Source organism: Novosphingobium sp. BL-S-21, from assembly GCF_055521655.1.
On the sequence record NZ_JBVFVP010000003.1, the window covers coordinates 1 to 57671 of the forward strand.

The window sequence follows — 57671 nt, forward strand, 5'->3', positions numbered from 1 at the left end:
CTGGTCAGATCTGACTTTCCCCGCATCTACCTGGCCCGATGTACTTAGATATTGGCCTCTTTTATGACGCTGTCCGCACGGCTTTCTAGGCAATTGCGAGCAATCAGCGGGTAATGGCCCGGCAATCTCCAGCGCTCGCGGTATTCGCTTGGTGTCAGCTGATGCTTGGTCAGCAAATGACGCTTTAGCGTTTTGAAGCTCTTGCCGCATTCAAGGCAGGCAATGCCATCTGATTTTGACGAATCCCCGATGGGTACGGCCGGATTGCGCGGCAAAGTGCTTGCCTCGGGTATCTGACTGAGGTTGGCGAGGGAATCGTAGACCGCAGTGACCAGTTGAGACAAATCATCTGCGGAAATCGCGTTGTTGCTCACATAAGCCGAGATGATTTCGGCACCAAGGGGCAAGAGTGACTTATCTGGCATCGCGCGTAGCTCACCCAATTTTTGCTACTGACTATGGCGACATCCTTGGACCTGCTCCATGAATATGCAACGGATATTGCGGTTCGCACCCGATTCGACCGTTGCTACCCCTTGCGAACGATGCCTGCCGAAGTATCAACTTGCATAACAGAGTGTTGTTGAGGTGACCAATAGGTTCATGTATTGTGTTATAAGCCCGCCTACGATAAGTGAAAAATAATTATATTCTATACTTGACTTTATCTGGGCAAGTCCTCGCCATTTAAGACGCGGAATTTCTATTGGCGACGGTATCAGATGTAAGCAGAAGGAATCATGTTTATTATTGATAGTCTTGTAGCCACGCTGCGTACAAGCCATTTCATATCAGAGTTTCTATCTTTTCCAGCGGCACCGATTGGCCCTGGCGATGTTATACGTTGCAACCGGTGCCGGCTTGTGAGCCGGCGCTGATGCTTGCAGGCGAGCTTTGGCACAAAAATATGGCTCAATGCCTCGTACGAGCGTAAGCGGGACGCCATGAAGCTGAATGCATGCGACAACGAGCCTATCCACATTCCCGGCTCGATCCAGCCCCACGGGCTGCTTCTCATCGTATCCGCCGAAAGCGGGGAAATAGTCGGAGGCGCCGGTGAAATCGAGAACCGGTTGCGCAGCGATTGGCTTGGATTGCCGGTGGGCCTGCTTATTGGAGAGGCCGCCGCTGAACGTTTGAACTCTTGCACGCGGCGCCAATGCAAGCTGGGCCGCTTGTCCCATGCGGCGATGGAGGGTGTTGCCTTTCGTAGCGGTGCGCATTGGCTGGTGCAGCTTGAACCGGCCGCTGAGGAAATGCCGGAAAGCGACGTGCTTGGATGGATGCATGAAGTCGGTTTGCAGTTCGAGCGGTCGGCTGATCTGAAGGAGCTCTGCGATCGAGCTGCTCACAGCTTCGCGGAATTGACGGGCTACGATCGGGTGATGATCTATCGGTTCGTGGACGAGGAGGCAGGCGAAGTCATTGCCGAAGCTCGTTCCGCAGCCGCCGCGAGTTTCCTGAACCATCGTTTTCCAGCCTCTGATATTCCAAGGCAGGCGCGCGCGCTTTATGTCAGAAATCGCGTAAGGGTCATTCCGGACGTGAATTATACGCCCCAGCCGGTTCGGCCGGCCGCTCACGCTAATTTCGACATGTCCGATATCGATCTGCGCAGCGTATCGCCGGTACACATCGAATATCTCCAGAACATGGGTGTGCAAGCATCTGCATCGATGTCGATTGTGCGGGACGGTGCGCTTTGGGGTCTGGTTGCTTGTCATCACAGCGAACCTCGCTTGCTGGACATGACGAAACGGCGGGCAGCTGTTCTTGTCGCTGCAGGGCTTGCCCGGCAGATTGCAGCGAAGGAAGAAGCTCAGTCCTACCGTGAGCGGCTTCAGATCCGAACGGAAGAGGATGCGGTCTACGGGCAACTCGCGGAAAGCGGAGATCTCTTCGAGATGCTGAAAGGCGCGAGCGCATCAATATTCCGCTTGTTTTCCGCCGATGGCTTTGCCGTCGTTCATGGAGGCAAGGTTTACGCCGAGGGTTCTTCACCCGAAGCACACGAGATCCTGGCGTTAGCCGATTGGGTCCAAGGGCAGGGGCCGCGACCTTACGTCACGAACACGCTGTCCGGTGCTTACGAACCTGCTCTTGCGTATCGCGCTGCGGCTTCGGGCCTCCTGTCCGTGACGGTTTCGAGCAAGGTCCCCACCGTTCTGATGTGGTTCCGCGCAGAAGAAGTCGAGGTTCAGACCTGGGCGGGTAATCCGCACGAGGCGCGAGCCTTGAAGACGGGCGAACGCCTGACGCCGCGTGCTTCATTCGAGGACTGGACCGAAACTGTTCGCGGTAAAGCGAGAGCCTGGAAAGCAGCCGAAGTTGAAGGGGCGCGGCGTTTCCTGGCCAAACTCTATGAGATCCGCCAGAATGCCCGAATTCGAGATCTATCCGAGAGCCTGCACGTCGCTGTTGCTGACAAGGATCGACTGATCGCGCAAAAGGATACCTTGCTGCGCGAAGTCAACCACCGGGTCCAGAACAGCATACAACTGATCATGGCCTTCTTGAATATGCAGTCCCGGGCGACGGAAAACGGCGCAGCGCGAGAAAGCCTTGAAGAAGCACAGCGCCGCCTTGCTGCTGTAGCTCTCGTCCATCGCCGGCTTTATGCCGACGACAATGTCGAACTCGTGGACCTGTCGCGCTACCTTGCTGAGCTGATCGACGACCTGAAGTCGTCGATCGGCAATCAATGGTCCGACTATCTCAGCGTCGACCTGGCCCCGGTTATGATCCCTGCGGATAGCGCCGTCCATGTCGGGCTGGTTCTGGTCGAGCTGGTCATCAACGCGCAAAAATACGCATATGGCGGAGACCCGGGACCGATTTCGGTGCGGCTGGAGGAGCATCGCTCGCGTTTTCGGCTAATTGTTTCCGACCGGGGAGTCGGGCGCCGAAGCGAGCGGGTCGGGTTTGGATCGCGGGTAATGAAGGCTATGGTCAGTCAGCTATCGGGTATCCTGGAGGATGACGATTATCTTGACGGACTGCGAGTGGTCCTAACTGCACCGCTCAAAGTGACTGGCGCCACGTCCGAACGGGCGCAAATTTGACCGATATTTGTTCCGCGTCTTCCCAAAATTGAGGAAAAGGGCCGTCTGAGATTAAGTAAGGGGCGAGCTTCTGGGGGAAGGGCGGCGAGACCGCACCGCGAGGGTCTGAAGCCTTTCGCTTGGCCGCTGCCAACCATGCCGGGTTCGGGTGTCTTTGGCTCCGGCCCGGGCGGCAAGGGCGCGGCCGGCTTGCCGGGTGCTGCTTTGACCCTGGGGGCCTCATTGAGCCAGGCGCTCTGCCAACACTGCGCCTTGAAGAGTGGCGCGGCCCGGCATCATTGAGAAAGTACGCTCGGCCGTAACATAAGGCATCTGCGTCCGTTTCCCACGTCGCAAAGCCCGAGGACGACGCCAACCTGGCGAAAGTCTCAAGTTCAAAAGCCACGACGCCAAGCGCAGCCGCTGTAGCAAGGCTGACTTGCGCAAGTGCCATGTCACCGGATCGCGGTTTTGATCGCGCAGATCCGGGACATCATTCTACCGGCGCGAAGTTCAATATCCGCGCGCTCGGCATCTTTTCAGCATTCGACAGGCAACCCAAAACCGTTTCACTCGTAGTTGCTTGAGAGGCTTTGGTGCACGCTCCATTCGAGAACCGGGCCGTCCAAGGAGATGATTTCATGCATATCGAGACAGCGGGCGGCCATTCGCTCCATGTAAAAGAGATGGGCGAAGGCCCGGCGGTGATCTTGATCCACGGTTGGCCGCTTAACGGTGACATGTGGGAATATCAGACACTCGCCCTGCTCGAGGCCGGCTACCGCGTCGTAACCTACGACCGGCGCGGTTTTGGCCAGTCCGGCCACCCTTCTTCAGGCTATAATTATGATGTTTTTGCCGAGGATCTGGCTGCCGTCATCGATCATGTCGGTGAAGCATCTGTTTCGCTGGTAGGTTTCTCCATGGGAGGCGGTGAGATTGCCCGCTACTTGTCGCGGTATGGTTCGGGCAAAATCGACAGGGTTGCCCTGATCTCATCGGTTGTCCCATACCTTCTGAAAGATGAAAGTAACCCCGAAGGTGTGGAACAGACTGAATTTGACGCGATGAAAGCGGGGATTCGAGAAGATCGGTTCGACTTCCTTCAGACATTCGCCAAGACGTTTTACGGAATAGGGCTGGTGTCTCGGCCGGTAAGCAGCGCCCTTCTGGACTGGACGTTTGCGCTTGCAATCATGGCAAGCCCGAAAGCCACCATAGAGTGTGTCGACGCGTTCGGGCGAACTGACTTTAGACCCGATCTGGCTGCATTCGATGTGCCAACGCTGATCATTCACGGAACGTCGGATAAGACGGTGCCGATCCAACCGGCCGGGCGGGCCGCCGCTGCGGCAATTTCCGGAGCGCAATACATCGAATATGAAGGAGAACCACATGGATTGTTTGCGACGGCGCCTGACCGCCTGAACGCAGATCTCCTGGCTTTCCTTGGCTAAACGCGATTTCGGTACCGCGCCATGTGAGGTGGCGCGTTACCTCTCCGATATTGAATTTTTCGCGAGCGCATAAATTGGTACTTAGCGAATTTTTCCCATCCGGAGGTATCGTCCGGTGATCTTCAGAGATGCGATACGTCAAAATCCTAGAAAATCGGTTTCGGTGCAATCGAAAGCGAAATTACTCTAGGACCAGGACGCGCTCCCGTAAGGCATAATTCAGGCTGCACCACGAATGTAAGGAGTGCGCGTTGTCATAGGTAAGCATGCGTCATGAACCGGAAAAGGCGCTTAAAGGAACCGGATCCGGCTTCGATCTTGCCGCTTAGCTTTATTCTGGGGCCGTTCCATCCAGGAGCTTCGGCAATAAGGGCAACAGTTCGCGCGCGAGGAAGCCGGCGCGTCCGACGTGCTGGGAGAGGGTGCGTCCTGCTTTGCCATGGACCCAGCACGCCCAGGCTGCGGCGGTGAGCGGTGAGGCGCCCCGAGCACATAACCCCCCTACAATTCCGGCCAGAACATCACCGGAACCACCGGTGGCGAGCCCGACGCATCCGCTTTCATAACGGAGCAACTCTCCGCTGGGGGCGGCAAGTAGCGTTGAGCGGCTTTTGAGGAGGATAATGCAGCCAAAACGCCGCGCTGTCTTCAAGGCGATGGTTTCCGGCGCCGAGGCAACCTCTTCTGCCGTTATTCCTGCAAGGTGAGCCATTTCGCCATGATGCGGCGTCAGCACGACCCGTCCCTCGTGCCCGGCAATGAGATCAGGAAGATCACGTGCAGAGGTCAGCGCCGCGGCATCGAGCACGACGGTGCGGGAGTTATCCGGCTCAGCCAGCAAACTGGCCACCAACTGGTCTGTGCGGGGGCCAACCGACATTCCCGGCCCCACGACCAATGTGTCGCATCGGCGTATGCGCTCGCTCAGAAGCGCAGCGGCTTCCAATGCTATTTCGCCATCCTGATCCGCTGGCAGCGCGATCATGGCGGCTTCGGGGACTAGAACACCAAGTGCTGTAGCGGCCGAACTCACTGTGGCCAGTTGAAGTTTGCCAGCGCCAGCTCTCAGCACCGCCTCGCCGGTCAGGCGGATCGCGCCGGGAACGAACTCCGCGCCGCCGACGACCAGCACCCGGCCGCGCGCGTTTTTGTCTTCCGTACCATGAAGCGTCGGTAAGGGATTGCGCACGAGCCAGCGTTCATCGATCGTTTCCATCATCCCCGCGCCCCTGCTATCTGGTCAGGCGCATGAGTTACAGGCGTCGCTTCCTCATCGAGAGGAGCGGTCACGTTATATCTTTCAAGAACCAGGCTTCCGGAGGTTCCGCAGGAGGGGTCGAACCGGTACTCTGTAATCGCGCAATTAGCGACATCTCCAGAAGCGTCGATCGCCAGGATTTCTGTTTCTCCCATCGTTTCGACAATGTAGCGAATACACAGCACGACCACTTGGTGCGAAAAGATCATCACACGCCTGCCGGCGTAATGAAGCGAGATCGTGTCCATGACGGAACGGAGACGTAAAATCACGTCGCACCAGCTCTCGCCGCCCGGGGGGCGATGATAAAACTTCCCCAGTAAGCGCCTGAATTCCGCCTGATCCGGATATGAAGATGCGATTCCCAGGCTCGTCAGTCCGTCGAGAATGCCGAATTCCTTCTCGCGTAGCCGTTCATCGAAGCAGATCGGCGTGGTCGCCGGGGAGCCGCCTTGCTCGCGAAAGAGTTCTGCGGTCTGACATGCGCGCAAGTACGGCGAGGAGAGCAGGACATCAGGCTGCCCAGAGAGCGGCTGGTCGGCAAACCATCGGCCCAAAGCCCTTGCCTGCTCACATCCCAGGTCGCTGAGCGGCACATCGGCGTCGCGGGATGTCAAGGCAATCCGTTCATCCTTTGCCTCATGGGCGAGGTCGCGGGCGACATTACCGGCGCTCTGGCCATGGCGAACGACGAAAAGCGAAGAGGGCCAATGCAGGGAAGCCACGTGCTGGTTCTCCGGTTCGATACTCTAGGACCGGCCCACTACGTCAGTCGTGCGATCGCTGGGATGTTTGAGCAAAGCGTCGGGGCGCGGGCGTTCACTAGATCAGAGGTATGTCTGGACTACACAACGGCAAATGGCCGTTCGTAAAAATCGCGATGCGGCACCTGATGGGAGCGTCGAACCTGACATCCATTCTCTCCTTGATTTCATCCGTGCAAGTGCGCCTTGGGCGTTCCAACAGCACATGCGACACCGGCTTTTCAGATGCGCTATTGGTATTAACCGCGTCGCGGGCCCAAAGGTGCCCGGTGTCACCGGAATTTTTGGCGGAGGATCCGGGCTAAATCGGATTTCTTCCTCGGCGGCCCATTCGTTTGCACCATGACCATTGCCGGAACGGGCAGCATTCAAACTATGGTCCAGAGTAAGTCGTCATGAAGGGTGACCGGTTTGCTGACGCTGGGCGGCGGCTCCGCCTTTTCGAGCTGATGCATTATGCCAGGAATTTCGCAGGCAGATCGCCGCCGTTTCGGTTCCCGCAATGTGATTGTGCGAAAATCAGATAGCGTCGCTGCGCACCCATATGCTCACGCTGCCGCCGTTCACCCACAGATCGAGATAGCCCGCCTCATCGCAGACGAGCTTCTCGTTGCAGTGCTCCAGATAATCGCGAAACTCACATCCAGCATGCACTTCGCCAACAAATACCTTTTTCATCGACTGCTCGGCGTTGGATAGGATAGTTATGCTTCCCGGCAACTCGGCAGTACCTTCCCGGAGGATGGCGATGCACTGCGGGTCATCGAAGATATCCGTTTGTGCGCCGTGGGCGAAGCGCTTGCGAGCCTCGATGAGTTTGGGTAGCGCGGCGATAGCAGGCATTTGCACTGTATGCAGCTCGCCGTCGCCGCCCCGGTCGGTATACGTGGCACCGTAAAGATCCGGATAGAAAACGCATGGCGTTCCCTGTTCGCGCATGAGGATCAGCGCGTAGGCGAGGGGCTTGAACCATGGTTGTATCGAAGCTTCCATCGCCTGCAGAGGCTGGGTGTCATGGTTCGCGACCAGGGTAACGGCATGATCGGGGATGGAAGCGGTAAGGCTCCCATCGAAGATAGTGCGCAGATCGAAGGCGCCGCCTGCGTTGGAAGCGTCAAAAAAGCGATGGTGCAATGCGACGTCGAACAGCATCAGCTGTCTGTCGACCTTATCGAGGTAGCTTTGAAGGACTTCCATGTCAGGATGCCAGTACTCTGCCACGACAAACAGGTCCGGATTAACGTTCTCCCGGACATGGCCGACCCAATCCTTGAAAAACCAGGCCGGTATATGCTTGGCAGCATCGAGGCGAAACCCAGTGCAGCCTACCTGTTGGGGAAACCAGCGTCCCCAATATTTTAATTCCTCATAGACCGCGGTGTTACGAAACTCAATGTCAGAGCCCATTAGATAATCGAAATTACCTAGCTCTTCGTCAACTTCAGTATTCCATTCACCATCGCCATATTCGTTGGCAATTCGAAAAAGGCCGTCCTCATCCGGATCTAGCAGGTGATCAACTCCGCTAAAGCACTTCATGTCCCAAATGAATTGGGAATGGTGCCCGTCTCGTCCTGGAAAAGTGAAACGCGTATAGGCCGACGCTTCAAATATTTCATCGTCTATCTGATTTCTATCATCAGCGTTAACTCGGCGTACGAACACGCGCTCCGTTTCGTCCGCGCCCATCTTGTGGTTGAAAACCACGTCATGAATGACCCCGAGCCCAGCTTCTTGAAGGCGCTTAGCCGCGGTCTGAAGGCTGGAGAGGTCTCCGTATTTGGTCGCGGTGGACCCTTTCTGGTCAAACTCACCCAGGTCGAAAAGGTCGTAAGTGTCATAGCCTACTGACGATGGCCCTGAGGCGCCCTTGTATGAAGGCGGCAGCCAAACATCGGTAACGCCCATCTGCGAAAGGTTTTCGGCCTCTCCGGCAGCCTCGTCCCATAATGTGCCGCCCTCTGGAGTGTACCAGTGAAAAAACTGAATGAGTGTTCGGCCAGGCATGGGAAACCTTTGGACAGGAGCTAGTGCGGGCATGCCCGCCGTTTGCGCAGCGAGCATGCCATTTGGTTTTAGATGAGCTTAATTTGCAGCAACTGCGGTCGGCGTCAGCCCGCGCGCAGCAGTGTAACCCGTCTCAAGAGACGGAACTGCGAGCATGGCCACCTGCTTGAGCGCCGGATCACTGCCTGTCGTCGCATAGCCCTTCTGAAGAGCCCACATCGCGGGTGCAGCTTCTGCCATCTGAGTCAAATAAAGGTTGTCGAAGCTCGAGCCGCTCTTTTTCAGAAGTTCAAGTGACGATGCGTATTGCGAAGACACTGCAGTCGTCGGACGAGCAATTTTACGGTCCTTGTTCGAAAGGGCAGCATAAAGTGCATCGCGTTCTTTTTTTGCCGAAGCCATGTCAGCTTTTGCATAGGCTTTGACGTCGCCGCGCTCGGCCTTGCGCGCTGCGAGAGCCGATGCGGCCATACGATAATTAAGGGCGTCGGCAGTCATCTTTACATAGTCAGTTGCAGAGACCTGTGTCCGCGGCTGAACAGAAAAGACAGTCGTGGTTTCTCCAGCCGCATTTGTGTGCGCAATCCCAGAAACAGTCTGAGCCATAGCGAGAGGCGAGAGAAGAGCAGCAGCCACGGCTGCGGCAGAAATCATATAACGCATTCAGATGCTCCAAATATTTAGTTTGACGAGCCTGAAATGAGTTTGCGCAGCATTGGTTCCTGCACAAGAAAAGTAAAGTTTATAAAATCCCTAATGGGCTCATGTCGCTATTACATGGTCAGTACGGTATCGAGGTATTGCGCAATACCGTTTTCGTAGATCCACGTCCTAGTAAAAACGCTCGAAAAAGCAGTTATACTGAGCGGATTGCTCTAGGACAAATTGCCAGCATCCAACGCAGTACGCGTTGAGGTCTCCCGTCGGGGAATGAAAATCCCCTGTTCGTGGGGGAAGCCGTTGGAGGGCGCGAAGCGCGCACTCACGATAGCAATGCCGATCATGTTCCGCTATTGCGCGCGCGCCCAGCGCTGCTCAAGGTGCGGCGATGATATCAAGCTCGGGGGACGGGGATGGCTCGGAGGGGGATCATACACACCGTCAGCGAGATATCTCAGCGCGTGCGTGATGCCAGCATGGGAAAAGGGTTTGGCAATGACCCCGTGAGCGCCGGCAAAATCGGCCGGAATCTTCGCGACATTTGCGGTCACAAATATCACGAGGGCATTTGGCCACCGCTCTTGTATCATGCTGGAAACATCGAGACCATTCGAACCGTTCGCGAGATGAATATCTACAAATGCGAGGTGAGGATCAAGCTCGTCGGGCAGATCCTTTACGTCTCTTAGGCTTGCTGCTTCGGCCAGCACGCGATGCCCGCTATCTTCCACAATGGCTTCTATATCCATTGCAAGAAGGATTTCATCCTCAACTATCAACACATTCATCGCGTTATTCATGTTTCCGTCTCACTACGGGGAAATGTAATTGTCACGCAGGTGCCAGGTGCATTGTCGCTCCAGGTCGCTTCAGCCCGAGCCTGGCGGGCGAGCCGGGTAATCAGTGAAGTGCCGATACTGCGGGTTCGTTTGGTTGAAGGCATACCAGGCCCGTCGTCGCAAATACTGATAATGCCCCTGCTGGATTGGTCATCGACAACCACGCTAAGATGGCCGGATTTTCCATTATCAAACGCATGCTTGATAGCATTCGTGAGGATCTCGTTGAGGATCAGCCCGAGCGCGGAAGCGTGCGCCGCGTCCACATAGAGCTGCCGGGTGTCGAGATGCAAATGTATGTCCGTACGGCCGCTAGCTCCAACGACGTCGATGGCCAGATTATGCACGAAAGTGCCCAGATCGAAGCGGGCCAGGTCGGATGACTGATATAATTGTCGATGCACAACAGCCAAGGCATCGACCCGTTCCAGCATGGAATCGAGCTTCGCTGCGACATCGGGATCGTCGATGGTGCGTACCTGGAGGCGCAAGAGCGAGCCGATCATCGTGAGGTTGTTTTTCACGCGGTGATCAACTTCGTGCAGAAGAAGCGTTTTGGCTTCCAGTGCAGCTCTAAGATCTGCAGTACGGCGATCGACTTCGCGCTCGACCATAACCTTCTTGTCAGTTATGGCCTGCTGGGTCAGGACACGCTCCGAAACGTCCATTTGCGAAGCGAAAAAGAACCTGATGATCCCCGATTCGTCGCGAACAGGAGAGAGATAAAGCGCATTCCAGAACGTCGATCCGTCTTTCCGATAGTTTAACAAGTCGGCTTCTACGTCATGACCGCTCTGGATTGCCACGCGAACCCGAGAAATCGAGGCCTCATCAGTATCCGGTCCTTGTAGAAACCGGCAGTTGCGACCAATTATCTCCTCGCGGTCGTACCCCGTGAGTTGCTGGAACGCCTCGTTGCAAAACACTATCGGGTTGTCGAATTTTGCTGGGTCAGTAATGACCATGGGCATGCGGGTAGCGCGAACCGCCGCGGCGAAGGGATCGCCGCGGCCTTGGTCGTAATGCAAGGCGTCCGTGAGATGCCAGTCGTCGCTTTGTTTCAAAATTACCTCCAACGACCACCGACTGCAGCGTTTGCTCTGGAGAACAGCGGCTATCGAGCTTAGTTCCCCTGCGCTCCGGCGTTAACGTCGCAACGAGCCTCGCTTGCTTTTAGCTGCGAGAGCCAGTGATGGCTCTGGAGGTGCAGCGAGGAAAGGCTTCTGCATTGTGAAACATCCGATTTCAGCGTGATTGGTAGCTTGCCAGTGGATGTGCTTGTCGAGAGCGACGCTATCGCTGGTTTCGACGCTGACAGCGTGTCCAAGATGCCTTCAGGTTCACACCTTCAAAGCTAGGCGCGATTGTACGAACGTCAGCCATGGGGCCGAAGGGGTGGAAGTCGCTGCCCGGACAAAAATGCCCGGACGAGCAGAATCCTTGCCGTGGTTTTTCAACGCTTCGATGGGTCATTTGCAATGTTAGCGGCCCGATCTCCATAGCCCTCTAGCCGATCGACCATGTTCTTTTGTTGATCCTCGTCCCCATGCCCCTCTTCAGTCGAACCTTCGCCAAATAAATAAAGTGCTGCAACGAAGGAGATCAGTATGCCGAGCACAATGATAAACCCGGTTCCGCGCAGAAGCGGATCCTGGCCGATGTTATCGGAGCGAATAGGTCGTAGATCGGGCATTATCGTGGATTATCCTCGTCTTTTGGCAGGCGAATGCCTTTCTTACTTGGCGCAACACGCAAATTTCAAAGTTTGTGCGAAGGCAATGCGTTCGTTATGCTGGTGCGTTCAGCAAGGGCGTAGGAAAGACTGGCACTGGCAATCTGCCAACGCTGGGCCTCGCAAACAGAAATCCTTGGAAATATCGTATTCCAAGATCCCTGAGAGCTTGATAGTCCGCCGTCGTTTCGATGCCTTCTGCGATCACCGTTATCCCAAGGGCTCGCGCTATTCCCGTCGCGCCAGCGACCACCAACCGCCGAGGTTCGCTGAGGCTGACGCCCTGGACCAGCTTCATGTCGAGTTTGATGAGGTCCGTCTGAAAGCTTGCAAGCAAGCCTAATCCGGCGTGACCAGCCCCAAAGTCGTCAAGCGCTGTCGTGAAACCCATCTTCCTGTACGATGAAATGATGCGTTTGACGTGTTCGGTGTCGGCAATATGCTCGTTTTCGGTGAATTCGAATATCAGCCGATTCAAAGGAAAACCGAATTCCTGTGCTGTTTTCAATGTAAGCTTTATACAGGCTTCGGGAGAATAGACCGCATTTGGAAGAAAATTAATAGACAACTTTGCTTGAGATTCCAGAATTCCTGCCGTGACTGCTTCTTTTATTGCAGAAACCCTACATTGCTGATCAAACGCATATCGGTTCTTTGGGGTGACATCGGCGAGGACCTCACTTGCAGATTGACCCCGGCTCCCGCGGACCAGTGCTTCATATGCAAAAACCGTTCCGGTCTCCGCGTCTATAATTGGTTGGTAAGCCATGGCGAGTTCGAAACCGTTACCCTCGGCCCGGCACCCCAGACATCCCGTTTGCATTTCTTGTCTCCTACCGCTGCAGCCCGATCTCGCGGCAAACCTGAGAAGGTTAACCGCTGCGTGCGCTTCAAGTTGCGTCACAAATATGGGCCTAAGGGCTTGGCGGATCGATCATGTTTGAAAGGGATTCAGCGGATCGACAGGATCGAGAGCATGTTGTCTGAACGCGACCCGTTTAATTGTAAAAAGATAATTTTTTCGGCAGAAACTGCCGGACCAATCATATCGTTAGGTCTTGTTTTATACGATACTTTAAATAATATCATATTTAAGTGAGGTTGTAATTTGCAATTCGCGATGAAGTAGAGGATCCAATTTTCGAGTTAGCGCGCATGCCGAGTGAGAATTTCGGCTCGATAAACAGATAAGCTTCTATTGCTGCACTTAAGGGCGTCGCAAAAAATCCGGAACCTTGGTCAAATAGCGGTGCACACACGACACCAGAAGGTATAAACAGCAATGGGGAAAATGCTGGAGGGGATCTTCGAGCATGTAACGAATTGCTGCGGTAGCTATGCGACGAGCGTGCTCATTGCATAGGGGAAGACGGTGCTGCGCCCCCAGCCAGGAATTGAATCGATCAGCAGGCTTTTCATCAAGCGCCTCTGTGAAGCTTTGGACATTCCTCTTCCCTAGCTGACATCGCTGCCAAATGGCCTAATCCGGATTATGGGATCCTGGAGTGCGGCAGATATAGGCATTCAGCAACGGGATGTCGAAGATCAGGGCCGGCGAGATAGCCCCGCGGCAGCCTGCTTGAAGCGCAGCGCTAGGGTCGCCGGATGCCTCTCAAATGTTGGTGGGCAGACCCTTGATCGATTTACGCCCGGACCGCGAATAGCGAAGCGGCCATAGCTGGTGATCATGAATTCGCTAGCCTGCCAGTGCAACGAAAGGCGTTCTCAATCGTAGTATGACGGTGCAAAACCAGTTTCAGGCACCAGATTGCGCGAGACATCCGGAATGTCGCTGAAGTCGCGCAGATCCGGCCGGGCGGATGCGCGTGTTCATCACGCGCCCGGGCCGGCGTTTTTTCAGCGGTTCTCCAAGCTCTTCGCGCTGGATGAAGTGTCGGCCGGACCGCTCCTGCTCGCATCTCTGATTGCGCTAGCGGCTGTTAATTCTCCGTGGAGCGCGGCTTACGAGAGCCTCTGGGAGGCTACACTGAGGATCAGTTACGGCAGGTTCGATATCGGCAAGCCGCTCGCGGAGTGGATCAACGATGGCTTAATGCCGCTTTTCTTTCTCATTATCGGTACCGAGGTCAAAAGAGAATTTGCCAAGGGATCGCTGGCTTCCAAGGAGACTGCGGTCCTGCCCCTTGCGGGAGCGGTCGGCGGTCTCATCGTACCCATCGCATGCTTCTTCGCACTGAATCTTGATGAACCAACGCGGCACGGATGGGGAATTGTCGCCGCGATGGATACCGCGTTCAGCCTAGCGGTTGTCGGTACTTTTGGAAGGACACTACCTTCGGCTGTCCGGGCGATCCTGCTCGGCTTTGCGGCTATCGACGATGTGTTTGGCCTCCTTGTCATCGCGGCAGGCTATACGCCTTCTTTCAACCCGGGATTTCTGTTGCTTGCTGGAGCTGCGTACGGGGGTATCTTGGGACTGCAAAAGCTGCAGTCCGTCAGTTCGGCTCCTTATGTGATTCTGGGCCTCGGCGTATGGATAGGCATTCTTGGTTCCGGCATCCATCCGACCGTTGCCGGCGTGGCCATTGGCCTTCTACTTCCCACCGCGTCTCGCCTATCGGAAGAAAGTTTCGTTCAGCGCGTGCAAGATCCGATAAAGGACGTGAAGCGTGCGGCGGTAGCAGCAAGCCATATCGAGGATGACCAGGTAGCTGATCAACATCGTGCAGAGGCTCAGCGGAGCCTGGGCTATATTCACGAAATGGCCGCTGCAACTGATGAAGCTGCAGCTCGGCTAATTCGTATCCTGACGCCCTGGATCTCTTATCTGGTTCTTCCGCTCTTTGCTCTCTCGAATATCCGCATCCATTTCTCGGAACACGCGCTTTATGAAGCTTGGCACTCCCCTCTGGCAGCCGGGATCGTGGTGGGCTTAGTGCTTGGAAAGCCAGTAGGCTTCTTGCTTTTCAGCTGGTTGGCCATCCGGCTTCGTCTGGCAGCTTTGCCCAAGGAGCTGACGTGGATTGCAATGGCGGGCATCGGCGGCGTGGCGGGCATCGGATTCACTCTCTCGATTTTCATTGCAGACCTTGCTTTTGACAAGTCGGAGGAAAGCCAAATGGCGGGTCTTGCCATTTGCGGTGCCTCCCTGCTGTCCGCGGTGATCGGCTATTTGTTCTTTGCCATCGCTGCCCGGAGAAATCTTGGCGAGGATCCCAGGTAAGCTTGAGAGAATTTCGCTCGCAGCAAAGCGGCCATGGGGCTGCTTTTCGGCGCACCGACGCGCGCGAGCAGGTGGGCATACCAGCGCGCAGAGCAATTCATTGCCGAAATTTTCCTGGGGTACGCAAATCAGCTGAGGCCGTTGGGCTATCGATAGGTGTGGAAGTTTGAGCCCTTAGTGAAGGCTAGAGTACTATTTGCTTGGAACCTGGCTTCAGCGGATTAGAGTCGACATTTCAATAGGTTGTCTCTAGGCAGAGTACCTAGCAACAAATTCGCAAAAAAGCTCTAATTCAAGCCGTTATAGATTTTTATTGGCGAGAATTTTCTTTTGTCCCATTTGCCGCGTTGGTGAGCGACAGGGCCTGTTTGTCCGACTTGCTCGCTGCCGCGCTCCCACGCGGCGCGATCTATCGACTTGGCCCGAAACGCGTACATGCGTTTCGGTTCTTTTTGAGAAGCAGTCGTGTCACAGTCGCCATGCCAAAGGCGCTGTCGTTCATGGCGAACCGCGTGTCTGGCCCGCGAACAAGCTATCTGCGGCTGGCAATTTGCAAAACATATCGACCTCCCAGGCAAGCACGTGGGCGTGCATTAGAGGATAAGTTCAAAACGGCGGGCTATCTCACGCGCGGGCTTTATCAGGTTCCAGGTGGAGTAGAGCAAAAGGCTGCTGAGGTAGCGCGACAGAACGTTTCCATGCGCAAGCCAGTCATCCGCTTTGGCAAGAGATTATTTTTTTGCAAAGACCTGGAACTTTACGGCATCTCGGTCGCTCTTCTCCGGTCGCTGCTCTCCTACCCTCATGGGAGGGCAACTGCATGCGATCAACCCGTACCTATGCCCCGCGATCCAATCCAGTGGAAAGCGGGGCTTTTTTTCTGGCAGCACCATCCACTGCGCCGCGAATATGCCAAGTGCGGCTACCTCGATTTACGGTGCTTTTGCACATCTGCATCATTTGCGACCATCAAGGTCGATCGTGTCCCATGGGGCGATGTGAGATCGAGGATGCAATGATGGCGGCGCTGATTTCCTGTCGGCACCGATCAGCACTATCGCATCGATAAGGTCGAAGCAGTCCTGCGCTATCCCGATGGCGTTAAGCCAGTCGTGCCGATTGAGCGTGAGTATCGCGATGCGTCTCCGTTTTTCAAATTGCATATAATCGCCTATAGCGCGTCTGTCCTATTTTGGAATGTTGGTTAACATAAAGTCCTGATTTCTAGTGCGATCTTGCATCTATCCCCGGTCGGTATGCGCGCGACATTCTGGCGCAATTGATCTAAACTCGTGGCCTTTTAGGCGGCATGACAAATTTTTAACCCAATAAGCATATACACGACTGGTGCTCTTCGTCAGTGTTACTCCATGGCTGCGCTACGGCCCCAAGGCGCGCGCGTGAAGGGAATTACGATCACGCGGATCAGAACCACATTTGCCGGGCGAAAAGGCGGCTATCACGGATGCGGCGGTCATGGATCTGAAGCCAAATGATAGACGGCCCCGATCGCAGTTCCGGATCACAAGAGGCAGATACCGAGCCTGCTCCCGCAGACGACAGAACTGACGAGGCGCATGCGCTGCAGCGGGCACTGATCGCGATTTACCGGGAACTGGCGGTTGGACTCGAGCGGACGTGGGGTTCGCGCGACGCGGCCCTGGATGCGCTTCAGGATGCTTCCGCGAAACTGGCCGCCGGCGCCCGCATCGGCGCGGTCCATAACCCGCGCGCCTATCTGCGGCGCATGGCCTTCAATCTTGGCCAGAACAGGCGGCGCGCGCTCTCCCGCAGCGTGCCTGTAGACCGCTCCATTCTGGACACTGTGGCCGACGAGGCCCCCGATCCTGAGCGCATGGCTGCTTCCGCCAACGAACTCGCCCGCGCCTTGGTATTCGCGCAGCACTTGCCTGAGCAAAGGCGCACCATATTCTTCCTGAGATGGATCGATGATCTCTCCACCGGCGAGATCGCGGACAGGCTCGGCCTGCGCCGCCGTACCGTCCAGAAGGAATTGGCACGCGCTGCTGATTTTCTTCGTCGCCGGTTGGAGAATGGCGGGGAAGCACAGGGCGACGACGCCTGCTGAGATTTATTTTGAGGCAGGGAACGCCTTCTCGTTTCCCGAGTGTCTGGATGTGGGACCAACAGGGCTTCCTCCTCAGCGGGTTCGGGTGATCATCGCCTGACATCGGCAGGTGGTGGCCGCAGGGTGCCGGGCCGGATGCTTGCAGAGCGGATACTGCGAGCGATTGGCCGGGTTCCCGCAACCCATAGGAGGTCGCCCTGAGCGGCTGGGAACGCATGAACGCGGGCCGACGCGCAGATGTGCCCGGCGCGAGCCTGTTCGATGCAGGCACGTGCGCCGATGGGCTGTCCGGCGTTGCCCTGGCCGATGCTGGCCTTTGCGGCGCAAGCCTGCCGACAGTGAAAATGTCCGGCACCGGCGAACGGTCGTCTCCATCTGACCGAGGCAAAGGTGCCGTGACCGGCCGGCACCGCCGAACTCTGGCATCCTGGCAAGTGGACACTGCCAAACGCCTCTTGCGCTCTCGCTTGAACGAGCCTGTCGCAATCGCTGAAATCGCCGGTGCCTGCGGTCTCTCGCCATGCTACTTCATCAAGGCGTTCACCGGCACGGTCGGCATCACGCCCTATACCTGGCTGATAGATCGGCGCCTTGAGATGGCTTGTTACCTGATCGACGGATCATCCATGTCGCTTGCCCAGATTGCGCTCGACTGCGGGTTCTGCGATCAAAGCCATCTTACGCGGACATTTGCCAAGCGATTGGGAACGACACCTGCCAGATGGCGACAGTCGCGCTCCTGCCTTGGCACCGTTTTCGATGTTCACCCTCGATAGCGGCTCCTCAGTCGCGGCTTGCTTTCCTGCCCGTGCGGCGGCGTTTGCATCGGCCGGCGTTTGCGCGCCTTTACCCATATCCTTCCGCTCTCGAGGTCGGATTTGCGCCGTCCGGGACAGATAGGCGAAGCATCCTTGACCCATCGCGCGCTCGATGTCTGGATAACCGGCTGCCGTAGCGGCGATCTTTGTTTTACCGGTCATCGATATGATGACCTCCACGCGGCCGCCAAAGAGCGGATAAATTGAAAAGGAAATGGAACGAACGGAATCCGTATTTCGTGTCGGTGAATTTTGCATCATGTGCATGGCAATTGCGTGCCTGAGCAGCGTCGCGATTGCCACGATCCTTCTTCTGACCTGGATCTGCCAAAACCGCTGGACCTGTCTGACCGAAACTCCAAGCCAGCGCGCACGTTTCTCGAGCGCAGACGCCTGTCGCCGCTCGTCTTGGCGCGCCGTTACGGGCGAAGGCCGATATGGCTGTCATCATCCCCTCGAATTTTTCAGACGATCTGCCTTCCGGCGCCTGCGCATCCTCCACGGCATGGGCGACGATAGCTTCTATCCGCATGCTCCCGCAGAACCGCAAGGTATTGCTACGGTTGGACAACTTCCGAGTCCGGCACTAAATTTCAAGGCGGCGATACGGCCGAGCAGGCGGCTAGGCGGAACGTTGGAAAAAAAGCCGGCCACAAGGGCCGGCTTGGAAAGTCTTTAGGAGAGGATGCCTGAAAGGCACTGCACATATGTCGGTCGCGGCGCGTTCTCGCAAATGCAACGAGTGCAACCAGTATTGCTCGATCTGGTTGCAGTTCATGAAATTGATGCGCTCGCCCCTCGTCAGGCGGTTTGCGGAACAGCCTTCCACGTATCTGCAAAAGCTCGCGCAAAGTTCTCGCCCAGGACTTTTTCGATCGTGCGAGAGCGATAGCCACGCGCTGCCATGGCATCCGCGATCACCGAATAGCGGTCTGGCCGGTTAAGCCCGATTACGAAAGGCGGCGGACCTTCCCCCGGAGCGGATACACCTGATCTCTTGCGCCTCTCGATTTCCTCGTTCCAGGTAGCCATGCTTTCAGGGGACGTGTCGAACGGCGTTAGCGAACCATCGGTGCCGATACCGACATGATCCTCCCCGCAGACTCTCAAGGCGTGGTCGAGATGCGCGATGTACGCGGCGATATCGGGCTGTTCGGGGTAGGGAACGAGAAAGCTCAGCTCGTATATGCCGACGACTCCACCATTGTTGGCTAGCGTACGAAGCAGAGCATCCGATTTGTTGCGGGGGTGACTGTGAACTGCAGCGCAGCCTGCGTGGGTTACGAGTACCGGGACGCGGGATGCGGAGATGGCTGCGAAGCTGGTCGCTTCGTCGCAGTGGCTGATATCGATCGACACGCCAAGTGCGTTCATCCTCGCGACCGCCTCGTGCCCGAGCCGCGTCAGGCCTTTCGGATTCTTGGCCAGCACCCCAGAGCCGAATGGGGTCTCTCGGTTGTAGGTTAGACCCATCACGAGCACGCCGGCCTGCCGGAAGTGGTCGATGTTTTCGATCTTGCCCTCGAGCATCTCTCCGGCCTCGAAGGAAAAGATGATGCCCACTTTTCCGGTCCGCTTGGCTTCACCGAAGTCGGAGAAAGACCGAATGCGCATAAATAGCTGCGGGTTTTTATCTATGGCCTTGGCGATATCGGCGATATCGACATCGGTCTGTGCCTTGTTGAGATTTCCGCTTCCTCCAAGCGTCATCTTGAGGGCGGTGAGACCCGAGGAGCGGACGAGCGCGGCATATGCATCGTCGAGAGAGGCGTCCGGATCAAGGGGAGGCATCAAGTTGCCGTCGATGAGCAACCCTCCGGTTGCAACCTGCGCGCCTTTGGCGGCGTCGGCAAAGGCGTGTACCGGCGCGAATGCAGCGGCGGAGAATGCCGCTCCGGCAAAGCCAAGAATTTGACGACGATCCATTTCTTCCTCCCGATTGCGCGGCCGACTTGGCGGAAGGGTATCGCTTCGCGCAATTCAACTTCGACCGGCGACGTTCTGGATCGACGGAACGGATCTCGAGATTTCGTCCGTATTCGCTCAGCCACCGGGTGGACCGGCGTCCATCGCTGATGTTGGAAGTGCTATCCGAGTAAAGGTGCGGGACCTAACGGGCGGATAATTTTATTAAAATAGAATACTTATTCGGCGTAGCTCACGCTTCTGGCCGCCCATGCAAAAAATGCGTCCATGTCGTCGTGGATAATTTTTCTGATGGCGCAATCGTCCATAGTGCGAGCGTACCAGGCTCAGAACAAATATCGAACAAAAGGAATCGGTTGGTAGGTCATCAAGGCATCTGCCTGGCCCTCGTTACACAGCTCTATCCACAGGGTTGTCCCGGAGCAGGTAAGTTCCTTGCATCGCAAACGCCTTGACCCTGCCGCCCGCCGAGTGAGAACATAGTGGGAACACAGCCTGATTCTCGAGATTGTCCATGCAGCCGGTATCACCATCGACCTTGCCCAGCCTCGAGCATCTGCGCACCCTGGCGTCTCCGCTTGCGGAGTTTCGCACGGTGCCGTTCGGCCTCGAGGATCTCGACGGCCGATTGATGGGCGCAGGCCTGCGCGCCGGCGCTCTGCACGAAGCTGCAGCGCTCACCTGCTCGCTTGTCGACGATGCTGCCGCCACCTTGTTTTTTGCGGGAATAGCAGCGCGTGAGGCTCGCTCTGCAGCGGCACCGGTACTGTGGATCAGCTGCCGTAACGACCTTTATGCACCCGGCCTGGAACAGGCTGGACTTTGCGCGGCTGACGTCATCCATGCGCAGCCGCGCGATGAAGCTACGCTGCTTGCCGTCGCCGAGGACGCGGTTCGGGACGGCACCCCGGCCGCGGTGGTTGCCGAGGCCAGCAAGGTATCGATGGTGGCGACGCGCCGCCTGCAGCTGGCGGCGGCAGAAGCCGATATCCCGGTGCTGCTGCTGCGGCGTCACCGCGGGCGTAACCGGGATCCGCTCGGCGAACCTTCGGCAGCCTGGACGCGCTGGCGCATTGCCAGTGCGCCGTCCGAGCGGCTCGGTGTCCCAGGCGTCGGCCGGCGCCGCTGGCTTGTCGAACTCGCCCGCCAGCGCGGCGGCGAGGGTTTTTCCCTGATCTTGGAGGGATGCGATGAGACGGGCCGTCTCGCTGTTCCTGCCGTACCTGGCCATCGAACGGCTGAGACGGCAGGACTGGTTCGCCGCTCCGCGGCCTGAACCCCGCGCGCTCCAGCTTCCCGTCGATGACAACCCCGGTGCTTGCTCTGTCCCGCGTGGCGGCGGGTGGCGGCCCGGTGCACGCTGGGCGCGGGCAGACGGGCAGGGCGGACAGTCGCGCACGCGCGGCGATGTCGAGCGGGAGATTGCCGCGTTGCCGCTGCACGCGCAGCCCCCCATGCGCGAGCTTGGCCGGCGCTCGGAAGCCGCCGAGCATCCCTTCAAGCGCCCGGCGCCCCCGTCATCCGGCGAAGCCGTCACTGTTCCTTATGGCGCAGCGGAGCCGCTGGCGCTCATCGGCAAGGTCGGCCGCCGGGACGAGATCGTCGCGGCGTGCCCGGCAGCGCGTGCGCTCGGGATCCGGGTCGGTATGGCTGCGACCCATGCTCGTGCCCTGGTCTCCGATCTCGATTTCCGCCCTGCCGAGCCGGGTGCCGACGCAGCGCTGCTTGATCGGCTCGCCTTGTTCGGGATCCGCCGGTGGTCGCCGATCGTCGCCGTCTCGCCGCCGGATGGCATCTGTCTGGATCTAACCGGCGCGGCGCACTTGCATGGCGGCGAGGCGCGCTTTTGCCGCCGGCTTCAGGCCTTCTGCCGCCGCGCCGGGTTCACGGCGCGGATCGCGATCGCCGATACCCTGGGTGCTGCCCATGCGCTCGCGCGCTACGGCCGCGAGGATATCGTCATCTCCCCGCCGGGCGGCGCGCTGCGCGCCTTATCACCGCTGCCGGTGGCGGCGCTGCGGCTCGAGGAAACCGCGCTGGGTGCAGCGCGCAAGTTCGGGTTCGAGACGATCGCCGACCTGCTCCCTGTCGCGCGCGGTCCGCTTGCGCGACGCCTCGGCATGGCCGCGATCGAGCGGCTCGATCAGGCGCTGGGCGGCAAGGCGGAGCCGATCACGCCGCGCGAGGATGTCGTTGTTCCTGTGGTCGAGCGCCGCCTGCTCGAGCCTATCGGCACTGCCGAGGCGATCGCGCAGGTCATGCAGGACCTCTTGGCCGACATGGCCCAGCTGCTCCAAAGCAGGGGGCTTGGCGCCCGTTCACTGCGCCTGATCGCGCTGCGGATCGACGGCGGCGAGGAGACCGTCGCCATCGGCACCTCGCGGCCGACGCGCGAAGCCGCCCATCTGCTGCGCTTGCTGAAGCTCAGGATCGACCGCATCGATCCGGGGCTAGGCCTGGAACAGTTCAGGCTGCTTGCGCCGCATACCGAAGCGCTCGACGCGGAAAACCTTGGCGCCATCCTTACCGGTGAGACTACGCTGCGTGATCCGGCCCGGCTCGTTGACGTGGTGTCGGGCCGGATCGGCCCGGCAAGTGTATTCCGGCTCGCGCCTGCTGAGAGCCATGTCCCGGAGCGGGCGGTGAGGGCGGTAAACCCCATCGAGGCACCCGGAACTTGGCCGTCCTGGCAGCGGCCCGTACGCCTGTTCGCGCGGCCAGAACCTTTGCACCGGGTCATGGCGCTGATGCCCGATCAGCCGCCCCGCCGCTTCGAATGGCGCGGCCGCGCTTATAAGGTCGTGGCAGGGGACGGGCCCGAACGGATCCACGGTGAGTGGTGGCGCCGCGATGCCGAAGTCTGGGCCGTGCGTGACTACTACCGTGTCGAGGACGAGCATGGCGGGCGCTACTGGGTATTTCGCCGCGGCGACGGAATGGAGAGCAATACCGGCGATCTCACCTGGTGGATGCACGGGGTCTTCGCTTGAGCGACTATGTCGAACTCCAGGTACTCACGCATTTTTCGTTCCTGCGCGGAGCCTCAAGCCCGGACGAGCTGTTCTCTGCTGCGGCTATGCTCGGCTATCCGGCCTTGGGCGTTGCCGATCTCGGCAGCGTGGCGGGCGTGGTACGTGCCTGGGAAGCGGCGAAGGTCACCGGGGTGCGGCTGATAGCCGGCAGCCGGATTGATCTGAGCTGCGGGCGTAGCCTGCTGCTCTATCCGACCGACAAGCGCGCCTGGTCGCGCCTGACGCGCCTGCTCACCATTGGCAAGCGCCGGGCGGGCAAGGGCAAATGCCAGCTGCACTGGCACGACCTTGAAGCCTGGTCGCAAGGGATGATCGCCATCCTGCTTCCAGATGAAGCCGGCGAGCAGAATGCCGCTGCGCTGGCCGATCTGCGCCAGGTCTATGGCAAACGCGGCTACATGGCCCTGTCCCAGCGCCGCCGGCCCGATGATGCGCTGCGCATCGATGCCCTTGCGCGGCAGGCCACAGAAGCAGGCGTCCGGGCGGTGGTTACCGGCGATGTCCTCTACCACGCGCCGGACGCCCGCCTCCTGCAGGACGTGGTTACCGCGATCCGCCACGGCTGCATCGTCGACGAACTCGGCTATCGGCGGGAAGTCAACGCCGACCGCGCCCTCAAGTCCGCTGAAGAAATGGTCCGCCGCTTTGCCGCTTATCCTGACGCCCTGCGCGCCAGCGTCGAGATCGCGGAGGCCTGCACCTTTGCGCTGAGCGAACTCACCTACAATTACCCGCAGGAGCGCCTGATCGACGGGCTGACCGCGCAGCAGGCGTTGGAGAAGATAGCGTACGAAGCGCTCCATGCCATGTTCGGCGGTGATCCGCCTTCCGCCTACCGGGACCAGATCGCTCATGAGCTGAAGCTCATTGCCGACCTGAACTACGCGCCCTATTTCCTGACGGTCCATGCGATCGTCAGCGAAGCCCGGCGGCGGGGGATACTCTGCCAGGGCCGGGGCTCTGCCGCCAATTCCTGCGTCTGCTTTGTGCTGGGGGTCACCTCAATCGACCCCATCAAGCACGAGCTGTTGTTCGAACGATTCGTTTCAGGCGAGCGGCGCGAGCCGCCCGACATCGACGTCGATTTCGAGCACGAGCGGCGCGAGGAGATCATCCAGTGGATCTTCGAGACCTACGGCCGCGACCGCGCGGCGCTCACGGCCGTCGTCACTCGGTTCCGTGCGCGCGGCGCCGTGCGCGATGTCGGCAAGGCGCTGGGGCTGCCGGAGGATCTGACCTCCTCGCTGGCAGGGCTGGTCTGGGGCTGGTCGGCCGAAGGCGTCGGCGAGAAGCAGGCGGCGGAACTCAACCTCGACATGTCGGACCGGCGGCTGCGCCTGACGCTTGATCTCGCCCGTCAGCTGATCGGCGTGCCGCGCCAGTCCAGCCAGCATCCCGGCGGGTTCGTTCTCACCCATGACCGGCTCGACGACCTGGTGCCGATCGAGCCTGCGGCCATGGCCGATCGCCAGATCATCGAGTGGGACAAGGACGACATCGATGCCTTGAAGATGATGAAGGTCGATGTCCTCGGCCTTGGCATGCTCGGCTGCATGAACCGCGCCTTCAACTTGCTCGGCGAGGCCAAGGGGATCCACATCGGCCTTGCCGATCTGCAGGGCGATGATCCGGACGTCTATGCCATGATCCAGAAGGGCGATACGCTCGGCACCTTTCAGATCGAGAGCCGCGCGCAGATGTCGATGCTGCCGCGCATGAAGCCGCAGCGCTTCTACGACCTCGTCATTCAGGTCGCCATCGTGCGGCCCGGTCCCATCCAGGGTGAGATGGTCCATCCCTACCTCCGCCGCCGCAGCGGGGAGGAACAGCCCGAGTATCCGCGTCCCGAGCTGCGTGCAGTGCTGGAGAAGACCCTTGGCGTACCCCTGTTCCAGGAGCAGGCGATGAAGGTTGCCATTGTCGGCGCCGGCTTCACCCCGGCAGAGGCCGACCAGTTGCGCCGCGCGATGGCCACCTTCAAGCTGACCGGCGGCGTCTCGCATTTTTCCGAGAAGCTGATCGAGGGCATGGTTGGGCGCGGTTATCCGCGCGATTTTGCCGAGCGCACCTTCCGCCAGCTTGAAGGCTTCGGCTCCTATGGTTTTCCCGAGAGCCATGCGGCGAGCTTCGCGAAGATCTCCTATGCCTCGAGCTGGATGAAGCATCACCATCCCGACGTCTTCTGCGCCGCGCTGATGAATGCGCAGCCCATGGGCTTCTATGCCCCGGCACAGATCATCACCGATGCCCGTCAGCACAGGGTGGAGGTACGGCCGGTTTGCATCAATGCCAGCAGGTGGGATTGCTCTTTGGAGGCTACGGACAGCCGGTACCATGCGGTGCGTCTAGGTCTGCGTCAGGTGCGCGGGCTTTCCAATGCGGACGGCGCGGCGATAGTCGCATCCCGCGGCCTCGCACCCTTCGAATCCGTCGAAGACCTCTGGCGCCGTTCGGGCGTGCCCCGTGCTGCGATCGAGAAGCTCGCCGATGCCGATGCCTTTCACGCCTTCGGCGCCGATCGCCGTCAGGGGCTGTGGAAGGTGAGGGGGCTTGGCGAAGCGCCTTTGCCGCTCTTCGTCGCTGCGGACCGGGCCGCGCAGGCGATCAGCGCCGAGGCGCAAGAGCCGGCAGTGGACCTGCGCCCGCTGGCAGATGGGCGTGAAGTGATCGAGGACTATCGCTCGCTGCAGCTGTCGTTGCGGGCGCACCCACTGACCTTCGTCCGCGATGAGCTCACGCGGCGCGGCGTGACCCGCTGCGCGGATCTTGTGAACATCCGCGACGGCCGCAGGGTTGAAGTTGCTGGGATCATCCTCGTGCGCCAGAAGCCGGGATCGGCCAAGGGGGTGCTGTTCATCACCATCGAGGACGAGACGGGCATCGCTAACGGCATTCTTTGGCCCGACCGCTTCGAAGCGCAGCGCCGCACGGTGATGTCCGCTTCGATGGTCGGGCTCAAGGGACAGGTCCAGAAGGAAGGCGAGGTGATCCACGTCATCTGTGACAGGATCGTCGATCACGGCGACCTCCTGCACCGCGTTGGTGAGATGTCTTTCCCGCACCGGACCGGCCGGGGTGACGGCGCGCGCCATGCCGGCAGCCCCGATCGCGGCGACCGGGCCTGGGCCCCAAAACCGATGAACAGCTATTGGCCGCCTCATGCCGAAGGTCGCGACCCCGAAGAGGTCGTGCGGTTCAGGTCGCACGATTTCCATTGAACCCGTGGCTGCGCTTCCCAAACACCACCGCGTGATCATCGCGCTCTCGCTGCATATCCTGCGCGGCGGTGTCACGCGCTGCAGCGACGGCCGCGTCGACACAGTAGAGGTTCGCCTGGCGCTGAGATGTCTGCTTCCGCATTGCCGCGAGCGCTGGCCGCTCGAGCTCTACTGGGATGCTGCCAGCCAGGACAATGAAATCGGCAGGGCGCAGGGAGTGACGGCCGCCTTCAACGGGATTGTCCGCCAGCTGCGGCTTGCCGGGCGGTATGAAGAGAGCGGGCCGGCGTAGCGCGGCGTGGGAGCAATTCTTTGGCCGTTCCATTTGCCGGAAGCAGCGCCAGGTATAAGCTTGCCGGGCGGCTCGAGCTGGAGCGATCGATCAGGAGACATGCCATGTGCAACCGTGCCCGCTTCAAGGGAGAGCCGGAGACGCTGTGGGGATCGGTAGCTGCGCTCTTTGACGAGAGGCCGCGCGACAATCGCTTCGATCCGCAGGAGCTGAGGCCGAAGGGACGGGCCTACGTGATCCGCGAGCAGGGCGGCGTCCGAGGGTGGGACGTGATGAGCTGGGACGTTCTGGGCGGTCAGGGCGCCTGGCCGATGACGAATGTGCGTAATCTCGGCTTGCCGCAGATCCGAAGAACCGCTGCGTCGTGCCGCTGACCGAGTTCTGTGAGTTTACCCCGGACAAGCATGATCTTGGCGACGGCAAGCCGCCGCTCAAAGGCGAGATGTGGTTTTCTGTGAAAGATCAGCCCGTGTTCGCGGTTGCGGGGTTTTGGCAACGGACGCAGATCGGGGGCAGCTTCGCGATGGTCACCTGCGACGCCAATGCGCTGGTCAGGCCGATCCATCCCAAGGCGATGATTACCATCCTGGAACCCGGGGACATCGATCTCTGGCTGCGCGGATCCTACGCTGAAATCGCGGCGCTGCAGCGGCCGTATGACGAGACGCGGATGACCGTGCGCGGGCCGGTTTTCCCTACACGGACGGATCAGCGTTGACGTACTGACTGACGTCACCGTCCCGATAGCCGCCCCGCCGCGGTTCTGGATCGGCAGGCGAACTGCGACCTGAAGCGAGTTTGCCGATTTTTCCAATATCATCTTTGGCCGACACGCGGGCTTCGCGCATCGTCCAGGATGGCGGCTCAGATGGGGGGCACCCCGAGGTCAGCCATTCGCCTTGTTCGCGTACAGATCCGTGGTGCGGATCAGCCGGTCCAGGATGCCCGGCTCGGAATAGGCATGACCTGCGCCTTCGATCAGATGGAAGTCGGCTTCGGGCCAGGCCTTGTGCAGCGCCCATGCGTAATGCGCGGGGCAGGGCATGTCGTAGCGCCCATGCACGATCGTCCCGGGAATAGCGCGAAGCTTATGCGCGCCGCGTAAGAGCTGATCAGGCTCGAGCCAGCAGTCATTCACGAAATAGTGGGTCTCCAGCCGGGCGAAGGCGAGCGCGAAATGTCCGTCGTCATGCTGCCGAGAGGTCGCAGCGTCGGGTAGGAGGGTAATGACTTCCCCTTCGAACAGACTCCACGCGCGCGCGGCCTCGATCTGCTCTTCCATCGAGCCCGTTGTCAGGCGCCGGTGGTAGGCGCGCAGAATTTCGCCTCGCTCGGCCTCGGGGATCGGCGCCACCAGGCGCTCGTATTTGTCCGGAAACAGCTGTGACACACCGAACTGGTAAAACCAGTCGAGTTCAGCCCGGGAGCACATGTAGATGCCTCGCAGGACCAGTTCGCTCACCCGCTCAGGATGCGTTTGTGCGTACGCCAGCGAAAGCGTGGAGCCCCAGGAGCCGCCGAACACGAGCCATTGCTCGGCGCCCGCTAGCTCCCGCAGGCGTTCGATGTCTGCAACAAGGTGCCAGGTCGTGTTGGCATCGAGCGATGCATGCGGCGTCGACCGGCCGCAGCCTCGCTGGTCGAACAGGATGACATCGTAGAGGTCCGGATCGAACAATCCGCGATGCGCCGGCGAAATCCCGCCGCCGGGGCCGCCATGCACGAAGACCGCAGGCTTTGCGCCCGGCGTGCCGCACCGCTCATAATAGATGCTGTGGCCTTCGCCGGTGTCGAGCGTTCCGGAGGCATAGGGTTCGATCGGCGGATAGAGTGTGCGCAGCATGCCGCTCTTGTTGCCCACTTCTTCGGTGAATGGAAGCGGGGCTGCCGCGCCGATCCAAAAATCGCCTCGGACTGGCCTGATGCAGCCGGCGAAAGACGTCTGCACCAGATTGACACGGGACGGGTTTGCGATGTTCTGACTGTGCAGAGGATGAGAGCACTTTCGGCCAGCTCGCTTATTCTGTTGCCTCGGATAGGCATCGCCGCTGCGCCAGTGTGCAATCCCGGTCTTTTGCTGAACCATCGTTGCCCGTGTCCGAAATTTGCGGTCACAAGCGATGTCGCTTATCCTCATCTTCACCAGGTCGCAGCAGCTGCGATCGCCGCAGCGCTTTGCGAATGACGACCTCGCCGGTCGCGCTGATACCGTGAACCTGAAAAAATGTTCTTGGCCAAATCGAGGCCGATCGTGCTAATTTCCATGGCGGGTGGCTCCTCTGCTCGGGTTGCATGACAGCAAACCCATCTTGGCACTTAGATGCCGCGAGCGGGAGCCATCCACCTCATCCGGTTACGGCAGCTGGCGGCCGGCTTGCGCTGTTCACAGCTCCTGGAAGGACTGCCCGAATCCGCGGAAAGCCGCCATTCGCTGGCGATAATCGCTTCTATAACCCATGGTCTGATTTATCGGTAAGTCCGCGCAATGGGCCTGTAGGACCGGAACTCTGCGGACTCGTTGTGGAGTAAGGTGCATTCAGTCGGGCGCGAAAGCATTTCTCTTCTCGTTTTTGCTAAGCTAACAATGCGTCAGCCAATCGTTCGCCTTGGCGTTTCAGCTCCCACTTGCTCACGACAGCTGTCGCGATGGCATTGCCCAGCACGTTGGTGGCGGTACGGCCCATGTCCATAAAGTGATCGACGGCAAGGATGAAGGCGATCCCTTCCACAGGCAGGTCGAACTGCCCCAATGTGGCCGCCACGACGACCAGCGATGCGCGGGGTACGGCGGCGATTCCTTTGCTGGTCACCATGAGCACCAGCAGGATCGTGATCTGCGTCATGATCGGCAGGTAGATGCCGTAAGCCTGCGCGATGAACAGCGTAGCGAATGTGGCATACATCATCGAACCGTCGAGGTTGAAGCTGTACCCCAGTGGCAGGATGAAGCTGTAGATACGCCGGGGCACGCCGAACCGGTCAAGCTGCTCCAGCATCTTGGGGTAGGCGGCCTCTGACGACGCGGTGGAGAAAGCCAGCAGTACCGGTTCGCGCACATGGCGCAGCAGAACAAATATCTGCCGTCCCAGAAACAGACTGCCCGCGCAGATCAGCAGAAGCCATAGCGAACCCAGCGCAAGGTAGAACGATCCGACAAGCTTACCGAACGTGGCCAGCACGCCGATCCCCTCGCTAGTCACCGCCGCCGCCAATGCGCCGAATACGGCCAGCGGGGCCATCTGCATGACATAACCGGTGACGGTCAGCATCATCTTCACCATCGCTTCGATCAGTATGACGATGGGTTTGCCATCCTCTCCGATCGCGGTGAGGGCTAAGCCCACGAAGATCGAGAAGACGACGATCTGCAGGATCGAGTTCTCCGCCATCGCTCCCACCATGGACGTGGGGAAGACGTGCAACACGAAGTCGCGGAAGTTCAGCGCCTGCGCATCGACCGCCGCCGCGCCGCCGGTGCGGACCAGATGCAGCCCTTCGCCTGGAGCCAGCAGGTTCACCAAAGCAAGGCCCAGCGCAAGCGAAAGCAGGCTGGCGGTCAGGAACCACGCCATTGCCCGCCCGCCTATGCGGCCCAGCGCCGTGCTGTCCCCCATATGGGCCATGCCTGCCACCAGTGTCGAAAACACCAGCGGGGCGACGATCATCTTGATCAGATGCAGGAACACATCGGCAAGAAGGTGGAAGTAGCTCGCGACCTCCTTTGCTGTTTCAGGCGTGTCGCCGACAAGCTGGTTTGCGGCAAATCCCGCGCAGACGCCGGAAACCATCCCGGCGACGATGAAGGTCGTCAGGCGACGTGACATAGGCAATTCTCTTCGGAAGGGGGGTAGTCAGGACCGAAAAAGGACCCGGTTCCGCCGGAGGGGCGAAACCGGGTTCAGGATGGGTCCGGTCAGTTCTTTGCGGCAGGGGCCTTGCGGTAATCCAGCGAAGGCGCCTTATCGCCAAGCAGGGAGTGGTAGACGAAGTCCGCACCACGTCGTTCGTCCAGTTCCTTCTTCGCGGCTGCCAGCGTTTCCGGGCTTTGGAACAACTGCGCCGCAGTCAGCGCCAGCGTTTTGCTGGCGACCTCTGCACCTTTGGTGCCGATGCTGGCGCCGCTGGCGGCAACGGCCTGCCAGCTGTGCGGCGGCGTGCCGGGAACCCAGGTGCCCGTCGAAAGACCCGCGGTGGGTGTGGTGTAGCTGACGTCGCCCACATCAGTGGAGGCTGACATAATCTCGCCGCTCGAATAAGGCGCGACGCCTGACACCTGCTTACGGCCACCCTTGGGCAGCGTAGTGGCGATCTTGTCGATGAACGTCTGTTCCTCGGCCGTGTATGTGGGCAGCGGAACCTGCTTCAGGTTGTCGTACATCATGTGGCCCAGCGTATCGTTGGGTAACAGATCGAAGGTGCCGCCGATCTGATCGTATTCCACGGTGGTGCCCGTGCCCAGCGCAGCGCCTTCAGCGGCCTTCTTCACGCGCTCCATGATGTCGGCGACCTGCTGCTGGTCGGGGTGGCGCACGTAGTAATAGACCTCTGCCGTATCCGGCACGACATTGGGCGCCTTGCCGCCATCGGTGATGACGTAGTGAATGCGGGTTTCCTGCGGAACGTGTTCGCGCATCATGTTGACCATGTTGTCCATCGCCTCCACCCCATCGAGAGCGGAGCGGCCACGCTCGGGCGCCGCGGCGGCGTGGGAGGCGAGGCCGTGGAAGCGGAACTTGGCGCTGACGTTGGCGAGGGCATGACCCTGCATCGCGCTATAGCCGTCACCGGCATGCCAGTGCAGCATGGCGGAGACGTCCTTGGTAAGGCCCGAACGAACGAGGAAGACCTTGCCCGAGCCACCTTCTTCGGCAGGTGCACCGTAGACTCGCAATTCGCCCTTGATGCCATGAGCGACCATCCAGTTCTTGGTGGCGATGGCGGCGGCCACCGAAGCCGCACCGAACAGGTTGTGGCCGCAGGCATGACCGGCAATGCCGTCGATCACGCGGCGCTCCGGCTCTGCTGCTTGGGCGAGCCCAGGAAGGGCGTCGTACTCGGCGAGAATGCCGATTACAGGTCCGTCCCCGTTCCTGTAGCTGGCGATGAAGGCGGTTGGCATCCCGGCGACCCCGGCAGCCACCTTGAAACCGGCAGCCTTTAGGTCCTTTTGCAACAGGCCGGAGCTTTTCGTCTCCTGAAACCCGACTTCGGCCCACGACCAGATCTGAAGCGCATTGCGCGCCATTGCGGGCGATCCGCGATCAACTTCGGCAAGGATCTCCTTGCGATCGGCATCGGCGAGCGGCTCGGCCAGAGCGGGGGTGGGGGCCAGAAGTGTGGAAAAAGAAAACAAAGCAGTGCGAAGGCGGGATTTCATCGGGCTACATCCTCGTCGAAAAGGCACATCGAAAGAGTGCCTGCGCGGATCTCAGGCGATCCGCGCAGGCCGGTAGGGGATCAGCGCTTGCCGAACGACACGCGCAACTGGGCACCGAACACGCGCGGCTCGTTGTAGACGAGCGTGGTTGAAGTCACCGAAGGCGTGACGACGCCACCGGCAGCAGCATAAGTGACGTCGAACAGGTTGCGCACGAAGAATCCGAGGTCGATGCCGCGATCCTCGATATTGTTGAAGTCCAGCTTGAGGTTGACGGTGTCATAAGCCTTCTGGATGCCGTTGGTGTCCAGCGGACGCTCCACGTACCAGACCTTGGTGCTGTGGAACCAGTTGGCGTTGAACACCATTTCCGCGAAGTCGCCAAGATAGGTCGCGTAACGTGCGCCGCCGCCGATCGTCCACTTGGGTGTGTACGAGAACTTGTTGTTGACCGGGTTGGTGCCCAGCAACGGGATGAAAGCGGCCGGTGCGTCGTACTCGTCGTACTTGGCGTCGGTGTAGGCGCCGAACCCGGACAGGGTGAAACCGCTCGTCGGCGTGATCGAAAAGTCGAACTCGGTGCCTTTGATCGTCGCCTTGGCGGCATTGATGATCAGGCTGCTGGGGTCGTTGGCGGAATTGCCGTCTCCATCGAAGTCGGCACCGGGGAAGATCGAGCGCTGGATGTTGTTGTACTTGCTGGTATAGGCCGCGATGTTGAACCGGCCCTTCACTCTGCCCAATTCCCAGCTGCTCTTGATGCCCGCTTCGTAGTCGGTGACCTTCTCGGGCTGGAACGTCTCGAAACCGTCGAAGTAGGGCGACATGCCGCTCTGGTTGAAGCCAGCCGAGCGGTAGCCGCGACGGTTGGTGATGTAGAGGAACAGGTCGTCGTTAACCTTGTAGTCGAAGCCCAGGGTCCAGGTCGGTGCCTTGGAGCTCTCGGAACCGGTCTTGCCGCCGCGCGAGGCGCAGGCATCAGGGCCGATGCGATCCGCCGTGTCCAATGCCGCGACCGAGCAGCCGCTGGACTTGTCCCATGTGTAGCGGAAGCCGCCGTTGAAACGCAGACCTTCTGCGAAACCGCCGAAGGCATAGCCGATCTGGCCGAACAGCGCCTTGCTGGTCGATGTGTTGTAGTTCTCATTGTAGGTGAAGGTCCTGCCCGGGATCACGGCCGAATAGGTCGCGCTGCCGTTCACCCCGGTCGGGTCGCTCTTGAGGTAGAAGGCGCCGACGATCCAATCCAGACGATCGTTCAGCAAGGAGCCGAGGATCTGGAACTCGTCGGAAATCTGCTCGACGTCGGTATTGGAAACGCCATCGTAAAGGCGCAGGTATGTCCCGTCCATGTCGCGAGCCGCCGCAATCTTGCTGCGGCGATAGCCGAAGATGTTCTTGAACGTGACTTTGCCCACTTCCAGTTCGGTAGTGTTGGCAACGCCCCAGAATGTGCGGTGCGAATAGGGATCGATGCTGGTGCTGACGTCGCGAACGCCTGCCGCCTGTTGCTCGGCTAAGGCGATGTCGATGTCGCAACCGGCAACGCCGCAGTCGAAGTAAGGACGGTTCGCAGCCGTACGGGCAGTGCCGCCGCCGCTGACGGCGGGGTTCGGGTAGACGCCGTTGAGCACGGTGCCAGTGCCGTTTTCACGCGCACGATACCAGTCAAACACGGTTGTGTTCTTCAGGCCATCGATCAGCTCCAGCAGCAGTGAAGCGCGAAAGGCGTCGTTGTGGCGATCGTCGAGGTCGCCGCCCGTGCCATGGTTCTTGGTGTAGCCGTCACGGCGGGCGATCTGGCCCGCGACGCGCAGTGCCACGCGGTCGGCGACGATCGGCAGGTTCACCGCCCCCTCGAACGTCGTCTCGTTGTAAGACCCGAGCGTGGCCTGCCCGTAGCCTTCCAGATCGTGACTGGGCGCGACGGGGTAGAGCAGCAGCGCGCCGCCGGTGGTGTTGCGGCCGAATAGAGTGCCCTGCGGGCCCTTCAGAACCTGGATCGAGCTGATGTCGAAGGTCGGCACGATGCTGCCTTCGTTGGGCAGCGGCACGTCGGCGAAGTAGGTCACGACCGACGGCGCGGAGGCGCCTGCGGTTGCGCGGCGCTGACCGCGAATGACGATGGACGGCGTATCGCGCGATGTCTGCGGCGCGACGTTGAGGCCCGGTGTCGTGTAGGTTAGGTCCTGCGTGCTGACGACGGCCTTCTCGCGCAGCATTTCGGCATTGAACGCAGTGACCGACACAGGAACGGTCTGGGCGCTTTCCTCGCGGCGGCGCGCGGTGACGACGATGTCGCCGCCGGGCTGATCGAGCGATTGTGCCTGAACTGCCGAGGGGGCCTGTTCTTCCGTCTGGGCAGCGGCGGTAGTGGCGGTGGCGAGGACGGTGGACGCGAGAAGCAGAGCCGAAAGGCTGCGACAGGTCATTTTTTTGTTACCCCATGTTATGTCGACCTGTCCCTGATCGCAGGCCGATATCTGCAAGACGCAGCCGATCGCAGATCATTCGTTTCGCCCGAAAAAATATTCCGGGTGACGGCGATGGCGGCCCAAGGCTAAGAAGGCCGGGCATTTGTCAGGGAAGGCCGGACTCATTTTTACGCTGCGCAGGACATCGCCGAACAGGCAGGAGCAGGCTCGGTCCCATGCTCTGGACTTGTCTGCGCACGTGCCCGCATTGCGCCGGTACATCGCCAAGAGGGCGCAGCCGGGGGATGTCGACGATCTCGTGCAGGACGTGCTGGTGCGGATGCACGTGCGTGGACAGGCCGATCCCATTGCCAATGTGGAAGGCTATCTGTTTCAGGTCGCGGCCAGCGTTCTGACTGATCGTGCCCGCCGCGACACCGTGCGCCATCGCAGCGCCCATCACGAAATGACCGAAGCCTTCCACCCCGTCGACGAACTGACGCCGGAGCGTTTGCTGCGCGGGCGCGAGGATGTTGGGCGGCTGGCCAACGCCCTTGAGGAAATGCCCGAGATGACGCGCGATGCTTTCGTGCTCCATCGGTTCGAGGAAATGTCCTACGACGCGATCGGGGAGCATCTTGGCATATCGACCAGCGCGGTGGGGCGCCACATCATGAAGGCGGTGCGCTTTCTGGCGGCGAGGGACCTGCCATGACCAAGGCGGTAGACCCACGGCCTTTCGATGCGCATGCGCTGGAAAAGATCGATTCCCCCGAAGCGACGGCAGCGGCCTATTTCAGCGTTTTTCGTTCGCCGCGTGCGACGGAACGAGATTACGAAGACTTTGAAAGCTGGCACGCCCGTGACGAGGCGAACCGCGTCGCCTGGGCCAGCGTGGAACGGACTTGGGAAGGCTCTGCGGCGATGCGGACAGAAGCCCGCATTCTTGAGATCCGCGAACGTGCTCTGGCTAACCGCCGTGGCCGCAAGGCATGGGTGCGTCCGGCAATGGCGGCCTGTTTGGCGCTTGCGATGGTCAGCGGCGCGGTGGCTGTCCAGCGGCACCGCGAAGCCTCCGCTCCAGTGGCGCAGGCGGTTGCCGACAGCCGTGTGATCTCCACAGGCATAGGGCAGCAGAGCACCTTCCGCATGACCGATGGCTCTGTGATCACCGCGAATACTGCCACGGCGCTGACTGTGGCGGAAAGCGACACGCGCCGCAGCACCACGATCCGCGAAGGCGAGGCATTCTTCGAAGTCGCCAAAAACCCACGCAAGCCATTCACGGTCACGGCCGGCGGAGTGACGGTGACCGCGCTGGGCACTCAGTTCGCAGTTCGCACAGTCGAGGGCCGGGTGGATGTGACGCTGGCCGAGGGACAGGTCCGCGTTGATATGCCCGCAGCCGACGGCCGCGCCGCGCAGTCGACGGTGCTGGAGCCCGGTCAGGAACTGGTTTGGAACGGTCGCAGCTATCGGACCGCAGCGGCGGAGGTGGAGCGGCGGCTTGCCTGGCGTAGCGGCGTCATCGCCTTCGACCGCGTACCGCTGGCGCAGGCCGTGGCGGAGGTCAATCGCTACAGTCCGCAAGAGATCATCGTCTCGAGTCCGGCGATTGCAAGCCATCCGATCAGCGGCACGTTCCGCATCGGCGTGACACGCGGATTCCTTCAGAGTCTGGAACTGGCCGGGGTGGCGCGCGTGGAGAACGAAAGCGCAACCCGCGCGGAACTTGTGGCGCCGTAAATCGCGTTTTCAGTCGAAATTGTAGCGAATACGGACCCCGATTGTGCGTGGCGGCCCCGGAATGATCGTCGCGGCGGTATAGGCCGGGTTCAACGTTCCGCCTCCGCTGGCGTAGAAGCGGTCCGTCAGATTGCGGCCCCAAAGCTCGAACTCGACCGGAATTCCGCCGGGTCTGCGCCAAGTCACGCTGGCGCCCAGCAGTCCATAGGCGGATTGGCGGGCAAAGGCTTCGGTTGGTCGCTCGGTCAGACGGACGCTGCTGACGTAGGCATAATCGGCGCTTAGCCCCAGGTTGCCAAGCGCTCCCGGCAGCGCGATTTCGCGCGACAGGGCCAGCGCCCCACTGAAGGTCGGCGTGTAGGTAAACCGGTTGTTCAAGGGGTCACCACCCAGCAATGCGGTCAGCACAGAAGGCGCATCGATCCGGGTGTAACGCGGATCGATCCACGATCCGGTCAGTGTCAGATGAGTCCGCGTCCCAAGATCGAGTGAAAAATCAACGTCCAGCCCCACAATCTGGGCCTTAGCGCTATTGATGTAAAGAGTCAGCGGATCGGTCGCCAGATCGTGATCGCCATCGAAATTTACGTCGGGAAACAGTGCGCGCTGCACGTCGTCATAGAGGCCAAGGTAGCCCGCCACTGCATAAGAACCGGTGATTCCCGCGACATTGATGCGTCCTTTCGCCCCCAGTTCGAAGTCCGTCAGCGTTTCTGGCTTAAAGGTCTGAAAAACCTTCAGCGTCCCACCCAGCGCCGGCGTGTTGTACCCTCCGGACCGGAAAGCGCGCCGACTGGTAAGGTAAACGCTATGGTCCCCAATCCTGCGGGTCAGGGCCAAAGTCCAGGTTAATCGGCCCGACCGCGCCTGTGCGCTGGTGCCCCAGTTGGCCAGGCATTCCGGTTCGGACAGCGGCGCAACGGTGGCGGATCGCAAGGCGCAGCCGCTGCTGCGCTCCCCCGTGTAGCGCAGGCCCACATCGGCGGTGGTATGTGCCGCTATCGGCAGGGTGAGCTGCCCGAACAAAGCAGCGCTGCGGAACGTCTGGTAGCTGACCGCGTGCGACGGCGGATTGTCGGGCCGGGTCAAGCGGGAGACGCTTTGCACAACCGGCCCGTCCGGCGCGCTTTCCAGATAGAAAGCTCCGGCGATGTAGCGCAGTTTCCCGGCATGGCCCTGTACTTGCAGTTCCTCGGTCCATTGCCGCAAATGTGCGGAACTTACGGAATCGTTGATCGGCAGCGGTGTCCCGTCGCCGTCCAGGGCATAGTTCACGCGGGTGGTGCGAAGGCCGACGATGTTGCGGACCAGAAGATCGCCGTCGCCGAATTCCGTCACGTTGCCGATGCCTCGGAATCGGCGCTGGAATTGCGGAGATACGCTAGACTGCGACGTCCGCCGCGCCAGCGTTTTCTGCAAATCGAGGTAACTGTCGATGTCGCAGGCTCCGGCGCCGCAGTCGAAGTACGGCGCGTTCTGCGCATTGCGCACGCTGCCGCCGCTATAGACCCCGGTGAGGATCAGCGCAGCGCCCATCTCGTCGGCGTTCAACAGATCTAATGTCGTCGTCGAGCGTAACGGACCATCGGGATCGAACCCCAGTATGGCCCGCATCGCATCGCTATGGACAGTGTCGGTGCGCTCACCGGAATGCAGCCGCGTATAGCCACTCCGCCGAACCCGCTGGCCGGAGACGCGCAGGGTCAAGCTTTGTGTGAGAGGCACTTCAACGGCGCCTTCCAGCCGGTTCAGCCCGTAATTTCCCCCCTCACCCTCGATATAGGACGGCACACCAGAGCCCGGCTGCACTGATCGCAGCAGGACTGCACCGCTTGTCGCATTTCGACCGAATAGAGTACCTTGCGGACCGCGCAGAACTTCTGCCGATGCCATATCGAATAAAGGCGAAAGCGCGGCCTGATTGGGCAAGGGCACTTCGTCCTGATAGACAACAAGGGGCAGGCGATTTTCGTCGCTAATCGACCGGCGCTGGCCGCGCATCACCAGAAGCGGGGTGGCGCTGCTGGTCTGCCCGGTGGCGACGAAACCGGGGGTGATGCGCGCCAGATCGGCCAGCGTTCGCACAGCCCCCCTTTCCAGCGCCGTACGATTGAGGTGGTTGACCAGCAGCGGCACGTCAAGATCGCGCTCCGGGCGGCGGCGGGCGGAAACGAGGATTTCCGGTGCATTCTCGACCGGAAGCGAGGACACCCGCGGTGTTTTACGAATGCTTGGCTGGGCTTTGACGATCAGGTAGACGCCGGGTGCCACGGCGCGGACGGACAGCCCCATGCCCTGGATCATCCGGGCCAGCGCTTCACCCGCCGAAACGCGGCCATGTACGGCGTTTGTGCGCTGCCGTTCCGCTCCCGGCGCGTTTAGCAAGACTTCGACTGCAGCTTGCCGCCCCAGGATGGCGATTGCGTTGGACAAGGGCTGCGCTGGAACGTCCAGTTCTGGCGCTTGCGTTCGCGCACCGACACTCGACGAAGTAAGAACTGCGACCGCACCGATGGCTTTCGCGATGCAAGCACGCAATCGATGTCTTCCCAGTAACTGAAATATGAATTTCCCTGTTGGCGCGAAGCTATCGGGATTAGCGTCTTGCTTCAAGGGGACGCCAAAGCCGCTGGAAAATATTCATGTTAGTTTTTTGAATGGTTTGTCCGACCGCATAATCCATTGGCAGAAATCTCCTGGCGGCCGGTGGAGTGATCGCTATCGGAAAAGACTGTCGTTCGCGATCACAGTCACGAATGGCGGCTTTGTCCCAAGCCAAGCTTGTGTCCACCCATTGCTGCCGTTAACGCTGGAAATTCCGAGGCGCCGTTCCGGCCCGTCGGCTTTTGTGGCAGAGCGCGATCTAATCTCGGCGTTTCCCTGTCAGGCGAAACGTCTAAATCTCACAGGAGCCGCCTAAGGCCTGCATGAAGCCAGCTGGCTGCAGCTGTTCTAGCTGGGGACTTCGATCGATCGTCCTCATGTAATCCACTCGACAGGCTGAGGCGCACGCGCGAAGCTATGGGCATGGATTTCATGAAAATCATCGATTCGCTCGATGAAGCCCTCTACAGCGTCATGAGCTGGCTAATTTTCTATCCAATAACCCTTTGGCGAACGATCGTCCAACCTCAGAGTATGATGGACTATGCCGATCGCGAAGTCTCTGATCGGCCGAAAGAGCAGTATGACGACGCGATTCGTCCACCTCTTTTCTTGTTTCTGACGTTGCTCATTTCGCACGGGCTCGAAGTTGCAACGGTTGCTCGCAACCCAATTCTATCTGACACGCGCGGCTTGGCGGCTTTGGTCGACAGCGACCTGGGGTTGCTGACGCTCAGGATGCTGCTGTTCAGCCTATTTCCGTTAATGATGGCGGTCCGCCTCTTGCGTCGCCAGCACAGACGCTTGAACCAAGCGAGCCTGCGCCGTCCCTTTTACGCGCAGTGCTACACGGCGTCCCCGTTCGCATTGATGTTGGGGATAGGCACTTTGGCACCGAATCTGCCGTTAGCAGGCACGCGTATCATTTCGGCCGGAGTGATTGGTGCAGGTACCCTATGGTATTTCGTTACCCAGGCCCGCTGGTTCGCAAGAAAATTGGACGTGCCGTTTCTCGTCGGCGTCGGCGACGCTTGCGTTGCTTCCCTCTGCAGCATCGCCTTGTTCGTACTCGCCGCAATCATCGTCCACTAGCCGAGGCCTAGCCTATTGTAGGCAGCTCTGAGGTTCTGGCAGGGAAGTGGTAGAACTGCGATGCATGTGACAATCTCGGCGGCGTCCGCATTGGTCGTAATGGTTGCGGCGTACAATGCCGCGGAAGTGCTTGATGCGGTTGAAGAACCGCTCGACGAGATTGCGTTGGCGATAGACCCAGCCCGAGAAGGGGAAGCGTTGCTTGCGATTGGAGCGCGGGGGGATGTTTGCCCAAGCGTTCTTACTGGCGGCGGCTTCACGGATGGCATTGCTGTCATAGCCATTATCGGCCAGCAATGTAGCGCCTTCAGGCATGGCCTCAAGTAGGGCTTCGGCTTCCTGGCTGTCGTGGACCTGTCCGCCGGTCAGTCGCAGAGCAACGGGACGGCCGTCAGCATCAACGAGGGCATGGATCTTGCTCGTGAGCCGCCTCGGGAACCTCCCATGCCGCGATCACTGGCTCCCCTTTTTTACCCGTCGCACCATGCTGGTGGACGCGGACACAGGTGGAGCCGATCATTACAATTTCACCCTCAAAGGCGGCGGAAACCGTAGCGAGCAGTCGATCCCACACCCCGGCCGTGCGCCAGCGGACGAACCGGTCGTAGCAGGTCGTCGGAGGGCCATAGCGCTCGGGTATCTCCGCCCGAGGCGAGCCGGTGCGGAACCGCCAGAGAATACCGTTCAATACCCGCCGATCATCAACACGGGGAACCCCGCGCGGTTTGTTCGGCAGAAGTGGCCCGATGATCGCCCATTCCCTATCGGTAAGTTCGTATCGCCGCCATGTCATCAAGCCTCCATCTCAATGGAGACGCTGGATCACGTCAGCCTCAAAACCTCAATCATTTCGAACCTGGCTTAGGTCAGCCGCTCCATTCGTCGTTCGAGAAGTAGCCGATCCTTCTATCGCTAAGTTCCCCGCGCACGCGCGATGAGAGCGTAAGGCCTTCGTCGTCCAATAAGGCCACGTCGTTGTCGGGAAACCCTGCAAAATGGGCCTCCTCATACTTTCGCTGCCTAACAGCTATATCCGCAGCCAGTTGTGCAGACAGGCCTATGGCATCGGGCGCGACATATCCGCCCGCGACCGCATCACGCACGCCCGTACCCGAAAGCATGCCATCAATAAGAAGGTCAGTCGTCATTGGGCCAAGCTAGCTCGCCGCCCGCGCCGTCCGCAACAGCCCATCTCGTTTTATGAGTTTACGACCTAACACAAGAATCAGGCGCCTTCCTGTGGGAGCGCCGCTCTATCGCCTGACAGCGACCGAACCTCAAACGGGTTCGGCCGGGAAGGGTGACGGTCATATCCGGCGGGCTTGCTGATGCAGCATTCCGGCTGCCCTGCGCGCTGAGGCAAATGCCGCCCATGCGCGGCGAGCGCAGCTTTTCTTCACAGCCCGCCGTGTGATTGCCGATTTCTCGAAGCTTTCATACCACTGACCGAGCCTGAGGTGATCGTCGTGGCGTCAGAGAGATGCTGGTATGATGTCTTTGCAGGTCCGAAGTGCGCGAGCGTTGCTTCGCGCTAGGTCGGCCTCCGACAAGGAGCGGTGGGGATGGGGCGGCGGGTCGCGCCGGTCCTGCGATGCGATGTCGCAGATGCGAAAGAATGTGAGTATTTCGAGCTACCATTTTCTCAGCTTTGCGTTCTAGGCATTGCCGGCAAGATTGGAGCGGCGGTGTGGGGGCAATGGTGTCTTTGGATTTGGAAGAGTTCGCGTGGGAAACAACCCCATTGGGCCCAATGGCAGGGTGGTCGCCGGAGCTTCGCACGACTTACGACATCATAATGTCCAGTGGGTTCGGGATGTGTGCGGTTTGGGGACCCGAGCGGACGTTCGTCTACAACGAAGCCTACATACCGTTCCTGGGCGAACGCCATCCCAGCGCGCTTGGTCGGCCCATTGAACAGGTGTGGTTTGACGTCTGGAAGGACATCGAGCCATTGATCGAACGGGCGATGTCGGGCGAAACTGTGCATCTGGAAAATATGCACTTGGTCATGACGCGAAACGGCTTCGTGGAGGACACCTATTGGACCTTTTCGTACAGCCCGCTGCGAGAGAGAGGCCGGATCGTCGGCTTTCTTGACGTCGCCTCTGAGACCACCGCCTTGATTGCCGCGCAGCATAGTGATCGGGCCAACGCGGAAAGGGTTCGGCTTGCCCTCAGCGCCGGGGCAATCATCGGTACGTGGGTCTGGGATATTCCAAATGACAGCTTCGCCGTTGATCCAGCATTTGCCCAAAGTTTCGGCCTGGATCCGGCGCTCGGCAGGACTGGGATCCCGCTGGAGCAGGTGATTGCCACGGTTCATCCCGATGATCGCGATGGCCTTATTGCGGCGATCGAGGACGTCATCGAGCGCGGAGGCGCCTATGCGCACCAGTACCGCGTTCGCCGTGCGGATGGCTGCTACTACTGGATTGAAGCGAATGGACGGGTGGACCATGACCCTGATGGCACGCCGCGCAGCTTTCCGGGCGTGCTAATCAATGTGGATGAGCGGCGCGCGATAGAGGCGGAGCGCGATCGGGCTATCGCCATGTTGCGATCGTTGAACGAACAGCTCGAACACCGCGTGGAGGAGCGGACCCGCGAGCTGCGGGATTCGATGGATTTCGCGCGCTTGGCCCTGTCCGCGGTTGGGGGTGTCGGGGTTTGGACGTTCGATGCTGCTACCGATTGCTTCATCTGCGACGACAACATCTCGCGGCTGTACGACATCGATCCGGTGAAAGGTGCAAACGGCATCAAGCGAGCCGACTTCCTGGCCCACGTCCATCCAGACGACCAGGCTGCGCTTCGCGCCACGATGGCGGGCGGTCTTGTCAACGCTGGAGATCTGGAACTCGAATATCGGATCGTTCACCGCGACGGGTCGGTCCACTGGGTGCTCTCGCGAGGACATACGTATTTCGACCACGTGGGCAAGCCGGTGCGCCGCACCGGTGTCGGCGTCGAAACGACAAAACAGCGGCTGGTCGAGGAGCAGCTTCGTCAATCGCAGAAAATGGAAGCGGTCGGTCAGTTGACCGGCGGGATCGCTCACGATTTCAACAACCTTCTTCAAGGGATCACTGGCAGCCTGGAGATTATCCAAAAGCGGGTCGCACAAGGAAGGTTCGCCGGACTGGACCGCTTCGTGAGTGGAGCGACGACTGCAGCAAACCGGGCGGCTGCGCTTACCCATCGCCTTCTGGCATTCTCGCGGCGGCAACCTCTTGACCCGCGGCCAGTAAATGTGAATGCGCTGCTTAAGTCGATGGAAGATCTGGTTCGCCGCACGATCGGCGAGAGCGTCGACCTGGTGCTTGATCTGGCAGAGGGTCTGTCGCGTACGCGCTGCGATCCTAACCAGCTGGAAAACGCGGTACTCAATCTTGTGATCAACGCCCGCGATGCCATGCCCCATGGCGGCAGGCTTACGGTTGAAACGGCCAACCGGCAGCGCGACGCCCAGGAAGCGAGTGGCCCGGGCGGCGCTTCCGGGGAATACATCTGCGTCAGCGTGACCGATACCGGCACTGGAATGAGTGCGGATACGATCGCGAAGGCATTCGAACCGTTCTTCACGACCAAGCCGATCGGACAGGGGACTGGCCTCGGCCTTTCGATGATCTATGGCTTCGCGCAGCAATCCAAAGGTCATACGCAGGTCCACAGCGAAATCGGCAAGGGAACGAGATTCGAGTTATATCTCCCACGGTATCGCGGTGAAGATGGTGATGAAGAGTGCGACCTTTCGGTTCTGCCCAGCGACATACCGGCAAGCGAATCCGGCGAGGCGGTGCTGGTAGTAGAGGATGATGATGTAGTCCGCAGCTTGATCATCGAGGAACTGCATGAACTGGGCTATGCAACGCTTGAAGCTATCGATGGGCCCGGTGGCTTCGAAATCCTACAGTCCGCGCGGCGCGTTGATCTGCTCGTAACCGATATCGGGTTGCCCGGCATAAATGGCAGGCAGGTGGCCGATGCCGGACGCGTCCTGCGGCCCGGGCTGAAGGTGCTGTTCATGACAGGATATGCCGAGAATGCCGCTCTTGCTTCCGGCTTTCTCGAGCCGGGAATGGAGATGATCACGAAACCGTTCGCCATGGGTGCTCTGGCGACAAAGGTGCGGCAGATGCTTGAAGTATGAGGCGCGCTTGGGAACGCGCAATTCTTCCGGAACAATAACCAGCGGTAGAGAAGGTAGCTCGCACGCACGGGGAGGGCGACCGCAGTGGAACTATGTCCGCGCCCGGCCGCTACGTCTTTCAGGACGATAAGGAAGCGCACTTGAGCGAAACAAACGGCCCCACGATCCTGGTTGTTGAGGATGAGGCGCTGATCCGAATGATAAGCGCCGATATCCTGACGGAAGCGGGTTTTCACGTTCTTGAAGCGCAGAATGCCGATGAGGCCATAGCGATCATGGAAGCCGCCGACCACGTCGAACTCGTATTCACTGACATCAGAATGCCTGGAAGGATGGACGGACTGGAGCTGGCAGCGTTCGTGCACGCGCACTGGCCCGACGTGCGGTTGTTGGTGACCTCGGGCCACGTTGTTTTATCAAGCAAAGAGATTCCGGATGGCGGTCGTTTTGTAAGCAAGCCCTACGAACTCACTCGTCTCGTGTCGGAGGTGCGCGCGATCGTCGCTCTTCCCGCCAAGAGATGAGTGGATTTCTTACCTAAGTTCGCCCCAAATTGCTTGGGCGTAACGCGGGCTCGTTGACGCGCGCGCTGGTCGCAGCCCGCACGCGATTGGTACAGATCATGGTTGAGCTATCCAATCAGATCCGCGGCCTTATGAAGACCTTTGGTCTCGCTGTCCCCATAAAAACGGATCTCCCAAATTTGCCTGGGCTTCAGGGCCCGCTTCGCACCGAAAGTGCCCCCTGCATTCCAGACAGGGCGCTTGGGGGAAGCATTCACGGTTTCAGTCATTTCCATGATCATTCTCCAATTGGCCAAAATTGGCCATTCTGAAGAACGACTGCATCCCTCCGGGGGAAATTTGTAAGACTTGGCGCAAGTATTGCTAAGGGGTTGTAGAAGGCGTCGGCTGCAGAAAGGCCTCTGTTCGGGAGGGGCAGACCATGGCTGAGCATCAATTGACAAACTTTGCCAATCTTTGCTGCTTTCCTTGCCTTGGAGGTTGCCATGGCTACAATGAATATCTCACTGCCCGATCCGTTGAAGCAATGGGTGGAAGCGCAAGCTGACACTGGTCGGTATAGCAATGCCAGCGACTATGTTCGCAATCTCATCCGCCGTGACCAGGAACGCGCCGACAAGGTCGCCGCCATGCAGCGCCTTGTCGATGAAGCGCGAGCCAGCGGTCTGAGTGACGAAACGATGGCCGACATCCGGGCGCGAGCGATCAGCCAAGATGGCTTGCAAACCTGACCGTGCCACGTTTTGGCTTAACACGCGCCGCAGCCGACGATCTGACAGCCATCTCTCTCGAAGGCATAGGGCAGTTTGGCTTGCAGCAGGCCGAAGCCTATCACGAAGGGCCGAGCGCGATTTTCGCGTTTCTCGCTGATTATCCCCATGCCGCGCGCTTGCGAGAGGAAATCTCGCCTCCTGCCCGCGTGCATCCCTACAAGGCCCACCTGGTCATTTATGATGTGGGGGATGAGGGTGAGGTCATCATTCTGCGCGTCCGGCATGGTCAGGAAGATTGGATATCCCCGACAGAGGACGGCTAGCCGTGGCTGTGTAATGCATACGCCATTCTGTAGATCCTTTTGCGGCATTTCTCCTAACGATGCCGCGGCCAGGGGGCCTGAGCGCCCGTTCTGGCGGCAGGCCGGCTTGCAGCGGAACCGACCAATTCACGACCTTCAGTGGCTGTGCTGCGGATGACCGTCTGTGCCGAAAGCTGCCGCCACATGGCGGAGCTTGTCTGGATTACGAACTATATAGATCCCCATGATGCGGCCATCGGTTACATCAAGCGCAGTGGTCTGGAGCACGTTGCCTCGATCGATACTGATGTAGCCGGGCAGGCCGTTAATGGTCGCAGTGCGTAGCAGCGTCGGCGCTGAGGTATACTTCCGACGCAGCCCGGCAAACAAACGAAGCGCGCGGTCGATCCCACGCACCACATTGCGGAAAGCGATGACCTTGCCGCCGCCATCGGAATGGATCTCGACGTCGCGCGCCAGCAGTGTGGACAATGCAACCGTGTCACCGTCGCGGGCAGCAGAAAAGAAGGCTCGCGCGATCTGATCGGCCTCCGTCGCCTCTACGGTAAAACGTGGCCGCGCATGCTGCACGTGCTTGCGTGCGCGCGAGGCAAGCTGTCGCACGGCTGCAGGCTCGCGCCCCAATGTCGTCGCGACATCGGTCAGCGCCATGTCGAACACGTCGTGGAGCAGAAAGGCAGCACGCTCCAGCGGGGACAGGCGCTCCATGGCGAGCATCAGAGTGAGCGTCACGTCATCGGCGATCGCCTCCTCCGCCTCGGTCGTTCCCATGAGCGGTTCGGGCAGCCAGGCCCCGACGTAGGTCTCCCGGCGCGCGCGGGCCGACTTGAGCTGGTCGAGGCAGAGACGCGTGACAATGCGGGTCAGATACGCCGCCGGCGCGTCAACGCCCTCCGCCCTTGCCGCCCATCGCAGCCAGGCCTCCTGAACGACATCCTCCGCCTCGCTGACCGATCCAAGCATCCGATATCCAAGACGCAGCAGTCTTGGCCGCTCGGCCTCGAAATCAGCGAGGCGTCCGTCAGTGCGTGGCACGAGAGTCCTCCACCGGATGCGACTGGCGACTGCCGCCTGCCGCATCGCGCCAGGCCCACAGGGCGAGAGCGGCCGTCAGTATAGCCGGAAGCGTCACCGCAGGAAAATCCTGAACGAGCGCGCCCGTCCCGCAGATGCCCACCGCCACCTCCCAGAAATGGAACAGCGCGTGGCCCCCAAGCCAGAGCGCAGCGAGGAACCACAGCGTAACGCGTGTCGCCGGCCGCGCGGCACCGGTCAGCATCGCGCTACCGACTAGAAGGAAGATCAGCCCGATGTCGCGCAGAAAGTGCTGGTTGAACGGGCCGGTGGTGGTGACGCCCGGGACCGCGAAGTACCAGTTCGCAGGCGAGATCAGCATGAACAAGCCATTGGCTATGGCTCCGAGACCAAGCGCTACGGCCAGCGCGATAGGAAGGCGCCTGTTCATGCCGCCTGCCCCTGCAAATGAGCGGCAAGCCATGCATCAAAACGCGTACGCGCGATCCGCGCGTCCTCTCCAGGTACCAGCGTGTGGTCGTCGGCGGGGGCGCCGAAATAATTGCGATCGTCGGTGACGACGATCCGGCGCGGATCATCTCGCGCGCCAAGCCAGCTGGCGGTGAATTCCGCGAGCGGCGCGCGCTCGGGTCCCGCGACTTCGACGATGCCATCTGCCGGAACAGCCGTGGCTATCTCGGCAAGCAGGGCCGAGATGTCGGCGGCAGCGACCGGCTGTAGCGCGATGCCCGGCAAGTGCGCGGCGTCGCCCTGCGTATAGCCGTCCGCGATGGTCGACAGAAATTCGAAGAACTGGGTGGCCCGCACGACCGTGTAGGGAACGCCGCCAGCGGCGATCAGCTGTTCCTGAGCTAGCTTGGCACGAAAATAGCCCGAGGCTTGAAGACGATCCGTGCCGACGACCGAGAGCGCGACGAAGTGGCGCACCCCGGCGTGGCGGGCTGCTTCCAGCAGGTTCGCCGTGGTGCCGCGAAAGAAGGCGAGAGCGGCCGCATCCTCGAACGAAGGAGCATTGCTGACATCAACTAGCACGGCAGCATCCGTTAGTGCCCGAGCCAGACCTGTGCCGGCTTGGGCATCAACGCCGTTGCTGGGCGATGCGGCGACGACCTCATGACCCTCGGCCCGCAGCAGTCCGACGAGGGGCCGACCGATCAGTCCGGTACCGCCAATGATAACGATCTTCATGTCCATGTCTCCAATGCAGGTGTCTTCCTGCATGACGAGATGGCTACCTCCGGTGTGACATGGGACGTCGGCGGGAACGAAAAATATCTGCGCCATAATGTCACGATGCACCGGCGTACCTCGTCAAGTCAGCGAGCGCCGGTGCTCGGCGCCGATTACGAGGAAAGCAGTATGACCGAGATAAAGCGTTTAAACTGGTCGGAAATCGCGCCCGAGGGCGCCAAGGCTCTGTTCGGTATCCATCATTATGTCACCAAGAAAACGGATCTTCCTGAAGAGCTGATCCATCTGGTCTTTCTACGAGTGTCGCAAATCAATGGCTGCGCCCACTGCATCGATATGCATACGCGCGATCTGCTCAAGACCATGGCGATCGACAAGGTTGCCCTCGTTCCTGTCTGGGCGGAGGTGCCGCACCTGTTTTCTGACCAGTATCGGTCAGCGTTGGCTTGGGCGGAGGAAGTGACCAATGTCAGCACGACCCATGCTTCGGACGAAGCCTATGCCGCCGCTGCCGCCGTCTTTGCTGAAAAGGACTTGGTCGATCTCACGCTAGTGATCGCGGCAATGAACGCGTTCAATCGCCTCGGCGCGCCATTCCGCCTGCCGGTCGCCGCGAAGCCATAGGCTCTTAAGATGGGGGAGCATGCCCTTGCTTCCCCCTTTCGGCAGCACGCGACCACACCCGGTCGTTCAACCCACGGAACGCGAATGTCGGGAATCGATTGAAGCCGTTCTTCGCAGCGGATCGGTGCCTTTAGGGTATAGCTATAAAGGACTTGTGGCTGGCGGGGGTCCTCGAATTTCAGATCTTTTTTGTTTCTGGCATTACCACCAGGTATAGCAAAAGCCCGGCGATCGCGATCACGGAAAGAGTGAAGAAGCTCGCAATGTATCCTTCCCAAACGATGATTGATCCGGCCAGGGTAGCCGACAATGCGGCCCCTAGTCCCTGCGTCGTTGCGACCGCCCCCTGGCTGACATTGAACCGCCCCGATCCGCTCGTCAGATCGGCGATCACCACCGGGAATAATGCTCCGAAGATACCGGCGCCCACACCGTCGAGCGCTTGCACGCTAACCAGCCAGTAGGGACCGTTCGATAGCGTGTAGAGCGCGCCGCGCGCAGCCAGGACGGCAAAGGCGACGAGGAACAGCGGCTTGGTGCCCCAGCGCTCGGTATAGCGGCCAACGATGATCGCGACAGGAACCATCACCAGTTGAGCCGCGACGATGCAGGCGGCGGTCAGCGAAGTGGCCTGATCCTTGCCGACTGTCTTGGCAAGCAATTGGCTGACCGAGGTCAGCATCGCCGCGTTGGCGAGATGGAACAGGAAGGCGATCACTGCGAACAGCATCAGTGGCCGGTTCTCGACAAGGGTCTTCCATCCGCTCGGTTCGTCGCATTCCTCATCTGGCTCACAGTCGAGTCCGCGCGCGACGGCATTATCGATATCATCGTTGCGGATTCGCATCGCGCTCAGGATGCTGGCGACTGTCAGTGCGCCCATCAGCCAGAACACCACCAAGGGTCCGAACTTCCAGGCGAGCAAACCTGCAAGTGCGGCCGACACGGCGTTTCCGGCATGGTTGAAAGCTTCGTTGCGACCCACGCGCCTGGCGAACATCTTTGGGCCAATGAGGCCCAATGTGATCGCCGATATGGCAGGCGCAAATATTGCGCCTGCGGCCGCAGCGATCGACTGCGAGACGGTTACGGCGGCGAACCCGAAAACGAACGGCAACGAGACGCTGGTGAGAGTCACCAGGAGCGCCGCAATCATGACTATGCGGGGTTTGTTGCGGCTGCGATCGATCAGGCTGCCCGCTGGCACTTGGGCGAGCAGACCGACGACGCCGGCGATGGTCAGCACCAGACCGACCGTCGCCTCGTTCCAGCCGTGTGCGGGTCCGCGTACAGCCAGCAGATAGATCGCCAGATAGGGGCCCAGACCATCGCGAACATCGGCGAGAAAGAAGTTGAGCGCGTCGAGCGTGCGCCCTGGCGACGAACGTCGTGGTGATGAACCGCTGGCTGACGGAAATGAAGATGCGATCGGCATACTATCCCCTTTCAACCGACAAGGAGCCGCGTAGCGAGCGCTGCAAACAGCGCCAGCGGCATCGCGACGATACCGATCTTCAGGAACCTCCCGAAGCTCACATCCTCGCCTTCCCGGCGGATCACCTGAAGCCACAGGATCGTCGCGAGCGAGCCCGTCACCGACAGGTTAGGTCCGAGATCGACGCCGATTAGCAACGCATCGGTGACAAGCCGTGGCGGCTGCGCCTGGCCGATGGCGGTCGCTGCTACGAGGCCCGCAGGAAGGTTGTTCACCAGATTGCTGACGAAAGCGAGGATCGTGCCCGATGCGGCTGCCCCGCGCATCGGATCAGCCGACACATGGCGCAGCGCGTCGGCTATCATCGCGATCACGCCGGTGCGATCGAGCGCTTCGACCAGCACGAACAAGCCGGCCACGAGCGGCAGTACACCCCATGACACATGCCAGGCGAGCGTCAGCGGCGATGATCGGGATATTGCGGAGACAACCATGGCGGTAGTGACCCCCGCCACCGCCGTTGAGAGGCCGAGTTCTCGGTCGAAAGCCGACATGATGATCAGAAGAGCGGCGGTCAGGACGATGCCGACGATCGCAAGCTTGCCGCCGGCGGACAAGGGCAAGCGCTCCACACCCGCCTCACATTCCCCGGCAATGCGTGTTCGTTCGAGCCAGCGTAGTGCCAGGAACGTCACGACGATCGATGCCAGCGAGGGTAGCGCGAACGAGCGCAGCCACTGGCCAAGCGGCGGCATATGGCCGCCGTAGAGGACGAGGTTGGCGGGATTGGAGATAGGCAGCACGAAGCTTGCCGCGTTTGCGACCAGCGCGCAGGCGAAGAGCAGCGGTAGCGGATCGTCCTTCGCTTTCCGGGCTGCGGCGAAGACCGCTGGGGTCAGCACGACCGCCGTCGCATCGTTTGACATGAAGGTCGTGACCACCACCCCGGTCGCATAAACGAGCATGAAAAGGCGCGGTCGGGATTTGCCGGCGGCGTTGACCGCGGTCGCCGCGATCCAGTCGAACGCGCCATGTTCGCGGGCGGTCTCGCTCAGCAGCATCATACCGACCAGGAATAGATAGACGTCGAGCCCCTTGCCGATCGCGCCGGCGGCCGCCGCGACCGGCATCAGGCCAAGGGCAACGAGCAATACGGCGCCCGCGACCGCCCAGATCCATTCAGGGCAGCGCATGGGCCGCGTGATGACGCCCGCTGTCGAAATGCCGGCAATCAGCCAGCTCGCCCCTATGGCAGCGGTCACCATGCGAGGCTGTTCCGATCATGTGAGAGGTCGCAGCTGACCGCGCTGCGCTGTGTCCATGTGCGGAAGGTCATGATACCAGGGCCATGGAAAGGCGGACGAGGAGACCGCCGTTGTCCGCTTCCAGCAGGTCCAAAGTCCCGCCATGCAGAGCGATGAGATCGCGAACGATCGCCAGACCAAAGCCGTCGCCGGTCGGGGCCTCGTCGAGGCGGATGCCCGGCTGCATCGCCCGCTCGCGCTGGGCCAGAGGAATGCCCGGACCATCGTCCGCGATGCTTAGGCTGACACGATCGCCATCGGCCCCCGCGGTCACGCTAACGGTCGCGCGTGCATGGCGAGCGGCATTGTCGAGCAGGTTGCCGAGAATTTCGGCAAGGTCGTGGGCGTCGAGCGACACCGCAAGCCCATCCGGCACATCGACGCGCATGTCGATGGCAGGCCTCAGCATTGCAATGACCTGGACAACGTCGGCAACGACAGGCGCGACCAGCGTCGATGCCCGCCGCGCGACGGCAGCCGTCCGGGCGCGGGTGAGATGCCGCCGTATGACCGCTTCCATCCGCTCCACCTGAGCGATGGCCTGGGGGTTGTCTTCCACGGTCAGCGCCAGCGTTGCGACCGGCGTTTTCAGGGCGTGGGCGAGATTGGCAGCTGACGCGCGCGCAGCCGTCAATGCCGCCGCGCTCTCGGTGGCCAACGCATTGAGTTCGATCGCGAGCGGCCTCAGCTCTGCCGGTTGATCTTCGTCAACGCTCTCCCGCGTACCGCGTCTTATGTCCCCAACCTGATCGCGTAGTGCCAGCACGGGTCGCAGGCCGAGGCGGAGTTGCAGCAAGGCCGCCACTGTGAAGACCGCTGCCATAATCGCAATCACGCTCACCAGTGGGATCAGCGCGGCGCGGATCGGCCGCGCAATCACGCCCGATGGTGCTGCGGCGACGAGCGTCACAGTTCCGTTGTTGGTGGAGATCATGGCCTGACGTGAATGGACGCGGCCATCGCTGTCCTGGCCTTCATAGGGAATGGGCGCCTGCCGCGCGTCATCCTCGATCGGATCATTCGGATGTGGATGTGGAGGGCGTGGCGGTCCCGGATCGAACGCCGGAAAATCTGTCGAACCGATCGTGCCCGCTGGCCCCGAGATCCGCCAGCGCCAGTCAGGACCGAGCCGCATGACGCCGAGGCGCCGATCGATCAGCGCGCGGTCGACCGTCCCGTCGGACCGGACCGCGGTTGCCATCATGGCGAGCTGCGCTTCGAGTCTCTGGTCCAGTCCCTCGGTCACGAAACGCGAAAGCACGCCCGCCATCGCCCAACCGGCGATGATCAGCGCCGCAAGGGTGGCAATGCCGGACAGGACCAACATCCGCTGGCGCAGGGACCAGAGCTTCATGTTCTGGTGCCCATGCCCGGGCCTGCAGTGAGCCGGTAGCCGCGACCGCGCACCGTCTCGATCAGGTCGGCGCCGATCTTGCGGCGCAGGCGGCCGACAATCACATCGAGCGTGTTGGAATCGACGTCGGCGTCGCCTTCGTAAATCCGCTCGAGGAGATCGCGCCGCTCGACCACGGCTTCGCGGTGCATCATCAGTTGCGACAGCACCCGATATTCGAACGCCGTAAGCTTGAGCGGAAGGCCATCGAGTTCAAACTGCCCGGTCTGGCTCTCGAACACCAGCGGCCCGCATACCATGTGCGGATCGGCATGGCCTGCCGTCCGCCGCACGATCGCGCGAAGCCGCATCATCAGTTCTTCTATGCGGAACGGCTTGGTGAGATAATCGTCGGCGCCCGCCTTGTATGCGGTCACCTTGTCGGCCCAGGCCTCACGCGCGGTCAGCACGAGAACCGGGAGCGACCGTGCGCCCTTGCGCCATGCGGCAAGCACGTCGGCACCGCTTTTGCCGGGCAGGCCCAGATCGAGGATCGCCGCGTCATATTGCTCGGTATCGCCCAGATGCTGCGCATCGATCCCGTCGCTGACCAGATCCACGGCGCAATTCTCCGCACGCAGCTTGCGCGCAATCGCTTCGCCGAGAGCGGCATCGTCTTCGACAAGCAGGATACGCATGACCGCCCAATAGCTCCGCCAGGTTAAACCGAACATGAAAAGCTGGCTTCATGCTGGGTCGGATAGCGCCGTTTAGACCAGCACCATCGACAACCAAAGGAGTTGAAAGATGGTCGATCTGAAAAAGCCGTTCCGGCCTATGTCGCGCCGGACGAGAATTACAGGGGGTGCAGGCGCGCTCCTGTTACTGGGAGCAGCGGGCGGCGCTGGCGCGATGGCCATGACCCGGCCCGTCGTGGAAATGGCCCCGACCGTACCGACCGCAATCGCACGGTTGCCGCAGACCAGCGGTATCGTGACGGTCAAAGGCAAAGTGGCGGAGGTCTTTGGCAAGCGGTTCGTCCTGCAGGACGGCAGTGGCCGGACGCTTGTCGATGCAGGCCCTGACAGCATTACCGCGCTCCGTGCAGGCAGTATGATGATGGTCCAGGGACGCTATGACAATGGACAGGTTCGCGCGTCATATCTGGTCGATCCGCAGGGACGGGTAGAAGCTGTTGGCGCCCCACCGCGCCCACCGCGCCCGCCGCATGATCCACATCATGCAGGTCCGGACGGCCCGGGCCGCAATGGTCCGCCACCCCCGCCTCCGGGAGATAATCCGCCGCCCCCAACGATATCTGATGGCGCTCTGCCCCCTGTGGCTGATGATGTCCCGCAGCCTTCGAGAATTGATCGTCAGCCGGGTTCCCCGACCATCAAAGCATCCCCGTCACCACTTCAGAGACCAAACGGCCCAAATCCCTGAAGCATTAGGTCTGTCTCGCATGCGGGCGAGGCAGACCGTTTCATAAGAAGAAGCATGAAGGTTGATCACGTAGATCTTTCTGATGGGTTCTTCCGATGGTTTATCGTCATCATAAGTGATGCCGAAGGCGAAAGCGAAGTTCCTGCCGGATATCCTAAAAAAAGACTGCGAGGCTTGCCAGGCAAGCCTAGGCTCAGGACCCATTGATTGAATGTGCAGCATGTGATTCAGGCTCTGCGAGGAGATGCAGCATGAGCGGTATTGGCTGACGGATGAGCAGATGGCGCGTCTGGCGCCGTATTTCCCAAAAGCCATGGCAAGCCTCGTGTCGATGACCGCCGGGTTCTGAGCGGCATCGTATTTGTCAATCACAACGGGCTGCGCTGGCGGGATGCGCCCAGAGAGTATGGGCCGCACAAGACATTGTATAACCGGTGGAAACGGTAGAGCGCGATGGGCGTGTTCGCCCGAATGATTGAAGGTCTTTCTGCCCAGGGGGCAGTGCCCGGCACTGTAATGATCGACGTGACCTATCTCAAGGCACACCGCACGGCTTCCAGCTTGCGGGTTAAAAAGGGGATCCTGGACGCCTGATCGGACGGACTAAGGGTGGGATGAACACCAAGCTGCACGCCGTAACCGACGCCAATGGGCGTCCCTTGAGCTTTTTCATCACCGCAGGGCAGATTAGCGATTATACCGGCGCCGCAGCCTTACTCGACGATCTGCCCAAGGCGCAATGGATGCTGGCGGACCGAGGTTACGACGCCGAATGGTTCAGGGATGCGCTGGAGCAAAAGGGCATCAGGCCTTGCATCCCGGGCGGAAAATCCCGCTCGCTGCCGGTCAAATACGACAAGCGCCGATACAAGCGCCGATACAAGCGCCGCAACCGCATCGAGATCATGCTTGGCCGCCTCAAGGATTGGCGGCGCGTAGCAACCCGCTACGACCGGTGCCCGAACGTCTTTTTCTCCGCACTCGCTCTGGCCGCAACCGTGCTCTTCTGGCTGTGATCAACGAGTCCTGACCCTAGGCATAGCGGTTGCGAAGACCCTTTCCGCGAATGGCGCCGGCTTCGCACCTTGGATCGACTGACCGGTTCTGGCGAGCCCTGCCGTTCAATTCGTCAAGTGGGAAAGGCAGCAATGTCCCACATCGCGGCGTTTGGCGCGCGGCAAAACCGACCCTTATTCGCCGTTCAGCCGCTGATTTTTCACTCCTATCTGCGGCTGGTCCGCTTTCCCATTCCTGGACCCACTTCCGGCGCATTACCGCTAACCGGGCACTAGCATCCGCACACAAGATGCGATATGATAAAATCATATTTGAACGGAGGGCGGTATGGCTGCGAAGGCAATAACGGTAACGCTTGGCGAAATGTCATCGCACGCCGAGCGCCATCTGGCGTCTGGCCGATATGCTTCTATGAGCGAAGTGATGCGAGCGGGTTTACGCGCGCTGGATCGCGAAGAGGCAGTTTTGGATGAATTAGTGCGCGTCCGCGTTGCGGAAGCCCTAGCTGACCCCCGTCCCCCGATGCCGCTCGACCGGGCATTTGCGCAGGTTAGGGCCTCGATCGCCAAAGCATGACCTATGATGTGCAGCTGTCGGCATTGGCGATCGAGGATTTGATTGCACTTCACCAATGGGTGAGCGTGGAAGCTGATATTCCCACGGCAGACGGCTATCTTACCAGAATTGAAAACCGCATCGCAGCGTTGGGCGATTTCCCGCAGCGCGGGTCGCCCCGTGATGACTTAGTGGTAGGCCTGCGAACGCTGACATTCGAGCGTCGTTTAATAATAGCGTATAATGTAGATGGGAAGGTCGTCACCATCCAGCGTGTCATCAATGCTTTTCGTGACCTGGCACCGATTCTTCGAAGCTCTTCAATTGGCGTATGATTGCCATTTTCTGCTGTCGTTTAGAGTTTCGGACGCCGAGAGGCGTCGGAAAGTCGGCGGTGCCCGAACCCGCGGGCCCCGCGCGATGGTCTATGGGGATTTCGACTTTGTGCGGCTCTGGGCGGTGGCGGGCGCGTTGGATAAGCGGACGTATTTGAAAGCGGACGGTCTGCTTTCTGGCGGTCGCAAAGGTAGCTCACAGTCGGACGGTCCGCTTTCGGGCAGTTGGCGTCCGCTTTTCGACAGGCGAGGAGCAGACTCTGGCCTTCCCGGGAGCGTGGTCGTCACGGGGTCTGTCGATGATGTGCCGTGCCGGGTCACGACGCCTGTCTCTCGGATGATGCTGCGAAGCATGGAGGCGCGCGAGGCTGGTACCGGCGTTCCAGGATCTCGATGACGATCATGCGTCCACCGCAGCACGAGCACGGCGGCCGGGCATCTGGCGGTTCGGCGGGCATGTCATCGACAGCAGGCGGCGCGACCGCGAGCAGTTGGCGGGCCCGTTCGAGACTGTCCTTGCGCGTACCACTGGCGAGCAGGCCATAATGGCGGATGCGGTGAAAGCCCTTGGGCAAGTCGTGGAGCAGGAAGCGGCGGATGAACTCGTCGGCACCAAGCGTCATCACCTGCTGCCGGTCGGCGCCGCCGCGGCGATAGTCCTTGTAGCGGAAGGTGACGCCGTCCTCGTCGAAGCGGAGAAGGCGGCTGTTCGAGATGGCGACACGGTGAGTGTAGCGCGACAGATAGGCGAGGACCGCTTCGGGCCCGGCGAATGGCGGCTTGGCATAGACCACCCAGCGCTTTTTGCGGACCGGCGACAGGTGGCGCAGGAATGCGCGCCGTTCGGCGAGATGCGCCATGCTGCCGAAGAAGGCGAGATGGCCGGCATCGTAGAGCGCGAGCAGTCGTGTGAGGAACAGGCGGCGGAACAGCGCGCCGAGCACGCGTACGGGCAAAAGGAACGCCGGACGCGCCGAGACCCAGCGCGTGCCGTCGAGCGCGATGCCGCCGCCGGGGACAATCATGTGGATGTGCGGGTGGTGGGTCAGCGCCGAGCCCCAGGTGTGGAGCACGGCGGTGATGCCGATCCGTGCGCCGAGATGCTTCGGGTCCGCGGCGATGATCTGCATCGTCTCCGACGCCGCGCGGAACAGCAGATCGTAGATCAGCGCCTTGTTGTGGAAGGCGATGGCGCCGACCTCGGCCGGCAGGGTGAAGACCACGTGGAAGTAGCCGACCGGCAGCAGGTCGGCCTCGCGGTCGGCGAGCCAGGTGCGCGCGGCAGCGCCCTGGCACTTGGGACAGTGCCGGTTGCGACAGCTGTTATAGGCGACACGCCAATGGCCGCAGTCCTCGCAGGCCTCGACGTGGCCGCCCATTGCCGCCGTGCGACACTGTTCGATCGCCGACATGATCTTGAGCTGGTGCAGGCTCAGATGCCCGGCATGGGCCAACCGATACGCCGGCCCTGCCGTTCGGAAGATATCGGCGACCTCGATGGAGGTGCGCACCTCGCCTCAACCGTCGGGCGTTCCCCCGCTCGGGATCATCAGCCGGTCGAGCGGACTGGTCACCGCGCGCATCGTCTTGGTCGCTACCTGGGTGTAAAAGGCGGTGGTGTTGAGCTTGGCGTGACCAAGCAGCGCCTGGATGACGCGGATATCGACACCGTCTTCGAGCAAGTGCGTGGCGAAGCTATGCCGCAGGGTATGCGGGCCGACCCGCTTGGCGATATCGGCTGCCTCGGCCGCCTCGACGACGATGCGATACAGCTGCCGCGTGCTGATCGGCACTGTCGCGTTCTGGCCCGGGAAGAGCCAGCCGTTCGGAAGCATGATCCCCTGCTGCCGACCAGCGCGCCACCACTCGCGTAGCAACACGAGCAAGCCTTCGGGCAGCATGGCGTTACGGTACCGCCCGCCTTTGCCGCGCTCGACCCGTAGCAGCATACGCTTGCTGTCGACGTCGCTGACCTTGAGCGCCGAGACCTCGGAAACGCGCAGTCCGGCACCATAGGCGACCGACAGTGCCGCCTGATGCTTGAGGCAGGTCGTGGCATCGAGCAGCCGCTTCACCTCGGCCAAGGTCAGCACCACCGGGATCTTACGGGCATGCGCGGTGCGGACCAGCTTGCGC

47 protein-coding genes and 5 pseudogenes (1 of these 52 running past the window's edge) are annotated in these 57671 nt (G+C 60.5%); 23 read left to right on the forward strand and 29 right to left on the reverse strand.

Features of this window, described 5'->3' with window-relative positions; all coding sequences use genetic code 11:
• Window positions 1-44: 44 nt before the first annotated feature.
• Window positions 45-425, reverse strand: coding sequence for a Ros/MucR family transcriptional regulator (locus tag ACZ1J6_RS22550; protein ID WP_465128574.1), 381 nt, complete (start codon window positions 423-425; stop codon window positions 45-47).
• Window positions 426-944: 519 nt separating this feature from the next.
• Between ACZ1J6_RS22550 and ACZ1J6_RS22555 the strand changes: the two genes are divergently transcribed.
• The 3 genes from ACZ1J6_RS22555 (at window position 945) to ACZ1J6_RS22565 (ending at window position 4498) form a co-directional block, all read left to right on the forward strand.
• Window positions 945-3062 (forward strand): histidine kinase dimerization/phosphoacceptor domain -containing protein, encoded by a 2118-nt coding sequence (locus tag ACZ1J6_RS22555; RefSeq protein WP_465128575.1) that lies wholly within the window; start codon window positions 945-947, stop codon window positions 3060-3062.
• A 431-nt stretch (window positions 3063-3493) separates the two neighbouring features.
• The gene (locus ACZ1J6_RS22560; RefSeq protein WP_465128576.1) at window positions 3494-3628 is read left to right on the forward strand and encodes a hypothetical protein; all 135 of its coding nucleotides are present in this window, start codon (window positions 3494-3496) and stop codon (window positions 3626-3628) included.
• A 54-nt stretch (window positions 3629-3682) separates the two neighbouring features.
• Entirely contained in the window at window positions 3683-4498 is an 816-nt protein-coding gene (locus ACZ1J6_RS22565) for an alpha/beta fold hydrolase (protein WP_465128577.1), read from the forward strand.
• Between the two features lie 331 nt (window positions 4499-4829).
• Here ACZ1J6_RS22565 and ACZ1J6_RS22570 read toward each other — a convergent pair whose 3' ends face one another.
• The 8 genes from ACZ1J6_RS22570 to ACZ1J6_RS22605 form a co-directional block, all read right to left on the reverse strand.
• Window positions 4830-5717, reverse strand: coding sequence for an NAD(P)H-hydrate dehydratase (locus ACZ1J6_RS22570; protein ID WP_465128578.1), 888 nt, complete (start codon window positions 5715-5717; stop codon window positions 4830-4832).
• The gene (locus tag ACZ1J6_RS22575) at window positions 5714-6481 is read right to left on the reverse strand and encodes a histidine phosphatase family protein (RefSeq protein ID WP_465128579.1); all 768 of its coding nucleotides are present in this window, start codon (window positions 6479-6481) and stop codon (window positions 5714-5716) included. Before ACZ1J6_RS22575 ends, ACZ1J6_RS22570 begins: the two co-directional genes overlap by 4 nt.
• 558 nt (window positions 6482-7039) lie before the next feature.
• Window positions 7040-8527, reverse strand: coding sequence for an alpha-amylase (gene amyA / locus ACZ1J6_RS22580; protein WP_465128827.1), 1488 nt, complete (start codon window positions 8525-8527; stop codon window positions 7040-7042).
• Window positions 8528-8605: 78 nt separating this feature from the next.
• Window positions 8606-9190 carry a DUF4142 domain-containing protein gene (locus ACZ1J6_RS22585; protein ID WP_465128580.1) on the reverse strand — a complete coding sequence of 195 codons (585 nt, stop codon included), beginning with the start codon at window positions 9188-9190 and terminating at the stop codon, window positions 8606-8608.
• A gap of 347 nt (window positions 9191-9537) precedes the next feature.
• The gene (locus ACZ1J6_RS22590; RefSeq protein WP_465128581.1) at window positions 9538-9987 is read right to left on the reverse strand and encodes a response regulator; all 450 of its coding nucleotides are present in this window, start codon (window positions 9985-9987) and stop codon (window positions 9538-9540) included.
• Complete coding sequence (locus tag ACZ1J6_RS22595) at window positions 9984-11090, reverse strand: PAS domain-containing protein (protein WP_465128582.1); 1107 nt, start codon at window positions 11088-11090, stop codon at window positions 9984-9986. Before ACZ1J6_RS22595 ends, ACZ1J6_RS22590 begins: the two co-directional genes overlap by 4 nt.
• Window positions 11091-11479: 389 nt before the next feature.
• The gene (locus ACZ1J6_RS22600) at window positions 11480-11719 is read right to left on the reverse strand and encodes a hypothetical protein (protein ID WP_465128583.1); all 240 of its coding nucleotides are present in this window, start codon (window positions 11717-11719) and stop codon (window positions 11480-11482) included.
• Between the two features lie 94 nt (window positions 11720-11813).
• On the reverse strand, window positions 11814-12581 hold the full coding sequence (locus tag ACZ1J6_RS22605) for an EAL domain-containing protein (protein ID WP_465128584.1): 768 nt from the start codon (window positions 12579-12581) through the stop codon (window positions 11814-11816).
• Window positions 12582-13544: 963 nt separating this feature from the next.
• Between ACZ1J6_RS22605 and nhaA the strand changes: the two genes are divergently transcribed.
• Window positions 13545-14942: a Na+/H+ antiporter NhaA gene (nhaA, locus tag ACZ1J6_RS22610; RefSeq protein ID WP_465128585.1), complete on the forward strand. Its 1398-nt coding sequence runs from the start codon at window positions 13545-13547 to the stop codon at window positions 14940-14942.
• A 956-nt stretch (window positions 14943-15898) separates the two neighbouring features.
• Here nhaA and ACZ1J6_RS22615 read toward each other — a convergent pair.
• Window positions 15899-16105 (reverse strand): hypothetical protein, encoded by a 207-nt coding sequence (locus ACZ1J6_RS22615; RefSeq protein WP_465128586.1) that lies wholly within the window; start codon window positions 16103-16105, stop codon window positions 15899-15901.
• Window positions 16106-16434: 329 nt separating this feature from the next.
• On the opposite strand from ACZ1J6_RS22615, the gene ACZ1J6_RS22620 reads away from it, so the two are divergent.
• Window positions 16435-17031: an RNA polymerase sigma factor gene (locus ACZ1J6_RS22620; RefSeq protein ID WP_465128587.1), complete on the forward strand. Its 597-nt coding sequence runs from the start codon at window positions 16435-16437 to the stop codon at window positions 17029-17031.
• 344 nt (window positions 17032-17375) lie between these two features.
• Window positions 17376-17807 carry a helix-turn-helix domain-containing protein gene (locus ACZ1J6_RS22625; RefSeq protein WP_465128828.1) on the forward strand — a complete coding sequence of 144 codons (432 nt, stop codon included), beginning with the start codon at window positions 17376-17378 and terminating at the stop codon, window positions 17805-17807.
• 193 nt (window positions 17808-18000) lie between these two features.
• Here the strand turns inward: ACZ1J6_RS22625 and ACZ1J6_RS22630 are convergent, their stop codons facing one another.
• Together ACZ1J6_RS22630 and ACZ1J6_RS22635 are read right to left on the reverse strand one after the other, a co-directional pair.
• The gene (locus ACZ1J6_RS22630; RefSeq protein ID WP_465128588.1) at window positions 18001-18381 is read right to left on the reverse strand and encodes a hypothetical protein; all 381 of its coding nucleotides are present in this window, start codon (window positions 18379-18381) and stop codon (window positions 18001-18003) included.
• 269 nt (window positions 18382-18650) lie between these two features.
• Entirely contained in the window at window positions 18651-19775 is a 1125-nt protein-coding gene (locus tag ACZ1J6_RS22635) for a dipeptidase (RefSeq protein ID WP_465128589.1), read from the reverse strand.
• Window positions 19776-20289: 514 nt separating this feature from the next.
• Here ACZ1J6_RS22635 and ACZ1J6_RS22640 point away from each other — a divergent pair.
• The 5 genes and pseudogenes from ACZ1J6_RS22640 to ACZ1J6_RS22660 all read left to right on the forward strand — a co-directional run bounded on the left by ACZ1J6_RS22640 (window position 20290) and on the right by ACZ1J6_RS22660 (window position 27035).
• Window positions 20290-21051 (forward strand): ImuA family protein, encoded by a 762-nt coding sequence (locus ACZ1J6_RS22640; protein ID WP_465128590.1) that lies wholly within the window; start codon window positions 20290-20292, stop codon window positions 21049-21051.
• Window positions 20966-22765 (forward strand): Y-family DNA polymerase, encoded by a 1800-nt coding sequence (locus tag ACZ1J6_RS22645; RefSeq protein ID WP_465128591.1) that lies wholly within the window; start codon window positions 20966-20968, stop codon window positions 22763-22765. Before ACZ1J6_RS22640 ends, ACZ1J6_RS22645 begins: the two co-directional genes overlap by 86 nt.
• Complete coding sequence (locus tag ACZ1J6_RS22650; protein WP_465128592.1) at window positions 22762-26025, forward strand: error-prone DNA polymerase; 3264 nt, start codon at window positions 22762-22764, stop codon at window positions 26023-26025. Before ACZ1J6_RS22645 ends, ACZ1J6_RS22650 begins: the two co-directional genes overlap by 4 nt.
• Before the next feature lie 31 nt (window positions 26026-26056).
• The gene (locus ACZ1J6_RS22655) at window positions 26057-26317 is read left to right on the forward strand and encodes a hypothetical protein (protein ID WP_243654493.1); all 261 of its coding nucleotides are present in this window, start codon (window positions 26057-26059) and stop codon (window positions 26315-26317) included.
• Between the two features lie 104 nt (window positions 26318-26421).
• Window positions 26422-27035, forward strand: a pseudogene (locus ACZ1J6_RS22660) (SOS response-associated peptidase family protein).
• 168 nt (window positions 27036-27203) lie between these two features.
• Here ACZ1J6_RS22660 and pip read toward each other — a convergent pair.
• The 5 genes and pseudogenes from pip to ACZ1J6_RS22685 form a co-directional block, all read right to left on the reverse strand.
• Complete coding sequence (gene pip / locus ACZ1J6_RS22665) at window positions 27204-28160, reverse strand: prolyl aminopeptidase (RefSeq protein ID WP_465128829.1); 957 nt, start codon at window positions 28158-28160, stop codon at window positions 27204-27206.
• A 307-nt stretch (window positions 28161-28467) separates the two neighbouring features.
• A pseudogene (locus tag ACZ1J6_RS22670) lies at window positions 28468-28582 on the reverse strand (IS110 family transposase); the annotation flags it as partial.
• 308 nt (window positions 28583-28890) lie between these two features.
• Window positions 28891-30141, reverse strand: coding sequence for a dicarboxylate/amino acid:cation symporter (locus ACZ1J6_RS22675; RefSeq protein WP_132270343.1), 1251 nt, complete (start codon window positions 30139-30141; stop codon window positions 28891-28893).
• A gap of 89 nt (window positions 30142-30230) precedes the next feature.
• Window positions 30231-31694 carry an amidohydrolase gene (locus tag ACZ1J6_RS22680; protein ID WP_465128593.1) on the reverse strand — a complete coding sequence of 488 codons (1464 nt, stop codon included), beginning with the start codon at window positions 31692-31694 and terminating at the stop codon, window positions 30231-30233.
• 80 nt (window positions 31695-31774) lie between these two features.
• Entirely contained in the window at window positions 31775-34126 is a 2352-nt protein-coding gene (locus ACZ1J6_RS22685; RefSeq protein WP_465128594.1) for a TonB-dependent receptor, read from the reverse strand.
• A 241-nt stretch (window positions 34127-34367) separates the two neighbouring features.
• Between ACZ1J6_RS22685 and ACZ1J6_RS22690 the strand changes: the two genes are divergently transcribed.
• Window positions 34368-34823, forward strand: a complete 456-nt coding sequence (locus ACZ1J6_RS22690; protein WP_243654494.1) for an RNA polymerase sigma factor — start codon at window positions 34368-34370, stop codon at window positions 34821-34823.
• Window positions 34820-35854 (forward strand): FecR family protein, encoded by a 1035-nt coding sequence (locus ACZ1J6_RS22695; protein ID WP_465128595.1) that lies wholly within the window; start codon window positions 34820-34822, stop codon window positions 35852-35854. Before ACZ1J6_RS22690 ends, ACZ1J6_RS22695 begins: the two co-directional genes overlap by 4 nt.
• Window positions 35855-35863: 9 nt before the next feature.
• Here the strand turns inward: ACZ1J6_RS22695 and ACZ1J6_RS22700 are convergent, their stop codons facing one another.
• Window positions 35864-38467 carry a TonB-dependent receptor gene (locus ACZ1J6_RS22700; RefSeq protein WP_465128596.1) on the reverse strand — a complete coding sequence of 868 codons (2604 nt, stop codon included), beginning with the start codon at window positions 38465-38467 and terminating at the stop codon, window positions 35864-35866.
• A gap of 423 nt (window positions 38468-38890) precedes the next feature.
• On the opposite strand from ACZ1J6_RS22700, the gene ACZ1J6_RS22705 reads away from it, so the two are divergent.
• Window positions 38891-39550, forward strand: a complete 660-nt coding sequence (locus ACZ1J6_RS22705; protein WP_465128597.1) for a hypothetical protein — start codon at window positions 38891-38893, stop codon at window positions 39548-39550.
• A gap of 12 nt (window positions 39551-39562) precedes the next feature.
• Here ACZ1J6_RS22705 and ACZ1J6_RS22710 read toward each other — a convergent pair.
• Window positions 39563-40343: pseudogene (locus tag ACZ1J6_RS22710) on the reverse strand (IS5 family transposase).
• A 73-nt stretch (window positions 40344-40416) separates the two neighbouring features.
• Complete coding sequence (locus tag ACZ1J6_RS22715; RefSeq protein WP_465128598.1) at window positions 40417-40698, reverse strand: hypothetical protein; 282 nt, start codon at window positions 40696-40698, stop codon at window positions 40417-40419.
• A gap of 647 nt (window positions 40699-41345) precedes the next feature.
• Between ACZ1J6_RS22715 and ACZ1J6_RS22720 the strand changes: the two genes are divergently transcribed.
• From ACZ1J6_RS22720 to ACZ1J6_RS22740, 5 genes and pseudogenes are all read left to right on the forward strand, one after another.
• Window positions 41346-43700, forward strand: a complete 2355-nt coding sequence (locus tag ACZ1J6_RS22720) for a PAS domain-containing protein (RefSeq protein ID WP_465128599.1) — start codon at window positions 41346-41348, stop codon at window positions 43698-43700.
• Between the two features lie 140 nt (window positions 43701-43840).
• Window positions 43841-44224 (forward strand): response regulator, encoded by a 384-nt coding sequence (locus ACZ1J6_RS22725; protein WP_243654516.1) that lies wholly within the window; start codon window positions 43841-43843, stop codon window positions 44222-44224.
• 53 nt (window positions 44225-44277) lie between these two features.
• Window positions 44278-44382: pseudogene (locus ACZ1J6_RS22730) on the forward strand (IS110 family transposase); the annotation flags it as partial.
• Between the two features lie 327 nt (window positions 44383-44709).
• Window positions 44710-44955 carry a type II toxin-antitoxin system ParD family antitoxin gene (locus ACZ1J6_RS22735; protein WP_465128600.1) on the forward strand — a complete coding sequence of 82 codons (246 nt, stop codon included), beginning with the start codon at window positions 44710-44712 and terminating at the stop codon, window positions 44953-44955.
• Window positions 44956-44957: 2 nt separating this feature from the next.
• Window positions 44958-45260: a type II toxin-antitoxin system RelE/ParE family toxin gene (locus tag ACZ1J6_RS22740; RefSeq protein ID WP_132270567.1), complete on the forward strand. Its 303-nt coding sequence runs from the start codon at window positions 44958-44960 to the stop codon at window positions 45258-45260.
• Between the two features lie 135 nt (window positions 45261-45395).
• Here the strand turns inward: ACZ1J6_RS22740 and ACZ1J6_RS22745 are convergent, their stop codons facing one another.
• Genes ACZ1J6_RS22745 through ACZ1J6_RS22755 form a run of 3 tightly spaced genes read right to left on the reverse strand, consistent with a single transcriptional unit; the run spans window position 45396 to window position 47483 of the window.
• Window positions 45396-46340, reverse strand: a complete 945-nt coding sequence (locus ACZ1J6_RS22745) for a sigma-70 family RNA polymerase sigma factor (RefSeq protein ID WP_465128601.1) — start codon at window positions 46338-46340, stop codon at window positions 45396-45398.
• Complete coding sequence (locus ACZ1J6_RS22750) at window positions 46282-46725, reverse strand: hypothetical protein (protein ID WP_465128602.1); 444 nt, start codon at window positions 46723-46725, stop codon at window positions 46282-46284. The genes ACZ1J6_RS22745 and ACZ1J6_RS22750 overlap by 59 nt, the downstream gene beginning before the upstream one ends.
• Entirely contained in the window at window positions 46722-47483 is a 762-nt protein-coding gene (locus ACZ1J6_RS22755; RefSeq protein WP_465128830.1) for an SDR family oxidoreductase, read from the reverse strand. The genes ACZ1J6_RS22750 and ACZ1J6_RS22755 overlap by 4 nt, the downstream gene beginning before the upstream one ends.
• 171 nt (window positions 47484-47654) lie before the next feature.
• Here ACZ1J6_RS22755 and ACZ1J6_RS22760 point away from each other — a divergent pair, with 171 nt between their 5' ends.
• Entirely contained in the window at window positions 47655-48110 is a 456-nt protein-coding gene (locus ACZ1J6_RS22760; protein WP_465128831.1) for a carboxymuconolactone decarboxylase family protein, read from the forward strand.
• Between the two features lie 178 nt (window positions 48111-48288).
• Here the strand turns inward: ACZ1J6_RS22760 and ACZ1J6_RS22765 are convergent, their stop codons facing one another.
• The 4 genes from ACZ1J6_RS22765 to ACZ1J6_RS22780 form a co-directional block, all read right to left on the reverse strand.
• Window positions 48289-49545, reverse strand: a complete 1257-nt coding sequence (locus ACZ1J6_RS22765) for an MFS transporter (RefSeq protein WP_465128603.1) — start codon at window positions 49543-49545, stop codon at window positions 48289-48291.
• An 11-nt stretch (window positions 49546-49556) separates the two neighbouring features.
• Window positions 49557-50810 (reverse strand): arsenic transporter, encoded by a 1254-nt coding sequence (locus ACZ1J6_RS22770; protein ID WP_465128604.1) that lies wholly within the window; start codon window positions 50808-50810, stop codon window positions 49557-49559.
• Window positions 50811-50877: 67 nt separating this feature from the next.
• Window positions 50878-52203, reverse strand: a complete 1326-nt coding sequence (locus ACZ1J6_RS22775; protein WP_465128605.1) for a sensor histidine kinase — start codon at window positions 52201-52203, stop codon at window positions 50878-50880.
• On the reverse strand, window positions 52200-52880 hold the full coding sequence (locus ACZ1J6_RS22780) for a response regulator (protein WP_465128606.1): 681 nt from the start codon (window positions 52878-52880) through the stop codon (window positions 52200-52202). Before ACZ1J6_RS22780 ends, ACZ1J6_RS22775 begins: the two co-directional genes overlap by 4 nt.
• A 992-nt stretch (window positions 52881-53872) precedes the next feature.
• On the opposite strand from ACZ1J6_RS22780, the pseudogene ACZ1J6_RS22785 reads away from it, so the two are divergent.
• From ACZ1J6_RS22785 to ACZ1J6_RS22795, 3 genes and pseudogenes are all read left to right on the forward strand, one after another.
• Window positions 53873-54644 (forward strand): annotated as a pseudogene (locus tag ACZ1J6_RS22785) (IS5 family transposase).
• Between the two features lie 328 nt (window positions 54645-54972).
• Window positions 54973-55221: a ribbon-helix-helix domain-containing protein gene (locus ACZ1J6_RS22790; RefSeq protein ID WP_132270574.1), complete on the forward strand. Its 249-nt coding sequence runs from the start codon at window positions 54973-54975 to the stop codon at window positions 55219-55221.
• Window positions 55218-55535, forward strand: a complete 318-nt coding sequence (locus tag ACZ1J6_RS22795; RefSeq protein ID WP_465128607.1) for a type II toxin-antitoxin system RelE/ParE family toxin — start codon at window positions 55218-55220, stop codon at window positions 55533-55535. The genes ACZ1J6_RS22790 and ACZ1J6_RS22795 overlap by 4 nt, the downstream gene beginning before the upstream one ends.
• 317 nt (window positions 55536-55852) lie before the next feature.
• Here ACZ1J6_RS22795 and ACZ1J6_RS22800 read toward each other — a convergent pair whose 3' ends face one another.
• Window positions 55853-57046, reverse strand: a complete 1194-nt coding sequence (locus ACZ1J6_RS22800; RefSeq protein WP_465128608.1) for an IS91 family transposase — start codon at window positions 57044-57046, stop codon at window positions 55853-55855.
• 6 nt (window positions 57047-57052) lie between these two features.
• Window positions 57053-57671, reverse strand: the 3' portion of a protein-coding gene (locus tag ACZ1J6_RS22805; RefSeq protein ID WP_465127147.1) for a tyrosine-type recombinase/integrase. The gene runs 284 nt beyond the window's last position; 619 of the gene's 903 nt are visible here — the last part of the coding sequence; the start codon falls outside the window, past its right edge — the gene reads right to left on this strand; it ends in the stop codon at window positions 57053-57055.

Excerpts from the sequence above, each read along its gene's own strand:
- ACZ1J6_RS22550 (WP_465128574.1), bottom strand. The coding sequence starts at position 425 with ATGCCAGATAAGTCACTCTTGCCCCTTGGTGCCGAAATCATCTCGGCT.
- ACZ1J6_RS22555 (WP_465128575.1), top strand. The coding sequence starts at position 945 with ATGAAGCTGAATGCATGCGACAACGAGCCTATCCACATTCCCGGCTCG.
- ACZ1J6_RS22560 (WP_465128576.1), top strand. The coding sequence starts at position 3,494 with ATGTCACCGGATCGCGGTTTTGATCGCGCAGATCCGGGACATCATTCT.
- ACZ1J6_RS22565 (WP_465128577.1), top strand. The coding sequence starts at position 3,683 with ATGCATATCGAGACAGCGGGCGGCCATTCGCTCCATGTAAAAGAGATG.
- ACZ1J6_RS22570 (WP_465128578.1), bottom strand. The coding sequence starts at position 5,717 with ATGATGGAAACGATCGATGAACGCTGGCTCGTGCGCAATCCCTTACCG.
- amyA (WP_465128827.1), bottom strand. The coding sequence starts at position 8,527 with ATGCCTGGCCGAACACTCATTCAGTTTTTTCACTGGTACACTCCAGAG.
- ACZ1J6_RS22585 (WP_465128580.1), bottom strand. The coding sequence starts at position 9,190 with ATGCGTTATATGATTTCTGCCGCAGCCGTGGCTGCTGCTCTTCTCTCG.
- ACZ1J6_RS22590 (WP_465128581.1), bottom strand. The coding sequence starts at position 9,987 with ATGAATAACGCGATGAATGTGTTGATAGTTGAGGATGAAATCCTTCTT.
- ACZ1J6_RS22600 (WP_465128583.1), bottom strand. The coding sequence starts at position 11,719 with ATGCCCGATCTACGACCTATTCGCTCCGATAACATCGGCCAGGATCCG.
- ACZ1J6_RS22605 (WP_465128584.1), bottom strand. The coding sequence starts at position 12,581 with ATGCAAACGGGATGTCTGGGGTGCCGGGCCGAGGGTAACGGTTTCGAA.
- nhaA (WP_465128585.1), top strand. The coding sequence starts at position 13,545 with ATGTCGCTGAAGTCGCGCAGATCCGGCCGGGCGGATGCGCGTGTTCAT.
- ACZ1J6_RS22615 (WP_465128586.1), bottom strand. The coding sequence starts at position 16,105 with ATGCAATTTGAAAAACGGAGACGCATCGCGATACTCACGCTCAATCGG.
- ACZ1J6_RS22620 (WP_465128587.1), top strand. The coding sequence starts at position 16,435 with ATGATAGACGGCCCCGATCGCAGTTCCGGATCACAAGAGGCAGATACC.
- ACZ1J6_RS22625 (WP_465128828.1), top strand. The coding sequence starts at position 17,376 with ATGTCCGGCACCGGCGAACGGTCGTCTCCATCTGACCGAGGCAAAGGT.
- ACZ1J6_RS22630 (WP_465128588.1), bottom strand. The coding sequence starts at position 18,381 with ATGCGGATAGAAGCTATCGTCGCCCATGCCGTGGAGGATGCGCAGGCG.
- ACZ1J6_RS22635 (WP_465128589.1), bottom strand. The coding sequence starts at position 19,775 with ATGGATCGTCGTCAAATTCTTGGCTTTGCCGGAGCGGCATTCTCCGCC.
- ACZ1J6_RS22640 (WP_465128590.1), top strand. The coding sequence starts at position 20,290 with ATGCAGCCGGTATCACCATCGACCTTGCCCAGCCTCGAGCATCTGCGC.
- ACZ1J6_RS22645 (WP_465128591.1), top strand. The coding sequence starts at position 20,966 with ATGAGACGGGCCGTCTCGCTGTTCCTGCCGTACCTGGCCATCGAACGG.
- pip (WP_465128829.1), bottom strand. The coding sequence starts at position 28,160 with ATGCTGCGCACACTCTATCCGCCGATCGAACCCTATGCCTCCGGAACG.
- ACZ1J6_RS22675 (WP_132270343.1), bottom strand. The coding sequence starts at position 30,141 with ATGTCACGTCGCCTGACGACCTTCATCGTCGCCGGGATGGTTTCCGGC.
- ACZ1J6_RS22680 (WP_465128593.1), bottom strand. The coding sequence starts at position 31,694 with ATGAAATCCCGCCTTCGCACTGCTTTGTTTTCTTTTTCCACACTTCTG.
- ACZ1J6_RS22685 (WP_465128594.1), bottom strand. The coding sequence starts at position 34,126 with ATGACCTGTCGCAGCCTTTCGGCTCTGCTTCTCGCGTCCACCGTCCTC.
- ACZ1J6_RS22695 (WP_465128595.1), top strand. The coding sequence starts at position 34,820 with ATGACCAAGGCGGTAGACCCACGGCCTTTCGATGCGCATGCGCTGGAA.
- ACZ1J6_RS22705 (WP_465128597.1), top strand. The coding sequence starts at position 38,891 with ATGAAAATCATCGATTCGCTCGATGAAGCCCTCTACAGCGTCATGAGC.
- ACZ1J6_RS22715 (WP_465128598.1), bottom strand. The coding sequence starts at position 40,698 with ATGACGACTGACCTTCTTATTGATGGCATGCTTTCGGGTACGGGCGTG.
- ACZ1J6_RS22720 (WP_465128599.1), top strand. The coding sequence starts at position 41,346 with ATGTCCAGTGGGTTCGGGATGTGTGCGGTTTGGGGACCCGAGCGGACG.
- ACZ1J6_RS22735 (WP_465128600.1), top strand. The coding sequence starts at position 44,710 with ATGGCTACAATGAATATCTCACTGCCCGATCCGTTGAAGCAATGGGTG.
- ACZ1J6_RS22745 (WP_465128601.1), bottom strand. The coding sequence starts at position 46,340 with ATGCGGCAGGCGGCAGTCGCCAGTCGCATCCGGTGGAGGACTCTCGTG.
- ACZ1J6_RS22750 (WP_465128602.1), bottom strand. The coding sequence starts at position 46,725 with ATGAACAGGCGCCTTCCTATCGCGCTGGCCGTAGCGCTTGGTCTCGGA.
- ACZ1J6_RS22755 (WP_465128830.1), bottom strand. The coding sequence starts at position 47,483 with ATGAAGATCGTTATCATTGGCGGTACCGGACTGATCGGTCGGCCCCTC.
- ACZ1J6_RS22760 (WP_465128831.1), top strand. The coding sequence starts at position 47,655 with ATGACCGAGATAAAGCGTTTAAACTGGTCGGAAATCGCGCCCGAGGGC.
- ACZ1J6_RS22765 (WP_465128603.1), bottom strand. The coding sequence starts at position 49,545 with ATGCCGATCGCATCTTCATTTCCGTCAGCCAGCGGTTCATCACCACGA.
- ACZ1J6_RS22770 (WP_465128604.1), bottom strand. The coding sequence starts at position 50,810 with ATGGTGACCGCTGCCATAGGGGCGAGCTGGCTGATTGCCGGCATTTCG.
- ACZ1J6_RS22775 (WP_465128605.1), bottom strand. The coding sequence starts at position 52,203 with ATGAAGCTCTGGTCCCTGCGCCAGCGGATGTTGGTCCTGTCCGGCATT.
- ACZ1J6_RS22780 (WP_465128606.1), bottom strand. The coding sequence starts at position 52,880 with ATGCGTATCCTGCTTGTCGAAGACGATGCCGCTCTCGGCGAAGCGATT.
- ACZ1J6_RS22790 (WP_132270574.1), top strand. The coding sequence starts at position 54,973 with ATGGCTGCGAAGGCAATAACGGTAACGCTTGGCGAAATGTCATCGCAC.
- ACZ1J6_RS22795 (WP_465128607.1), top strand. The coding sequence starts at position 55,218 with ATGACCTATGATGTGCAGCTGTCGGCATTGGCGATCGAGGATTTGATT.